The sequence below is a fragment of the Vibrio sp. 1CM24A genome (genome assembly GCF_023161725.1).
GTDB classification, from domain to species: Bacteria; Pseudomonadota; Gammaproteobacteria; order Enterobacterales; family Vibrionaceae; genus Vibrio; species Vibrio coralliirubri.
Window position 1 is genome coordinate 807,401 of record NZ_JALNTS010000001.1, and the last position, 57,671, is coordinate 865,071.

Consider the following 57,671-nt stretch of genomic DNA (forward strand, 5'->3'; position numbering starts at 1 on the left):
TTTTTTGTCGGCCAAATACAGTAAGGACAAATAATGAAACAACTCCCAAAAAAATCACTCATCGCGCTATCGCTTCTTAGCGTAAGCGGTGCTAGCTTCGGTCACGGTTATGTCTCTGCATACAACAATGGCGTTGCTGAGAGCCGTGTTGCCCTATGTAAGTTCCCTGCGAGTGATACGCAAGAGAAAAACACCAACTGTGGTGGTATCCAATACGAACCACAAAGTGTAGAAGGCCCTGAAGGCTTCCCAGAAGTTGGCCCTGCAGATGGAAAAATTGCCAGTGCGCAATCTTCTTTAGCTGCAGCGCTAGACGAGCAAAAGGCAGACCGCTGGGTTAAACGCCCTATCAAGTCTGGTTCTCAATACTTCGAGTGGACATTCACAGCTAATCACAAGACTCGCGATTGGAAATATTACATTACTCAACCAGACTGGAATCCAAACCAGCCTTTGGCACGCAGCTCTTTTGACTTAACGCCATTCTGTGTTGTTGAAGGCAATATGGAACAGCCACCGATGCAAGTAAGCCACTTGTGTAATGTGCCAGAACGCGAAGGCTATCAAGTGATCCTTGCGGTATGGGATGTAGGTGACACTGCTGCGGCTTTCTACAACGTTATCGACGTGAAATTTGATGGTGACGGCCCTATCATTCCTGATTGGGATCAAGGTGGTCAAATCAACCCGACACAAGACCTGAATGTTGGTGACGCTGTTTATACGCGTGTATTTGACCAATCTGGTGAGAACGCTTCATACAGCACAGAGCTTGTGATTGAAAGTTCTGAGCAAGGCAAAGCCAATAACTGGTCTTACGCTCTTGCCTCTAAGATCAATCAAGAGCAGACGCAAATCAAAGCAGGCCAATTGAACGACCAAGGCGATTTCGCACCCGTTTACGGCACTAACCCTGTTTATCTAAAAGCAGGCTCTGGCTTTAACAGTGTAGAAATCGGCTACAAGATTGATACTCCAGAACCCGAGCATGAGTTAGAAGTAACGGGCTTAGAATCAGAGTACATTATCGATGAGAGCCAACCTACTCAGCTTGATCTTACGTTAGCGGCAACAGGCGATATCCAAGCTGAGCTTACCGTGTACAACCATCACCGTGAAGCACTTGCATCTCAGAAGTCTGAGTTAACAGACGGACAAGTTGAAGGTGTTCAACTGACTCTTTCTAAGTCTGAAGCTGGCCACCACATGCTTGTGGTTGTGACGAAAGATGACCAAGGTAACTTAGTGGATCAGAACACGCTTGATTTCCATCTAATGGACGAGCAAACGCCGCCACCAGCGGGCGACTACGACTTCGTGTTCCCAGAAAGCATTGAATCTTATACTGCAGGAACAAAGGTTCTGAGCAGCGATGGTGGTGTTTATCAGTGTAAAGAGTTCCCATACTCTGGTTACTGTGTTCAATGGGCTCCAACAGCAACTCAGTATGAACCAGGTGTCGGTTCACACTGGCAAGATGCTTGGAACAAAGTGGACTAATTGTTAGCGAGTTACTTACTTTCAAGTATGTGAGCTTGTGTAATTAGCCAAACAAAAACGGATGCCCAGAGCATCCGTTTTCTTATTCAGAAACAGCAGAAATGCGGTTATCAAAGTAGATAATGGTCTGCCAACAGAGCCACAAACAAGATCATGAGATGATAGATGGAGAACTTAAAGGTTTTCATCGCCATATTAGGTTCATCACGATATTTAAGTATCCAAGCGTGATAAACAAACCCGCCGTTGAGCACCAATGACGCGCTCAGATATATCCAGCTACTCATGCCAACCAATACAGGCAATATACACACGATGCTAAGCAACAAGGTATAGAGCAAAATAGACGTCTTGGTGTATTCGATTCCGTGGGTTACAGGCAGCATGGGGATGTTCACTTTGGCATACTCATCACGACGATGAATTGCCAACGCCCAGAAATGCGGAGGTGTCCAAATAAAGATGATCATCACCAACAACCAAGCGTTTGAATGCAGCTCGTTGGTGACTGCCGTCCAGCCCAATAGCGGAGGCATAGCGCCTGCGATCCCTGCAATTACGATGTTCTGTGGCGTCGCTCGCTTCAAGTACATGGTATAAATCACCGCATAGCCCAATAAGCTTGCAAAGGTTAACCAAGCCGTGAGTTGATTGACCCACACCACTAACGTAGCAAACCCAAGTAAGCCGATACCCGCAGCAAAGCTGAATACGCGCACACTGCTGAGCTCACCGGATGGTAAAGGACGTCGATTTGTTCGAGTCATCTGGCCGTCGATCTTTTTATCGATCAAATGGTTAAACGCTGCCGCTGAACCTGCCATTAACCCTATCCCAATCATTCCGAACAAAGTTTGTTGCAAAGGCAATCCATTCGGCACGGCCAAACACATCCCAACCAATGCGGTCAGCAACATCAAAGCCACCACTTTAGGCTTAGTCAGCGTTAAATAAACTTTCCAAGTGGCTTTGTTTTTTTCAGCCTTTTCGTTACTTAAAGTTATGTCATTGTTGGCTGTTACCTTATGAGTTAAGGCTGCGTCTTGAGCCACCACTTCATACTGTGTTGACGTTCTACTGACCATGATTACCTCCTTGTAATACACTGCTTTTCACCAAGCTCTCACTCGGTTTGCGTTGCCACACCACAAAATTGGTTACAACCATACTGATGAGCAACATTGCTGCGACTAGGTTATGCAAAACCGCAACTGAGATTGGCAAGTGAAACCATATATTACTGATCCCAAGGCTGATTTGAGTAAACAATACTATTGCGACAATCACACTTAGCTTTTGGTGAGGCACTTGGCCAAACTTCCATAACTGGTACACGACCATCAGCACCGTTAACGTCGCCACAATAGCTCCAAACCTGTGCATGACATGGATGGTGAGCCTCGCAGGATACTCCAACACGCCAAACTCATAGTTATCGTGTCCATGTTGAGCAAAATCGAACGCATTTTTGAAATCGAGGTAGCTCATCCAGTTACCTTCACAAATAGGCAGTTGGGTACACACCAAAGCGGCATAGTTTGACGATGTCCAACCACCAAGCAGTATCTGCCCAACCACAATGAGTAACCCAAACAGCGACCAAACTTTAAGTGTCGGAGAATAAGAAGCCTCGCCAAAACGGCTTTGGAATTGAGACAAACGACAGTAGAGCAGACACAACAGTGACAGCAACGTGAAGCCCCCCATCAAATGCGCCATAACCACAACGGGCATCAACTTGAGAGTCACCGTCCACATTCCAAGCAAAGCCTGAAAAATCACAGTGGCTGAGATAAGTAATGGAAGACCAACTGGTGTGATGTTCTTTTTAATACACCAAGCTACAACGACAAAGATAAGCAGCCCTAATGTTCCTGCAAAGTAGCGATGTATCATCTCTATCCACGCTTTGTCTGCTTCAAGAGCTCGCTCTGGAAATTGCAGATTGGCTTGATTCACCGCTTGGGCATCAGACGGAACGGTGATCTTACCGTAACAACCCGGCCAGTCAGGACAGCCAAGGCCAGCATCAGACAAACGTGTATAAGCGCCGAGAACAATCACGGTAAGGGTTAACAAGATAGTCACTCGCATCACGAGCATCAGTAAATCAGGGGCTTTATTCTGCATCGCTTATCTCCCTATACTTATTCCCTTTCGCTGCTTAAGCTCAAGCACTCGCGCCAACACTACCCAACTCGTGATAGCTTAAGTAGCTTTCTTAAATCATGAATCATGCCTTTGGATTGCCCGACTAGCTGCGACGGTTCCGAAACGCTTTTGTACTCCATAACCAACTGCCCTAGTGGGTCAATAATGACAATAGAAGCCGGCGCAAACTCGGTACTTAACTGATCGCCACCAGCTAACAAAGACAGATCCGGCTTATCGAGCGAACCCGATAACGAGTTACCCTCAGATACAAAAACAACGGCGGTCACGCGCTCTTTGTTTTTCCCTAGCGCCAAGTAGCTTTGATTCAAATAATGAAGCTGTTGTTCACACAAGCTTTCGCACTCCATCGGTGCGATATAGCCCACTAACCACCCCTCTCCAGCCATGGGTACCGTTACGCCGAAGTCCGCTAGTGTGGTTCTTGGTTCAACCAATTCGCCCGAGTTAGTGACGCCTGACGTGTACCAATTCTGGTCCAACACGGTTTTGGCAATAATCGCAGGCAAAGCGAAAATCAAAACTAATCCGATTAATACCAGACGTCCCTTAGTACGGCGGCTTTTAAGCTCGGCCATGTTTGCATCGGTACTTTCCCTGCTGATTTGTACTTGAGATTTATCCATCTTTCTTCCTTGTTGTAGGCGCTGCTTTTAAGTCGCTATTTAAACTTCAAGTGCCTACTTATTATTCGTGTGGCTATTTTTCTTCAAATGACGGAACCCAATTAACAACATCAAAAACAAAAGTACCGCTGCCATTACAAACCATTGAAACGAGTAACCGAAGTGCTTCTCAGATTTCATTGCCGTCGGTCGCCATAACAACTCATAAGGCCAAGATTCTAAGCTTTGCGGTTGGAAGACAAAGGGTAAGACGTCTTGTCCTGTGTACAGTGATAACGCTGCTATGTTTAGGTTTTGGATTCTATTCGGTGTCGTATTTTCTAAACCCAACTCATGACTTAAAGGGTTAACTGAGCGTGTATACAAGCGCCCTGACATTTTGGTTGGTACCGTGATAGTTCCTAGTTGCGGTAGTTCTCTTCTGTCATTACTTGCCGGAACAAACCCAAGATCGATCAACAACTGTTTTTCAGCCACTAAGGACTGGTTTTCATCTTCAAGAAGAACCTTACCCAACATGTAAATCACATACCCTACCGTTCCTTGGTTTATCTGGTTGTCTAACAAGAGCATCAAGCCACTCGCATTGACTAATTCAACATCCGCCTTTAACCCGTTTAGAGTTTGAGGGTTTAATGACTCTTGGCCAGATAAACCCAGCTCTCGCATCTGAGAAATAACGGCATCTAAAGATTGTGACGATAGCTGTGATCTCTCTGTTAATTGCTGTTCATAACGCAATTTCTCGTTACCACGATCGAGTTGCCACAAACCTAACTTGATTAAAGCGCCGACTGAAACCACAGTTAAAACAACCGCTATCCAAAAACCTTTACTGCGGAACTTGTGTTCATCATCATTCAATCGGTTTGGAGTTATCACTATGGCGTCATCTACCTTTGCTCTGTTATTTAAAGTCGTATTGGTCGCTTTGCTGTTTTTTATCGCTTTCAATTTGATGAAAGGCCTAATCCAAATCGCCTCGGGTAAACACAATGGAAAAAGGCTCAGTCACTTCTTGGGTCGTCGAGTCATGTGGTCAGCCGTTGTCGTGTTACTTTTATTACTTGCTTTGGGATCCGGAGTGATAACTCCTAACCCCCGCCCCTATTAATCCCCTATAGGCTCAACCGTTAAAGCACATAGACAAATACAAACAGGCCTAACCAAACCACATCAACAAAGTGCCAATACCAACTGCCCGCTTGGAACGCAAAGTGGTCTTTCGGAGTGAAGTGGTCTTTCGCAACCCTTGCCAGCAACACAATCAAAAAGATCGTCCCTAAACAGACATGTAAGCCATGGAATCCGGTCAACAAGAAGAAGGTGTTGCCATAGATACCAGACTGAAGTGTCAGCCCCATCTCTTGATAAGCGTGAAGATACTCTTCAACTTGGAAGAACAGGAAGAAGCCAGCCAGAACAATGGTTATCTCCAACCAGACGATCAAAGCCATACGCTTATTTTGCTCAAGACTGATATGTGCCATGTGCAGCGTCACAGAGGAAAGCAGCAGAATAATGGTGTTCTTAAGAGGGATACCTTGCCAAGGCATGGCTTGTGTCGTTACGCCATCAGGGGTAGTCGTTAGTGGCCATATTGATTGGAACATCGGCCACAATACTTCATGGGTCATTTCATTATTGCCCGCACCACCAATCCAAGGCACAGAAATCATGCGAGCATAGAAAAGCGCGCCAAAGAAAGCGCCGAAGAACATGATTTCGGAGAAAATAAACCAACTCATTCCTTGTCTAAAAGAACGAGAAATCTGCTCAGAATAGAGACCACTCAATGATTCTGTGATCACATTGCTAAACCAACCTGCAAGCATGTAAAGCAGCACAGCAAACCCGACTAACAACACCGCTTTGCCAAATACACCACCAGCGGCGTCGGTGCCCATGTTTTGCACCGTCAAGCCAGCGCCAACCGCGACCAAAAACAGTGCTACAGCACCCACTAATGGCCAGTGACTTTTATGTGGAACGAAATAAACTTCCTTTTTAGAACTCATCGCTCAACTCCTTTTGTTGATTCTGGTTCTGTAAATCCCTAGTTACTTGCGAGTGTGCTCGCTTTTGGTGAGCCAGATTGTAGTGTACTCAATGTTGATGTAGTCACTTCAGGCTTACTTGCCTCTCCACTCACCTGACTCGTGATGTTGAACAGCGTATAAGAGAGCGTCAGCGTGTGTATCGATTCTGGAATATCTGGCTCAATGTAAAATATCAAACCCATTTCTGCGCTCTTGTGCCCGTCCAATGGCTGCTGATTAAAGCAAAAGCACTCCATCTTATTGAAGTAAGTTGCCCCCATACCTGGAGAAACCGATGGTACGGCTTGGCCAACCAATGAAGCTCCAGAAAGGTTTTTGGCAATGTAGTTAGTCTGAACCACCTCACCAGGATGAACCTCTAACACTCGAACCTCAGGCGAAAACTGCCATGGCATATCTGGCTTGATGTGGGACATGAATTCGACTCGAACCGTACGAGAATAGTCAGGCTGCATTCCCTGAGGTTGAACTGCGGAAACGGTATTGGTTTTACCATTTATCCCTAAAGCCTCACACATCACATCGTAGAGCGGCACCAAAGCGAAACCGAAGCCAAACATCGCAACCACGCTCAACACCAAGTAACCTGTCAGCTTTTTGGTCGATCGCTTATTAGACAGGCGCTTTGGTTGGTTTTTATCTTGATCGCTTTGCTTATCACTCATGGTTCTGCCCTCTAATCCACTTTCGGCGGATGAGTAAAGGTGTGGTGAGGCGCCGGGCTTGGTACTGTCCATTCAAGACCTTCAGCTCTATCCCAAGGCTTGCTTGGCGCAGGCTCGCCCCCTCTTACGCACTTAATTGCTAGCCATAAGAAAATCAGCTGAGACAACCCAAAGGCAAAACCACCAATCGACACAACTTGGTTAACGTCAGCAAACTGAATCGCATAATCAGGAATACGACGCGGCATACCCGCTAACCCTAAAAAGTGCATAGGAAAGAACAGTACATTGACTGAAATCACCGACGTCCAGAAATGCCACAGGCTGAGCTTGTGGTCGTACATATGCCCAGTCCATTTCGGCAGCCAGTAATAAGCGGCGGCCATAATTGAGAACACAGCACCTGTCACCAGAACATAGTGGAAATGAGCTACAACAAAGTAGGTATCGTGGTATTGGAAATCAGCAGGCACGATAGCGAGCATCAATCCGGATAACCCACCAATCGTAAACAGAACAATGAAGGCAATCGCAAACAGCATTGGCGTCTCAAAGGTCAAAGCACCCCGCCACATGGTCGCCACCCAGTTGAAGACTTTCACACCGGTCGGCACAGCGATCAACATGGTGCAATACATGAAGAACAATTCGGCAAATACTGGCATACCTGTGGTGAACATGTGGTGCGCCCAAACCAAGAATGACAGCAATGCGATACTACAGGTCGCATAAACCATAGAGTGATAACCAAACAGACGCTTACCACTGAATGCAGGGATGATCGCCGAGACAATACCAAAAGACGGCAAGATCATGATGTACACTTCGGGGTGCCCAAAGAACCAGAATATGTGCTGGAACATCACCGGGTCCCCACCACCTGCGGCATCAAAGAAGCTAGTCCCAAAGTATTTGTCGGTCAGCACCATAGTCACCGCACCCGCGAGCACGGGCATCACGGCTATCAGTAAGAAAGCGGTAATTAACCATGTCCATACGAACATTGGTAGCTTGAACCAAGTCATGCCCGGTGCGCGCATGTTCACTATGGTTACGATGACGTTAATCGCCCCCATGATCGAACTGATCCCCATAATATGGACTGAGAATACGAATAGCGCTGTACTGTCTGGGCCATAAGTTGTCGAGAGTGGCGCGTAGAAGGTCCAACCAAAGCTCGGGCCGCCCCCCTCTGTAAACAAAGATCCGATCAAGATTAGAAACGCAAAAGGCAAGATCCAGAAACTGAGGTTGTTCATTCTCGGCAGCGCCATATCTGGTGCACCGATCATCATCGGAATCATCCAGTTAGCCAAACCCGTAAATGCTGGCATCACGGCACCGAATACCATGATTAAACCATGGACTGTAGTCATCTGATTGAAGAAATCTGGCTCAACAAGTTGTAAACCCGGTTGGAACAGCTCCGCACGGATCACCATCGCCATGGCGCCGCCCGTTAAGAACATTGCAAAGCTGAACCACAAATAAAGTGTACCGATGTCTTTATGATTGGTGGAATACAACCAACGAGCCCAACCTTTAGGTGCCGCATGTGAGTCGTGATCATCAACAGGCAAATCATTATTGCCCAAAGTGCCTTCCGCAGAATGGCTCAGTACTTGATCTTCTGCTGGAGCCGATTTCACCGGCTTATTGATTGGTGAACTCATAACTGATCCTTAGCATCATTTTGTGCATCATCCGTTGAGCTTTCAGAACTGCCTTCTTGTTTGGCCTTATAAGCGTTGATATCTGAAGCCTGAACAATATCGCCAGTGTCATTACCCCAAGCGTTTCGTTGATAAGTCACTACCGCTGCGATCTCTTTCTCAGTTAACTGATTATCGAATGCTTGCATCGCCGTGCCGCCACGACCATAAACAATGGTGTCGATATGAACATCCACATCACCAAGGGCAATAGGACTTCCTTTGATGGCAGGGAATGCTCCGGGAATGCCCTCACCGTTTGCTTGGTGACAAACCGCACATCGAGTTTTGTAAACCTCTTCACCGATGGTATTCAACTCCGCCAAGGAAAGTGACGCATCTAATGCATCTTTCGCGGCTTGCTGTTCGGCTATCGCTAACTCTTTCTGCTCCGCTAGCCATGAGTCAAACTCATCTTCTTCCATGGCGTGCACCACGATCGGCATGAAACCATGAGCGCGGCCACACAACTCTGCACACTGCCCTCGGTAGACACCAGGCTCATCTATCTTAGTCCAAGCCTCATTGATAAAACCTGGAATGGTATCTTTCTTAACGGCGAATGCTGGCACCCACCATGAGTGAATCACATCGTCGGAAGTCATTAAGAAACGGACTTTACGGTCAACAGGCAGTACAAGCGGCTTATCAACTTCTAGCAAGTAATGCGCGCCTTTCACTTCGAGGCCTTCAATTTCTTTGTCACTAGTCGCTAGAAGGCTGAAAAATTCGACGTCTTCACCAAAATAGCTGTAATGCCATTTCCATTGTGAACCAGTGATTTTAACGGTCAGATCTGATTGGGAGGTATCTTCCATCGCGATCAAGGTTTTGGTCGCGGGTATCGCCATAGCGATGAGGATGATGATAGGGATGATGGTCCAAAGAATTTCGACTTTCGTGCTTTCGTGAAAATGGGCAGCAACGGCGCCCTTTGATTTCCTGTGCCTCAAAATCGAATAAAACATCACACCAAAAACAACAAAGGCAATCGCACAACAGATGTAGAAGATCAGCATATGAAGTTCATACACCTTACCACTGATCTCAGTGACGCCTTGAGTCATGTTGTAATCACTACTTGCGTGCACTAAAGGCGAAACTAAAAGCACAACAAAACTCTTCAAAAGCCACGCTAGCCTAACCAGTAATCTTTCCAAAAGATCTCTCCTTATCCTTCCTAATTGGATACTTGCGACCTAAATGTCGTTGCGAGCTGGACAACATTCATTGTTATTCCGGCTACACATGAAAAGGCTGAATCTCAATCTACAACTCACATGGAACTAGCCTGTAAGTGGGCTACTGACCTCATCTAACCTAAGAACTAATACGGTTCAAAAGCGTTGGAGGTTTCCATAAAAGATTCAAAAACGGCGAATTTGTTAAATTTTGTTATATTTATGTAAAAGGCTAGTTAGTGATATCCAATTGTTCAAGGTAAGTTTACTTACTAAACAGTCAATTATTTGAAGTGGCTTAATCTACATGCCCTCTGCCGTTGGAATTTATTTTATATCGAGTTTTACGATTGCTTTCATGGAAATGATAATCAATATCACTTAAATTAAATCAACAGTAAGTCATACAGACATTAAAAGGTTTAGTGATTATGCAAGATGCAATGAATTGGTTAACGAGAGACCCAGACCCAAGAACTCGTGAAGAACTTCAACACCTCATCGATGAGGGAATGCACAACGAACTTGAAGACCGCTTTACCCAACGATTAGAGTTCGGAACGGCAGGACTTAGAGGCAAAGTTGGATGCGGCCCAAATCGAATGAACCGTTTAGTTATACAGGAAACAGCTACCGGGCTCGGCCACTACTTAATCGAACATGTCGCGAATGCGACCATACGCGGTGTGGTAGTCGGTTATGACGGCCGTTTAGATTCAAAGCAGTTCGCGATTGATACCGCTTCCGTACTCACGGCTTTAGGCATTAAGGTTTATCTAACCTCGAACGTCGCGGCGACCCCTATCGTTGCCTTTGGTATTGAGCACTTCAACGCCGCAGCTGCCGTTGTGGTGACGGCCAGCCACAACCCACCGGAATACAATGGTTTCAAAGTGTACTGGGAGAATGGCGCTCAAATCATACCTCCTCACGATGCAGGCATTGCCGCTGAAATCGATATTGCATCAACCAAACCGCTCCCTTTAATGAGCCTAAGTGACGCTGAAACGCAAGGTAAGTTGGTGTGGTTAACTGAAGGCTATTATCAAACGTACCGCGCTGCGATCAATCAGAGCCCATACGTGAGTAACGAGATCGAATCGGCGAACACCACCATCACCTATACCGCAATGCATGGTGTCGGCGCACAAATGGCTGAGGATCTACTTCACGATTCTGGTTTCCATAAGGTGTTCAGCGTCGCCGAACAAAGAGAGCCCGATGGTAACTTCCCGACCGTCAACTTCCCGAATCCGGAAGAAAAAGGGGCGATGGATCTGGTGGTTAACCTAGCAAAAAGTGTCGATGCCGACATCGCTTGTGCCAATGACCCAGATGCAGACCGGTTTGCGGTTGCAGTGAGAACAGATGATGGCTCATACAAAATGCTAACAGGTGACCAAGTTGGCGTGCTATTCGCGCATTACTTGTTATCAAAACCTCACACCAAAAACCAATTAGTTGGTAACAGTATCGTATCTTCAACCTTACTTGAAAAAGTGGCTCAATCTCATGGTGCGACTTATTTCCAAACGCTGACAGGTTTTAAATGGTTAGCGAACATTGGCATGCAATTAGAAGATGAGCAGAACGAGTTCTTGTTTGCCTACGAAGAAGCATTAGGCTACACAATTGGTACTCAGGTACGAGACAAAGATGGGCTGTCTGCTATCGTCGTGTTTGCTCAATTGGTTGAGGAGTTAAAATCTCAAGGTCGAACCGTTTGGGATCTTCTCGCTCAGATATCATTTGAACATGGGGTTCACACCAACGCACAACGAAGTATTGCACTAGACCCTGATTCACCATCGATTGGTTCTAAGCTCCGCTCAGCACAGCCTAAAGCAATCAACGGTGTCGCTATCTCTGTGATAGAGGATTTGCAGTCTTCTTTACGCTTCGTCATTGGAGGCAATACTGAAGCGATTAACCTACCTGCAAGTGACGTACTCATCTATCACCTCGAGGACGGTTCACGCATTATCGTAAGACCTTCAGGCACAGAGCCAAAAGTGAAAGTCTATTATGAAACGGTGACAAAGTTTGAAGGGACAGAAACCTATGACGACACTCGCCTACGCGGTGAGCAGTACATGGAGAAACTGATCGAACAGCACCAACAAGAGTTGAATTCATAGCGAATTAGCGCGTTCAACATATAACGGTTAAATATAAAAAATGGACGCTCGAAGCGTCCATTTTTGTCTCAGTGGCTAACCACGAGAATATGTCTGATTTGATTCATCTACGAAGTAAAGAAAGAAGACAGCATCCAGATAGCTAACACGATGAAAACTCCGCCCATCACTTTCTGTTGATAGGTACGAAACTTCGCGTTTTCTACGAGAGATTTACCAATCGTACCCACTAACGCCACCAGCAAAAAGTTAAATGTTAAGCCGAGAACATTCAGTAATAAACCCAGAACGAGCATCTGCTCACCAGAAGTCGCTTCAATATTCGTCGACACAAACTGTGGTAAGAACATCACAAAGAAAACCAAGGCTTTTGGATTAAGCAGGTTACTGATTAGCGCTCTTTGATAGTAGGCTTTTGCTGCAAAGTTATCGCTTAACTCAGGCGCGTTACCCTGCTCTGTTCGAAGGCAATCCCACCCCATCTTCAACAAGTACGCGCCGCCTAACAAATGTAGAGCTTTAAGCGCTATTGGGCTCATAGCGATCAACGCTGATACACCCATAGCTGCTAACACTGTCAGAATGATTCCAGAAGTCGCGTTGCCTAAACTTGCGAACACACCAACCTTGCGGCCATAGCTCATACTTGAGCTCGCGATGAGTAACATATCAGGGCCAGGTAAAAGAAGAAGTGCAACAACGGCTGTCAGGTAAACAGGTAAGATGGTTAAGTCGATCATGGGTTTCAGTATTGATAAAAACGGAGACGGATTTTATATCAATTACTAACACCCTTCCAGATGCAATTGGTTGTAAGGTGGTAAAATGTACGAATTAAAAACTAATTTTAACCATTTAAACCAATTTATTAACTAAACATAGAGTATTAATTAACTCGCTACCCACTCAATCTCAATCAATGTCGTTTCACCACACTTTAGACGGCCAAGGAAGATATCACCTCGATGCACCTCACCAACACCTTTAGGTGTGCCTGTCATAACAACATCACCATCAAGCAAAGTCGTATAAGAAGATAACTCTTCGAGGATAGTTTGTGGAGAGTAAAGCATCTGCTCTACGTGCCCTTTTTGAACGCGAACACAGTTAATAAATAGCTCTAGATTTAAGTCAGAGAGATCTAAGTTATCAATGGGTACAAAACGGCTCAAGACAGCGGAACCATCAAACGCCTTGGCGCGCTCCCAAGGTAGGCCTTTCGCTTTTAAGCTACTTTGTAATTCACGTTTGGTGAGATCTAGTCCTAAACCCACAGCGGAGTACTGGCCATTTTCAACGATAAAACAGATTTCTGCTTCGTAGTGCAGCGCTTCTTGATGAAAAGAAGACAGAGATGACGTAACACTGGTGCTCGGTTTATTGAAAACCACCATAGAGTCTGGAATTGCGTTATTGAGTTCTTCAATGTGATCGACATAGTTACGCCCAACACACAGCACCTTAGTTGGGGTTGCTGTTCGTTTCGAATTCATCAACTGTTCCTGATCGACAACACTGCTCATAGTTTACCCCTGAACTATTTTTTGGAGTGAAGAGTTTAACGCATCATAAAATGAGAGTCTTCGACAAGATGGTTACCAATATCTAAATTCTGATCTTTAGCTCAATTAAATGATTTAAATACTTTTATCCGAAGATCGCTACATATATGAACTGATGACAAGAGCCATAGCTTCGTAGATCATAGCTACGTAGACAAAATGAATAGCAGGAGAAACATGAAGGAAAAGCTAAAACAGATACGTATAGAACGAAAGAAGCCCTCTCAAACCAAAAGGCTCGAGAGGGCTTAGCATGGTGTCTAGGACAGTATCCTAAAAGGTAAACTTAAGGAGTAAACACTATGCTAAATAAGTCTGCGACTTATAGGTAGTAACGAGCACCAAGTAGCCATTGGTCGTCAGCATCTTTCTTGTAAAGGCCTGAACCTTGAAGATCAAACTGGTAACCTGCAAAACCTACGAACTGAGATGTGAAGTTGTATTCAGCTTGTAGAGCTGTTGTGCTGTATACAGTTTCGCTGTTCTTGTCGTCTTCTACCGCTTCGTAGTTAACGCTTAGGTTAAGGCTGTTAGATAGTGCATAAGATGCCAATAGTTCAATTGCTACAGACTCTTCTAGTACACCAGTAAAGCTACCTACAGTCGCAGAGTTCATGTAGTTGTTCATTGCGTATACACCTGCAAGGTATAGACCTTCCGCGCCGTATGAACCGTAAGTTGCACTTAATACGTGAGAATCAGCAGTTTGTGAACCAGCAAGTGCGTAATCAACGTCACCTGTGTTGTAAGCGTAGTTTGCAGTGAAGTCAGCAATAGCGTAGTTCAAAGCGATCTGACCACGGTTTCCGTAATCGTTGCCATTGTCTTTATCTGCCTTACGACCTTGCCAAGCAACAGCTGCGCTTAGAGAGCCTGCGTTACCGAAATCGATAGCGTTGCCGTAGCTCACCATCTCTTCACCACGACCAGTACCTAGGTTACCGTGATCTTCGTAGATGAAGTCATTCGCGAATGCGATTGGCATATCTGCTACGCCAGCAACGTTGTAGTAAGGTGCCCATTGAGTACCTACTGCTGCACGACCGTAATCGTCGTGAGAAAGACCAACGTAGCCAAGACGAGTTGTGAATGACTCTTCACCACCGTCAAGCATGTTTAGCGCCCATTCACCTTTAGCGTCAGCAGTAAAGCCGTTGCCAAGCTCGTGAGTTGCACCGAAGTTGATACGTGGAGAAACAGTTTCTACACCGATGTCATCTTCGTTAAGACGGTCAGCGCTGTTTACGTCGCCAACTGCAACTGAAACGTGGCCGCCAACAGAGAATGTTGTGCCGTCTTCGTTGTAAAGTTCTACTGCAACTGCCTGTGTACCAAATACTGCACCAGAAATTGCTAGCGCTAAAAGTTTCTTATTCATTGTCATATCCATTATGTAACTGGGTGAGTTATTCACTAACAACCTCGTGCTTACGGAGAAGTTGTTACCTGCATTTAACAAGTAGGCAAACCCTAATATACGAATGACAAGAAAGTTGCATTAAAATATATAAAATAAAAAAAATCGCACTATAAAAAACAAAAAATCATTTAAAAACATAAGATTAACAAGAGATTTTCTGTGGATTCTTTTGATTCCTTGAGATAAGCACTTTGATTATTTTTGATTTTATAATCACTAAAAAAGCATTAAAAATCTAATTTCAAAATGACTCATCAGACCATCGAGAGGCTCGATTTTCCCTCTGAAACATTTTGTAACATGTAGAACTCAACTGAAATATTTAGCTTTGTAAAACAAATCCCAATATGAGCTAGGAAAAATCGCTCAATAGAAAGTTCATTAGAGAAAAACAAAAAAAGGGCAACCAATCAGCGACTGGTTGCCCTTCATAACTCATCATTGAACTCTTATTTGAAGCAAACCTCAGCCCAACGAGCTAAGCCTGCAGTTACTGAGCCGAAGTAATTACCACTCACAATCGGTACGTTCGGCACAGCTTGTTGTACGGCCTCACGAAGTATCGGTGAACGAGCTGAACCACCCGTCATGTAGATTACGTCTGGCTTTTTCTGGCCTTGTTGGATCGCTTCTTTAACCAACTCAATCATCTTAGACTTTGGTGTTTCAATCGCTTCAACCATCTGCTCAACGGAAATGTCCACTTCGACCAATTCAGAAGCAACATTAATCGCGGCTCGATATTGAGAAGATTCTGCTAATGCAATCTTGGCTTCTTCCGCTCTGCGCACAATACCGTAGCCCAAAGTGTCGTGATAAACCTTCATCAAACGTTCTAGCTTTTGAGGCTCTGACGCTTCTTTACGAAGTAATTTCAATGCTGCTAAGTTTTCTCTTGAATAGAAATTCTTTTGAGCTTCAACATTATTAATCGCAATTGGATTCCAGAATTGCGTCAATGGCATATCGATACCCGAAATACCTTTGCTGCCCATACCAAAAGGTGACATTAGTTGTTTGAACGCGAGATAGATATCGAGGTCATTACCCCCAACCCTTTGCCCACTGTGTGCGAGCAAACTCTGGGTACGATCTGCCTTACCAGACCAAGTTGGTCCCATTTCTAATAATGAGCAATCGGTGGTACCACCGCCAATATCGACAACCAATACCGTTTGGTTTTCAGTTAATGTGCTTTCGTAATCAAGACCTGCGGCTACGGGCTCAAATTGAAAAGCGATATCAAGGAAACCGGCACGCTTAGCTGCTCGAGTGAGGATATCTTCAGCTTGTCTGTTCGCCTCTTCACCACCTCGACCGTGGAAGTTAATTGGTCGGCCGATAACAGCTTGCTTGATCTGTTCTTGAGTCGTGAGTTCGGCTTGATGCTTGATATTTGCCATCATGGCACACACTAAATCTTCGAAGAAACTCACCTGCACATCATGCAGTCCACTCGCGCCAAGGAAAGACTTAGGAGACTTAACGTAATAAACATCGCGAGGGTCTTCTAAATATAAGTCCAACGCAGCCTGACCAAATGCCATGTCTTCTGGCACTAAGTCGATACTCTCTTCTCTGTTCAGCGCAATCGCACGTCGTAAAACTTGCTCACCAATCGCATCACTCGGCTTGATATTCAAATGACGGAATAGGTGTTCAGAAACACTCTCACGAGTAGGCGCAAACACGGTTGAGGGAATATAGTGGTTGTTACCTTCGAGCGGTAACAGGCTTGGCTCTCCATTAACCATCGCCGCGACAGAACAGTTCGCTGTTCCATAATCAAATCCAATAAACATAATATCCCCCACTCAACAAAAGGGGCGAGATGTTACATGAAAAGCCTAAAAATTACGAGGTCATTTCTAAATTTAACTGAGTAATTTATTAGCCTAACGGCTCTTCAAGACTAAACAAATATGCTACATTTCAGCCCAAATGAATCACAGGTTAGATAAATGAAAACACCTTGCCGAGCGGCTTGTAAAAATAATGGCGGAATGTGTAGTGGCTGCTTTCGAACAATGGATGAGATTATAGGCTGGAAAGACTTATCTGAAGATGAGCGAGTATCTGTCATGGACAACCTTAGTGGCGAGAGTTCAACTCACCAATGTCCACAGTGTAATGAGCAAGCTCAATGCGATATCAGTGCGGGTAAAGATACGTGCTGGTGTTTTGAGCTAGAAAAACGAGATACTAGCGATATTCCAAAAGCTGGAGTTTGTCTATGCCGTAAGTGCTTGTCTGCTTTACCTATTCAGTAGTTTAGAGCCCATTTAGTAAGTTACTAGATAGCAAGTTACTAGCCAGTTCAACATAGACAAAAAAAGCGAGAGGTTATTTTCTCGCTTCAAAATACTGAGATTTATTTGGTTAGTATCTACTTCGTTTTTACAACCAGCGCAGGCTGAGAAAACTGGATACCATTCCAGCCATGAACCATAAAGTTACGAATATTTTGATGGTCGCTGTTCTCAGGAAAACCTAGCACGTCGTTACGATAAAATTGACCAAAACAAGCAAGAGTTTGCTCTGCTGATAGACTTTGCTCTAAACCAAAAGCAAAAATCTTACACGAACCATTATTCTGCCCTGCAGCGTTCACTACCTCACCATTGCGAAATTCGCTCTCAGAAAAATCATAGTGAGCTTCGATCACTTGCATTGTATCTTCAAATTTCACGGCTTCTGGGGTTTCAGCCAGAGTATTCAATAAGGTTTCCAGTTCCATTTACTATTTCTCCATCAAGTATATATCTGTCAGCAGTGTATCTTGTTTTACGACAAGAGTAAGCCGTTGTTTAGTTGAGATAGCGATTCACTTTTTTGTTGCACGCTGCTAATTACTTCAATGAAACTAATGACATAGTTTTATCAGGGCGTTATATTATTTTATCAAACGATTAACATTGTTCAGTAACGAATATGCATAAAGATAAAAACTTAGAACTGTTCAGATACCTAAAGCCAGGTACAAAAACAGCAGGTGTATTGGAATTTGGCCCAGACGACTCAATCCAGATCAGTACACTTTATATCGGACACAAAGAAGATCAGTACCTTATCCTAGAGCTTACGCAAAAAGCGACAGAAGCACTGACGCTGAGAAAGCTCTCAAACGTTGATATTATTGTTCGTGCGATTACCGACACCGAACTTGGGCACATTGTCGCCTTCAAAACCAATGTACTGGCTCATATCACCTCACCGGCACATCTTATCTTCCTTCGCCCACCCTCAAACTTTGCAACCAAGCCTATTCGTGAACACGAAAGGTATAAGGTACGTCTCAGCTGTGAAGTCACCTTTGATACCTTGTCGCTGGATGCCACACTGGTCGATTTTTCAGCGTCAGGCTGCGGTATCTATCTTACCCAGCAATCAGATATCGATGTCGGCTGGAAGATAAAAGTTAATTCTGACTTAAATGAGTACTTAGATGACGATCTGGTCTACAAGGTGGTGAGTAAGAAAAGGCAAAGACAAGGCTGGCTGTTAGGTATCCAATTCCCTGAACACCTAGACATGAGTGATGAGTTGAAAACGCTACTGTTGGAACAAGCCTTTGTCGCTGGCTCGATATAAAGGCAGCAAATTAGTTACTTCTCTTCAATAGAGTCCATTTAAGAGCACTAAGTTAAAGCCTAGTGCTCTGTGTCATTCCAGTATGAGTTTTTGAAATGAACAAATGCTTGGTGTAGTGAATCTTCTTTAATCGGTTTTACAATCACGTAATTCGCCCCTGCGGCCATAAAGCTGTCTCTTGTCGACTCTTGAGCATCAGCGGTACACGCATAAATTGGGGCTGACACACCAATCTCACCTCTTAGTTGCTGAGTGGTTTCTACACCACCGAGATTGGGAAGCTGGTTATCCATCAAGATCAAGTCATAGGTAATCGTCTTAGCCATCTCTATCGCTTCTAAGCCATCTTTTGCCCAAGTGACGACCATGCCATATTTTTTACAGAAAGCCTGCGCAATAAAGGCGTTAGTGTGATTGTCTTCCACCAGCAACACATTCAAAGGTCGACTAAACAACGCCTCTGGCTCAACCTCAGCTTGTTGCTTAGCATCGACTAATAGCGGCTTGGCGTGTACGACCACTGGAATTTCTATCGTGAACTCTGAGCCTTGATCTATCACGCTGCGGACTTGAATGTCCCCTTCCAGCATATCGACCAGATTTTTTACAATCGTAAGCCCTAGACCAGTACCACCATATTCACGAGTGGTGGTCTCTTCGGCTTGAACAAAGGGTTCAAAAACGGCATCAATTTTACTTTCATCAATACCAATTCCGGAATCTTTCACTCGAACGATTAAGCTGGCGTGATCAGAGTTAAAGATACTTTCGAGCTCAAAGCTGACTGAGATACCGCCTTGATGAGTGAATTTAAGGGCGTTGCTCAACAGATTAAACATGATCTGGTTGAGGCGCACTTGGTCGGTGTTGATTTCGATGTCATCAACCAAGTGGTTCACAATGGTAAATTCGACGGATTTATCTTCACACAACGGGCGATAGATGCTGTCTAAGGTATTAACTAACTCCCCCAAGCGGAAGTCTTTCTTTTGAATATTAAACTGCCCTTGCTCAATCTTTGAGAAGTCCAAGATATCATTAAGTACCGCCAGTAAATGTTCCGCACTATTACACAGTACATCCACCTGCTCGCGGTTATCTTCATTGTGCATAGAGCGCTTCAGAAGCTGAGACACACCGAGAATACCGTTGAGCGGCGTGCGAATCTCGTGACTCATCTTAGCTAGGAAGTCTGCTCGCACATTCGCAAGATGCTCAGCTTCTTCTCTTGCTCGATCAGCCTGTCTTTCCGCCTCGATAAGCTTAGTAATATCTTGCCCTTGTACCACCACACCTGTGATGCCGTGTTCCACGCGCATAGCAGACATGTTCCAACGAAACACCTTTTCACCAATGGGTACGTTAATACCCGTCAGTTTAGAGCCTTGAACCACCATTTGAATATTAGGCAGCATACGATGCTCAAACTCTTGAGCAATTGGACCATAATTGTCATCAGCATCGAACAACGCCATACGAGCGGCGGGGTTCATCTGAATCAAATCGCCTTTTTCAGACCAAACTAAGATAGGCGAATGAGCAAAGTTAAAGAGATCTTGAAACTTTTGATTCTGTTCCGATAAGCGCTCAAAGGTGTCTTCAAGGGTGCAACCAATATGGTGAAATTCGAAAATGTTAGAGCCATCAAACTTGTTGTACTCTTCGCCATCACTTGCTGAGCGAGTGAAATCCATTAGCTTATCTAGCTCAGCAGCAACCCTTCTTTGGATCCAAGTGCGCGCAAAGAAAGACATCAATATGATCACCACAATCACTACGATGATCGCGCGCTGATAATTCTCTTCTAACGCAATGAAGTTATTGTTCTTTTGAACGGCTCGAATGATTAAAGGGGTTTCAACCGCGTTGATCTTAATGGTTGCGATAGTGACGAAATGACGAGGCAACTGTTCGTACATTTGATAATTGAGGATGTCGGTAATGGTGTAGCTTTCATCACCACTGAATGTCGATGTCACCGGTGTACCGTGCGCTTCAATAACGATATTTTCGCAGTTACTGCCTTGTTGGATTGACTCAGCCAAAGAGAAGTTATTATCAAGCACAATGGCGATATAGAGTTGACCAAGGACTTCCCCAGTAGCGTTATCAACAATAGGGGTACGGCGAGCCAACAAGTGACGCTTACCTATATCTGTCCTCAGTTTAATAAAATGCCAATTACTGCTGAACGAAACCTCATCAGAAATATGCTTTAAGTTGTACTCATCCAAACCATAAAATTGACCGTTGCCGTCTTCCCAAGCCAAACCATCGTGGGTAGAAACAAAGCGTAAATCTGGCGCATGGTCCGGTTCACGTTGGTCAACACCAAAGAAAAAGTAGCTCAGAGTCTCGTCATTACCCGTATCAAAATACTCTCTGAGAGTTTCACTGTGTGAGCTACTGTCTTGATGGATTTGCAGCACCGACAAACGATAATCAAACATGTTTTGGATCAGGCTTGAGGTTTGCTGAACCGTTCGATTCGTCTCTTGCTGTACGATGTTACTGCTGGTTTCATAATTATGAATAAGCACGCCAAGTGCCATCACGCCTATCACCAAAATAACGATACGCGTAATGAGTCTAGCTAAAGTGTTTCTAGGTGTACTGGCGTAGCTTTTCTTCATTATTGACCTGAGTACCTAAATGCTCGCTGTTTAAGTTCTGAAATACGTTCTGGGGAATCTTCCTTGGTCACAATTTCAAATTCACCAGAGTAAACGGTAGGTACTTCCAAACCGGCTAGATCCCACTTGATCGCCTCTGCCATCGCAATGCCCGTATCGTCGTTCATACGCATGACAGTGACATCTAAGTCTCCCCTTGCAATGGCTTCAAGTTCAGCAGAGCCGCCTCCCCAACCATTCACTAAGATGTCTTGGCCCGATTCGCGAATCGCTTCCATTGCACCGAGAGCGACATCCGTTGAGCATGCATAGATAAAGTCTAGATCCTTATCGTTCTCTATGCTGATTTTAGCCGCTTGGTAGCCACTTTCTTTGTTTGATTTTGTGTAAAACGAAGACTTAAGTGTAAAGTTGGTATCCGAATTCACTTCATGGATAAAAGTATCTCCACGCGCATCACTGATATAACCTTGTGAGTAATACAAAACAGAATACTTACTGTCTGGTGGGCTTACTTGTTTAAAATAGTCCGCCAGTTTTAAGCTGCCTGTCGCATGGTCAAAGCCCACATACATAAATGGCTGTCTATCTGCCCAAGCTCGCACTGGCGTCGTGATATTTTGAAGAATCAGTTTGGTGTCCGTAGAGGTCAACACGTGCTCAATAAACTTGCGGTGGCGCGTAGTATCTAACGTGAAAATCAAATAATCCGTCTTGTTTTCAATCGCTTCTTGCAATGAAATGCTCTGCTGCGCGAGATCGGCATTAATACGGGTAAACACTTGATTTATTTGGTAGCGGATCTTCAGCCTATCGAGACGCTTCTCAAAAGCTTGAATATTGCGAACCCAGTAATCCGAGATCTGTTGACCCGGATACACCACGGAAATCGTGATCGGCTCGTCTTGGATTCTTCTCAATGGCACAGGGTGATTTTGTACAGCCTCGACCATTTTATCGGTCAATGCTTTTTGTTCTGGAAAAGTGGAAAGATAATCTTGGTATTCCCAGTACCCATTGAGGACATGAGTACCATGGGAGAGAGCGGACGCAGAAAATACGGCAAGTCCAAACAACATCAGTAAACGTTTCATATTTTTCTCGTTTTATATGAGCTACTTTGGCTCATTTTTTAACCTAGCATGACACCATCTCTTTGTATGGCTAATGGATATTATGTAGGACAACGATGATAAATGATAGCGTCTAACACTAATTAGAACGACATTCTAAATGAGCAATATGTTAATTTGGAATGGAGATTAAGAGCAACGAGTTCAATCATGATTTCAGCCCATTCACAGTAAGAGTAATTACTATTTAAATTCATAAGCTTAGCTTAATTTATTATAGACCCTTACATTATTAAGATTTAATCAATAACAAACATTTTGGCTATGAATTATGAGACTTCGATATATTGAATTTTGTCTTTTTGCCACTCAATAATCAGTTTGAGTGATACCAGTTTTTCTTTGCGGGATTTAGGCAATTGCTTGATCGCGTATTCGGTTTTCAATGCTTCACTTTTTGAGCCAACATCAAAACTCCAAACCAGCTTAAGCGGGCCTTTACCTTTTAAAGCTTTAGCGCCTTTACCGGTTTGATGTTGTTCAAATCGACGCTCTAGATTGTTCGTAACGCCACAATAAAGGGCATTGTGGCGATTGCGGATCAAGTACACGACCCAATCCGCATTTTTATCAACGTCTGACATTTAAAGCAGTGATTCAACCAGAACCTTAAGCTCTGCCACTTCTGCTCGTAGGCTTGCTACTTCAGACTCAAGCTCTTCAAACTTTTCACTCGTTGCAGAGGGTGCAGCCGCACTTATTGATGCCGTCGCAAACGCTTCAACATCCACTTCACCGCTCAACAAGTGCTGGTAGCGTGATTCACGTTTACCCGCTTCACGTGGTAGTTTGACCACCAAGGCACCCGCTTCTCTTGCAGCGAGTTTATCTAATGTTGCTTCTACTTCTTTCACATCACTAAAGTTTGCAAGGCGACCCGTGCGAGTACGAAGTTCACCAGGTGTTTGCGCGCCGCGCAGTAACATACAACAGATGATTGCGCGCTCTTGCTCTGTAAATTGCAGATCACCGAACTCAGTGTTGCAGAAACGATGCTGATACTTATTAACACGGCTATTGAAGCTGCTCTCATCGCTCACCATGCGACGTCCGATTAAGCCATCAACCGCATCTAAAACATCTGACTCAGAAAGAGAGAGAACAGGTTCACGGTTACTCTTTTGATTACATGCCGTGGTTAAACTGTTCAGTGTCAGTGGGTAATGATCGGGAGTAGTGACTTCTTTCTCGATCAAACAACCGATAATTCTCGCTTCAATTGGGGAAAGTACTGTGTTCATCGTTTTTCCTTTTTATTATTTTGATAATTCCATCTCAACACCTAACAATGCAGTAACTAGTGTTCAGACAAAATTGGTACTCGTTTCTTTCTGCCCTGTTCATCAATCATTATGATCTTAGAACGGTTTAGCTCTATTTCCACGACTTCCAAATAAGTACGCTCTTGTACATACGCATCACGAAGCTTGTTCTGCTCTGCCGAAGATTCAGTAACATCGTCACCCAAATCTTCTGTTTCCAATTGTTGTTGATTCATTTCACATATCGTATCAATGCAGTATCTACATAGGATACTAACTTGAACCGCGAGATAAAAACAATCACACGTTAGAGAGAGTGACGAATAATTAAACAACCTTACTTTTGCTTTGATCTAAAGACTGTTACATCATCAATTGATGTGCTTTAATCAGAACCAGACAACGTATTTGACGAATAGGAAAAGGAATCTATGAGCAGCGTATTTGAAATTGTTAACCAAGCACGACGTAAGAACAAACTTAAGCGTGAACTTTTAGACAACGAAAAGAAAGTTCGTGACAACCGTAAGCGTGTCGACCTTCTTGATAACCTACTTGATTACATCAAGCCAGAGATGACTCACGACGAGATCCTGGGCATTATCAAAAATATGAAAGCTGACTACGAAGACCGTGTTGATGACCACATCATCAAGAGCGCTGAGATTTCTAAAGCTCGCCGTGACATCAGCCGTCGCATTCGTGAACTGACAGAAGAAGACAAGCAAACTCAAGGTAAGAAGTAATCTAACCTCGCTAATTTACTTGTAACAATGTTAGTAACCCACTCTTAGTAGTGGGTTTTTTTGTACCTAAACTCCAGCGTCTATACTTAAGCATCTAGACCTAAGCATCTAAACCTAACCGTCTAGACTTAAGCGTACCTAAGCAAAATGAAGGAAACTCAACAGCAGTATCAAACTAAATAACGAGTGTACACTAGCGATGGAGAGACTTTATGTACGGAAGTATTCTGATTACCTTGGCGTTATCAACGACGCAACCTTACCCTGAAAAATTTGAGAAACTTTATACCGAAGAAACCGAAATCACTTATGACGATCTCGTGGTCGATGTTCATGGCTACAAGGTTCCGACCCGATCAGCATTTCGAGGTTGGATGCTCCTTAACCACGCCCAAGATCAAGTCAAAGCGATCGGTCAACAACTCAAAGACAACGGCATCACTCAGAGCATGCCTCTGCATTTAGTCTTGTTGCAAGGCACGGATTGGGCAATGAGTAATACGACCCTGTTCACCCTTCCCAATAAGAAACATGTGCCAAACATGATCAATACCCTTAAGTACATACAACAATATATTGAGCCTGAAATTGGCGTTGTTATCCCTGTGTCCGGAGAGCGAACCAATATCTACAACCAACAAGCTGGCGGCGCACTGCGAAGCAAGCACTTAGAGTTCTGTGCCTTAGACCTGGTGCCTGCAAATGATATTACTCGTGAAGATCTACACGTGAAACTCAAAAAGATTCATTCGGAATTCGGGCAAAAAAATAACGTTGGGTTGGGTTTATATTCTGGTGTTCGATTCCACATCGATACGTGTGGGTTTAGACAATGGTAAATAAACATGATCGAGTCATAAAGACTTATGATTTGAATATGTCATTTGGACTCTAAAAATAAGTTAAACCACATAAGATCATGATTTTAAATGAAAATTAAAACTGGAACGCTAATTACTATTAATAACAAGTATCATAATTATTAATAGCAATTAGGAATTCAATATGAAGACGATGACTCAACGCTTTCAAACTCTGCTTTCTGTTTCAAACTTCAGTCTAGCTATCACAACCTTGCTTATGCTTCTCAGTATTATCGTTGCTTATCCAATGGCCGATCACTTCTCACTGCCAATTCAAATCGTCGCCCATATCAGCACCATCTTAGTCGCAGCCTTGCTGAAAATCAGCTATGTCGGTCGTTGCCTTGCACAATACAACCTTGGATTAGAAGTTCGTTAAGTAGCGCCACGCTAGCCTTGATACGAGTGTCCTTAGACAATATCAAGGCTACTGAAAAGATCGTACAGCTGATGAGATTTATAGGGTTTCGGTAAGTAGGCGTTCATACCGGCTTCAAAACAGTCTTTGATGTCTTCTTCCAGAACACTGGCGGTTAAAGCAATGATGGGTAATGGTGTGACTTGTTGATCGGCTTCCCACTGACGAATCGCACGAGTCGCCGTTATACCGTCCATAACAGGCATCATGCAGTCCATTAAGACCGCATCAAACTGAGCTCCCTGAGTAATGACATCCACCGCTTCTTGGCCATTGCTGGCAATCAAATATTCATAACCCGCTTGCTCAAGGAAGAAGCTCGCTATTTTTTGATTCATCAGATTGTCTTCAACGATCAAAATGCGTCGATTCAGAGAGCGAACCTCTTCATCTTTTGCTGCCACTTGAGGAGTTTGCTCTTCGCCGACATCGAGAGATTGTAAGCTAGTTAAGAAACGTCGGCCCAAGAATGGCAAGGTATGAGTCGAGTGGACCGTTTCTGTGATTAGGTTGGTTTTAAATAGGTGATGCTGACACACGATGACGCGAGCAAGAGGGTATATCGCCTTCAACGTCGCAAGATCTTTCTCCATAGAATGATGCAAGGTATGACAATAAAGTATGAAGTCGCTTTCTTTTACACTTTCACTCAGGGCTGCAATGGATGACACCACATTGGCTCGAACATTCAAACGCTCACACTCTTTAACAAGCTGATCAAGGTAATTGAAAGAGTTCGAGATGATGGTCGCTCGGCTCAGGTTATCGAAAGTTTGAACAGGCGCTTCTACAACATCGACATACAAACAAAACGTGAATGTAGAGCCCTCTCCTTTCACTGAACGCGCAGTAATGTAACCACCCATCAAATCAACAAGCTGTCGACAAATCGCAAGCCCTAGCCCCGTACCACCAAATTGACGGGTAATGCTGCCATCTTCTTGAGTGAAAGGTTCAAATATGGACTCTAACTTCTCGGGCTCAATACCAATCCCGGTATCAGACACGCTGCATTCAAGCTTGCCCCTGCCCATAGACATGGGTGTATAAGCAATGTCAGTGGTAATTGTGCCCTTGGACGTAAACTTGATCGCATTAGAAAGCAAATTGGTCAGCACCTGTCTCACGCGGTACTCATCGAAAAACAGTTGTGACGGCGTTTGATAGTCAATATTGATGTCGAGCTCGATATCCTTACTTATCGCTTTCGACTGAATCACACTCACGGAGTCATAGACCGCTTCTCGCAAATCAGCATTGTGTGGTGACAACATCAAGTTACCCGACTCGATTTTAGACAGGTCGAGGATGTCATTAAGCAACACAAGCAAAGAGTGAGAAGACGATTCGATATCTCCCAATACTTCTTGCTGATTTGGACTCAGTTGGCTTTGAGATAAGATCTCAGCCATGCCAATGATCCCGTTAAGTGGCGTGCGTATTTCATGTGACATGTTGGCTAAGAATGCGCTCTTGGCCTTGTTAGCCGAAATCGCGTCTTCTTTTGCTGTTATCAACTCTTTGTTATGAAGATAGTTGCGCTCCATCACTCGGTTTAGGGTTTCAGTGAATTCGGCAAGCTCATCGTTCCCTTGGATATGAATCACCTTAGGCTGACCGTAGCTATCAGCGCATTCCGACACACCTTTCAAGATAATCGACAGGTTTTTGTTTAAACGTAGAGACGTCGCGACCCCAAGCCACATCAGAACCCCAGAAGCGATGAGTATAAGCAACGTCATGACCAAGGTTTGCCTTTTCTGCAACGCGATATTATTGGTCAGTTCAAACTGTATTTGAGTGGTGTAAGCGCCAATCGCGTTTGAAATAGCGCGTTTTTTAACCTCCAAGCTTTTCAAGTGTTGATATATTTCGGGTGATGAAAAGTCTCCTTTGAGGATTCGAGATGTAAATTTGTCTTGGAATTCATCTTTGGCGACAGCGTTTAGCAACTGTCTAATGTTTGGAGAACGCGTATCCGAACGGAAAAAGGTATCTAATAGCTGTTGCTGCCTCTCTAGAGCACCGACATAGCTAAGCAAGTATTGATTTTTAAACTCTGGGGAGCGATACAAGCTGAAGCTTAACCACGCTTCTCTCTGAGTCCAAAACACATAATGCGTAAGATTGATAAACATCGCTTCCGCTTGACCAATATTGTCATCGACTAAGGCCATGCGATATTCGGACAGCTCCATCAGCACGTCTTTTAACAAGTCGAAAGCGCGCTCTGTCAATTGTCTGCTGTCTGTCGTTTCAGGTGTACTAGCAAGGCTCATCAACAGCTTTTTCAATTCAGCTAACTGAGGGTCAATACTCCAATTGCTGTCGAACCGTTGAAGTCGCATTCCATGCTGAGTCAGTCTATCCAGTTCTGATTGCAGTGTTAAAAGCAACTGACCTTTCTCAGGGGAGTCATTAGACAGCACCAACCATCGATAAGCATCACTTGAAACTGTATTAAAAGATTGAAGCGCTTCGACCTTAATACGCGTTGTTTCAAGGTGATTCATCTTCTCATCGTTCTTAAGCACTTCATTCACTGTAAACCCTAACATAATGAGTACAGAAACCGTGGAAAGAAAAATAAGACGCCATCTAATTGACATGTTTATCATTTTTATAACTACTCCCTTCCCGAAAGTAATTTACCTAGCCCAAATTAAGAATAGGACATTAACAGGGGGTTATTGATCAAATTGGATATGAACAAACGATACTCTGAGCCCAGAACAAAAAATTAGAGCCAACTGGTATCCAGAAAAGTGCTTTAAAGCGGAAAGGCGTGCTTTTATTAAGACTGGTTTAAACAGCGAGGTTTCAGTGAGCAAGATTTAAATAAAGACGTTTTCTCCAGTTATTATCACCTGCATAACAAGTGAACACCCACATTCTACGGCTCAACTAGACTGTGAATAATGACTCTGCGCGCTAACAAAGCGGATAGTTAGGTTAAAATTGTGACATCCAATCGTTTGCGTGATGCACTTTTCACACTCAAGTTAGGTTTATTCAAAGGTCGAACAACAATACTGGTTGATTCCCTTATTTGTCGTTTACTGTTTACGTGTAACTTGAGTTAGAGATCACACCTTTAATGTTCAATATGACCTGTATTACATATTATCCTTTGAATTGAGTATTTTTTGACGAAAAATAAGTGCTACAGATTGTTAAAGTCAATAGTCTTTGTTGACGTTCAAATCTTGATTTATGGCTAATATAGAGCCAATTTACAGATATTCTGTCTGCATTTATTTTTCCTAGCAGAATAACCCGTCGTACCTTACAATCCTGCCACATAAAAATTACAAGTTACACACAAGGTATATCAGCACATTTAAGTGGCAATAAAGACCACAGCCTGATGCCTCAAATCCCCTATGCTGATTGGCTTCCCTACAACCGCCATGAATGCAGAAACTTAACGTGAAAGGTCCCGAGTAAAGATGAGTCCCGAAAAGCACCTCCTAGATTGGCAAACTAGTCAAACCATTGCTGAATCCATCGCTCCAACTTTAGGTCAGTTATACCGTCAAAAAGGCGTAGAAGTTATCCTCTTTGGTAAGACCCTAGTTAACGCGACAACTATCGACATCATCAAAGCTCACCGCATCGCAAAACGTTACACTGGTTCTCCTCTTACAGCAGAACAGACTCAACCTATTATTCAACACCTTCTCTCTATGGACCTATCTCCATGTCGTATTGATGTTGGTCGCCTTGCGCATTCATTCTGGCAAGATCGCGAAGACACACACGGGTTGGATGATTTCCTACAAACTGCACTCATTGAATCGCTTGAAGGCGATGCAATGACAGAACCTCGTGACGTTGTATTGTACGGTTTTGGTCGTATTGGCCGACTGCTCACTCGTCTGTTGATCGAGAAAAGTGGCCCGGGTTACCCACTGCGTTTACGTGCAATCGTTGTACGTGGCGGCAAAGATGGCGACCTAGAAAAACGTGCAAGCCTGCTTCGTCGTGACTCTGTACACGGCCAATTCAACGGCAGCATTGTTGTAGACCAAGAACGCAAAGCGATCATCGTTAACGGCAACTTCATCCAAGTTATCTACGCAAACAAACCAGAAGAAGTGGATTACACGACTTACGGTATTGAAAACGCACTTGTGGTTGATAACACAGGCGTATGGCGTGACGCGGAAGGCCTGAGCCAGCACGTTGCGTGTAACGGTGCGAAGAAAGTGCTACTGACTGCGCCTGGTAAAGGCGACATCAAGAACGTGGTATTTGGTGTGAATGAAAATGTTATTCAGCCAGAAGACACCATCATCTCTGCAGCAAGCTGTACTACTAACGCAATCACTCCAGTATTGAAAGCGGTTCACGACAAGTTTGGCGTGCTGTCTGGTCACATCGAAACGGTGCACTCATTTACCAATGATCAAAACCTAATCGATAACTTCCACTCGGGTGATCGTCGTGGTCGTGCTGCGTCACTGAACATGGTTTTAACATCGACTGGCGCTGCTAAAGCAGTATCAAAAGCGATGCCGGAAATGGAAGGTAAGCTAACAGGTAATGCGATTCGCGTACCTACGCCAAACGTTTCAATGGCAGTAGCGAACCTAAACCTTGAGAAAGGCACAAACAAAGAAGAGTTGAACGAGTACCTGCGTGAAATGGCGCTGTCTTCTGCTTTGTCTGCACAAATTGATTACACAGACTCGACTGAAATTGTATCTACCGACTTGGTTGGCTCTCGTCACCCAGGTGTGGTTGACGGTGTGGCGACTATCGCACAAGACAACCGTGCCGTGCTGTATATTTGGTACGATAACGAGTTTGGCTACAGCTGCCAAGTTGTTCACTGTATGGAACAGATGATGGGTGTACGCTACAAGACATACCCAGAAGTTTAATCAACTTCGCTCTTGTAGATACGTCCATCGCAACAAGCTCCACAACATAATAACTATATCTGCGAAGTCTGTATGGGCTTCGCAACCCCTTTTGTTTTACTCCCCCGTATAAACAAGAGGGTTGCCACTTAGATCTGCTCTCTCTAACTGATCTAGGTGGCCTTTTTATATCTAGCGCCCTAACTTTTATCTCGATGACAAGACCTTGCCTTCATCACTCTTGCACAGCTTCACTTCTGTTATAACTCAACCTCAACATCCGACTGAATCGAACTTGAACATGCAAGCACGTAGCCCTGTTCAATCTGTTCTGGCGTCAATGTTTCTTGACTGCTTGATTCCACAGATCCTTTGGTCACTTTGCATTTACACGAACCACAAATCCCACTACGACAAGCGATAATAATTGGAACGCCTGCTTTTTCTAATGAATCCGCCAATGGTGTACCAGTTTCCGCTTCAACTTCAGCGCCGAACGCAGGCACAAATACCTTAACAGCACTATTCGTATCGTCAGCAACTTCGGCTTTTGACGCTTCTGATTGAGCATTCTGAGTCGCAGGAGTAAAGCTTTCTTGATAGAAGTTATCCATGTTGAACTCAAGTTCTTTCAGATAACTCTCAATATCTTGCATGAAGCCCACAGGCCCACACAGGTAAACGGTTCTCTCTAAGATATCTGGGCTCAGTTTCACCAACCAGTTTTTATCTAAACGACCTTGAGGAGCCGTTGTTCCTTCGTTGTCTTTTAGCAGCAGTTTTAAGTTAAAATTCGCATGTAATTCATCGAGCTGATGAAGTTCTTGAAAGTAGATAGTCTCAAGCTTGTTGCGTGCCATGTGGACGAAATCAATCTCGATGTCACTGCCTTGAGACAGCCAATACTTGACCATCGCCATTACTGGTGTGATACCACAGCCTGCACTCACTAGCGTTACTTTCTTTGTCGCCGTTGGCATACAATCAATACAGTTAAACGCGCCTGCCGGCTTCAACACTGAAACCTCATCACCTTCATCAAGCTCATCAACAATAAAGTTCGAAACCAAGCCACCTTCCACACGCTTGACCGTCAACTTCAGGCGGTTATCTTCCGGGCAAGAAGCCACTGAATAAGCACGATAATCTGTTTTCGTCGGCATATCTAAACCCAAGGTGATGAACTGACCGGGCTTAAAATTGAAATGTAAGTCTTGTGGAATACTGCCAAGCTCAAAGCTGACCGTATCTGGCGTCTCGTGCCATTTCTTTAAACACACTAAATTGATTGAATCGCTATCCGACCATGCATACATAGTTCACACACCTTACTGATACTAAAGAATTAAATCTAGAAAGCCCCGCCGCTGCACGTTCCTAGAGAACAGCAACAACGGGGCTTGGGAGTGGGCTTATATTAAGCCGCTAAGATTGTTTTAAGATCTTGCTCTGGCGTTGAGATAGAACGCATGTCGAACTCGTCTTGAATAATCTTTAGTAGGTTCTCTGTTAGGAAAGCCGGTGCTGTTGGGCCGGTGTAGATGCCTTTCACACCCAGTGCGAACAGAGTAAGCAGGATAACGATCGCTTTTTGCTCGAACCAAGATAGAACCAGTGTTAGCGGTAGTTCGTTGATGCCACAATCAAACTCTTGAGACAGCGCAAGAGCAAGCTGAATTGCAGAGTATGCATCGTTACATTGGCCAACATCGAGCAGACGTGGAATGCCGTTAATGTCACCGAATTGATTCTTGTTGAAACGGAATTTACCACACGCCAAGGTCAGAATTACTGAATCTTCTGGTGCTTGAGCTGTGAAATCTGTGTAGTAGCTACGCTCAGATTTGTCGCCGTCACAACCACCCACTAGGAAGAAGTGCTTGATGTTGCCTTCTTTCACTTGTTCAACAACCGCAGGCGCTGCTTCCATCAAGGCGTTACGGCCAAAGCCGACAGTGATCATTTGCTCGATCTCGTCATGCTTAAAGCCTTCTTGCGCAAGAGCACAATCGATAACAGCACTGAAATCGTCACCCTCAAGGTGAGCAACACCCGGCCAGCCTACGATGCTACGCGTAAACAGGCGGTCAGCGTACGAGCCCACATCAGGGTTAAGCAGACAGTTCGATGTCATTACGATCGCACCTGGGAAGTTCGCAAATTCTTTTTGCTGGTTCTGCCAAGCGCTGCCGTAGTTACCCGCAAGGTGTGGGTACTTGTTCAGTTCAGGGTAACCGTGTGCAGGTAGCATCTCACCGTTGGTGTAAACATTAATGCCCTTGCCTTCCGTTTGTTGAAGGATCTTTTCTAGATCATGCAGGTCGTGACCAGAAACAAGGATACAGTGACCTTGCTTCGTCTTCACATTCACAGTTGTTGGTTGAGGGTGACCAAATGTATCTGTCTCGCCTTTATCCAGCATTTCCATGACTTTGTAGTTCATTAAGCCAATCTGCATAGACGTATCTAACAGTTGTTTTAGGTCTGATGGATCTGTACCTAGGAACGCCATGATTTCATGGTATTCAGCAAAGATAGCATTGTCAGTTTGACCAAGAACACGAGCGTGCTCCATGTAAGCTGCTGCACCTTTTAGCCCGTAAAGACAAAGAAGGCGAAGGCCAATCACATCTTCGTGTTGAGAGTCGTGACCACGGTTTACCGCCGCTTGAGGGGCAAGCGCCAATAACTCTGAAGAGTCCGTTGGAAGGTCGAATTGAGCAGCAGCAGAAAGCGCAGGGATCTCAAAACCAATCAATGTCGCTGCCGCGCGAACCTGTTGTTCTAAACGCTGCTTAAACTCATGAGATTGCTGTGCAAATTCAATGATACGAGCAGGATCGAAGTTAACGTTGGTTAATGTTGCGAAAAACGCTTTTGGCGCCCACTCGTCGATTTCAGTATCAATAACATCACAAGCACGGCCTAAATTGGCCCAAAAAGAAACACCTTGAAGAGAATGCACCAACACGTCTTGAAGGTCGGATACTTCCGAAGTTTTACCACACATACCTTGTGCGAAAGAACAGCCTTTTACGGTTGGGGTTTGAATTGTTTGTTCACATTGAATACAGAACATATAAGGGCTCCAGTAATTTTTATTAACTGTAAGTACTTTGCTTACAGTGACTTATTCCAACCCCTATAGAGCATCAAGCGTGCCAACTTTTAACATATTGATTTTATTGAACTTAGTTCTATTCCATGTTTTTAGTGCGTGATTATGACTACATATAAACTCCCTAACAGCACACATCCGTGTCATAGTGACTCTCAGAGTTTTATTAACGGCGTTCATGTTTCGTTCAGAATAGAAGCGATAAAGTAACAACATAGAAAAAGAGGAATGAATATGAAAAATATATTAGTTACGATTGTTGCATTGTTTACTGGCCTTTTGGCGTTATTCACAAGCTTGATCCTTGCTATTCCTTTAGCTATTGCAGCTTTAATTACTGGCAAGCGCATTCAGAATCAAATGAAGAAACAAGGTTTCGCAGCTCATATGAACACTCGTCAGTCATCAACCAATGATGCCGGTGTTATTGAAGGTGAATACGAAGACCTTTCAAGCAAAAAGTAACCTAAACTTTAGTTTCAGATATAGTGAAAGCACAACAGAGACAAGATTACATAATGCAAAGAAAGCCCCTCCTAGCACTGCTGGCCTTAACGACTTTAAGTCTCGTTGGTTGTTCCAACGAGACACCGATACCCGCTTACGAAACATCTCCAGACTTGCCTAGCTATCAGCAAGACAGCTTTGATGCCTACGTCAATGACACCCAAGATTGGCTATTGAAAAACCGCGTGTTCATGACGGAAGACAAGCAACTCGAGATCCAACTCAATTCACCAACCGAGTATCAACCAACCTCGCCAAACGGCAAGGCGGTGTTATTGGTTCATGGATTAGGCGACTCACCATACTCGTTTAAAGACATCGCTACCCATTTGGCCGAACAAGGTTACTTAGTGAGAACCGTATTGCTTCCGGGTCACGGCAGTCGTGTGGGTGACTTAATGCAGCCGAACCTAGAAGATTGGCAAGGTGTGGTGGCTCATCATACAAAGTTACTTGAGCAAGAATATGATTCGGTTTGGCTAGGCGGCTATTCAACCGGCGCGAACCTCGTGACTTCACAGGCGATGAACGATCCAAAGATCTCTGGGTTACTGCTGTTCTCACCTGCGTTTCAACCGAGCTCGTCTGCTGTTCAATACGCAGGGCTAGCAAGCTACTTTGTCACTTGGGCAGATCAAGATCCTGAAGACAATGTGTTGCGTTACAACTCATTGCCAATGAACGGTGCCTCGGTTTACTACGAAACATCAGAAGTCGTACGTGATGACTTGCAAGACAAACACTTCGATAAGCCGGTGTTTATTATGATGAGTGAAGGCGACAGCGTGATTGATACCAACTACGTTCAGCAAGCCTTTACTGAATCGATGCCAAATCCAAATAATGTGTTGGTTTGGCAAGGAGAGACGACTCTCGAGGATCCTCGCGCTGTTCAGTACAGCATGAAAATTCCAGAGCAACGCATCTCGAACGGCTCTCACATGGGCTTACTGTTCTCACCAAACAACCCTTATTACGGAATCAATGGTAGCGAGAAGATCTGCTCCAATGGTCAAGAGGAAGGTTTTGAAGAACAGTGCAACGCGACAAGTGAGGTTTGGTACTCAGCTTGGGGCTATCGTGAGGAAGGGAAGAACCATGCGCGTTTGACTTACAACCCCTACTTCTCAGACTCGATGGAGAAGTTAGATGCCGTGCTGAACTCTAAAGGTTAATAAGCTCAAACCTGTCCAAGCCAATCCATAGACATCAAAAAGGCTCACTAGATAACCTCTAGTGAGCCTTTTTAGATCTTAAGGTCTAGTGATGACTAAATCATCCACACCACACGCACAGCAAGCAGAATCAACACCACGCCAGATAGTCGATCAATCAACTGAGCTTTCGAGCGAATACGTTCAACAATCAACGGGCTAGACAGTACCAAGGTGATAAAGGTGTACCAAAGGCCGTCGACAATCAGTGGCGTTGAGACGATGATAACCTGATTGGTCAGTTCATTACCTAGCGCAACAAATTGGCTAAACAGAGCGATGAAGAACAACGCGATCTTTGGGCTCAAGATAGAGATCAAGAAAGCCTCACGAGCAGACTGCATGTAACTCATCTTTTCACCCGCTTCTAATTTCGCGGCAACACCACCTTTCGAACGCAACGCATTAACGCCAAGATAAAGCAGATAAGCAGCACCCGCTAAGCTAATACCTTTGAACAACATTGGGGATTGCTCAAGCACAACGGCTAAGCCAACAATGGTTGCGAACGCATAAATACCGATACCAGCAGCGTGTGACCAAGCTGCGATAAGCCCGTTCATACGTCCACCAGCCAAACTGTGTTTAGCGATCATCGCCAAGCTTGGGCCCGGAGACATTGCACCCAACAAGCAAATTGCTAATAAAGAAAACCAAATTGTTACTGTCATCATTCCATTCCTAATAAAATAAAGCGTTCCAGCTGAACGCTCTACGCTTAATACTCAATACTTGGCACTTACCATAATTCGCAGGAGGTATTATTTGAAATCAAAGATTATCATCACACCTATGATTTCAAGTCATACTGATATTGTAACTCGACTTTTGCATGGCTTGGAATGCTTTTTCTCGCGCCCATTTGTGGGCAGAGTCGTTGTCATATTTAGGGTGCCACATTAACCAATAGGTATGCATTTCCGTATCAAATGGCAACGAAAAGTAGGTAGTATCGAGGTGTCGACCTAGGTTGTAGGCGATATGTTCTGGCACGATCATCAAGTAGTCGTCTTGCATTAACACAGTACCTGCGGATGAAAAGAACGGAACCTGCAAAGCCACTCTTCGCTTCAGCCCTTGCTTCTTCAATGCTATGTCCGCATAGCTGTCTTTATCTCCGCCACCCGTCACTTTGATGTGAGAGTAGTGAACAATATCTTCTGCACTCAAAACTGCTTGTTGAGCCAATGGGTGCGACTTCCGCATCAAACACACCGACTTATCTTCGCCAAGTTTGATGCTTGAGACATGTTCAGGCTTTGTGGGAAACATACTGGAAGCCAAATGAATACCCGACTCGTTCAGTGCTTCAAGGTAGTTTGGCTGCCACAATCGATAAGCCAAATTGATATTCGGCGCTTCAGCGGACACCTCTGCCACAATCACAGGAAGAATATACTGAGCGACATAATCACTCGAAGACAACACCAATTCACCCTGCCAGTCTTGCGGTTCGAAGGGTTTATCATCTAACAGGTGGTCAAACTCGCCAAGCAAGTCGTCGAGTTTGCCTTTGAGTAGCAATGCACGGTTGGTCGGCACCAGTTTATTGCCGTCACGGACTAGTAAAGGGTCGCCACATAAATCTCGTAACTGACTGAGCTGGCGGCTCACTGCGGATTGTGTGATATGCAGGCGTTGAGCAGCGCGGCTTACGTGACACTCTTCAAGAAGTACATGCAGTGAACGCAATAGGTTTAAGTTGATATTGCCTAACATGAATGCACCGTCGCATTCTGTTTGTTGAAAAACTCGGTCAAAACCGTATGAGTCATTAAGTGGCGCAGATCTGGGTAGCTTTGCAGCTGATCACGAACTCGGTTCAAGCTCTCCATGCTTTCCACTTCAACATAAAGCATCATATCGGTCTCACCGCTAATCGAGTGACACCATTGCACCTCTTCGATACTCTGGATTTGTTTCGCGTAAGACTCACAACTATGATCACTACTCGACATGTCGAACTTCAACAAGATATAAGCGCACACATTCTTCGTTTGGTTGGGTTCTGCCACTTGAGCACAGTAGCCCGTAATCACTTTGTCGCTTTCCAGTTTCTTGATTCTGGCGTTCACTGCCGAGCGCGAGAGGCTGACATCTCGGGCGATATCGCTCACTGAGCATCGTGCATTGGTTTTGAGAATATCCAAAATCTGGCGATCAAATTTATCCATGCTTCTGATTCTTTCCATTTATTGTTCTATTTATAACGCCTAATTTGACACAACTTTCCTACTTATAACAGCCATTCTGACAGCCGACACTTTCACGCTGAATCGGATTATTACCGTTAAAATGACGGTGCCTTACGACGTTTCGCTAGCTGTATTATTGATGTCGACAATGTATGCTCTCAATCATAACTTCACACCACCAGAAGAAAGTTGCTGGAAGACCGTGACCAGAATCAAATAGCTAGGAGAGCGAATGACACAACTCAAACAAGAAATCACGCTTATTTCAGGAATCGGACAACTCTCGACGACCTTGCTAGGCACGGGATTATTTATGATCCCTGCGATCGCAGCAGGCATCGCTGGGCAGTTGTCTCTTCTCGCTTGGTTAATCCTGTTTATCGCTATTTGCCCGATAGCACTGACCTTCGCAGCATTAGGAAAACGCTACCCGAATGCAGGTGGTACTGCTTACTTTGTGCGTCAGGCGTTTAGCGAGCGATTAGAAACAAGCGTGGCGTGGTTATTTGTGAGTGTTATTCCTGTCGGTATTCCAGCGGCCATTGCACTAGCAGGTGGCTTTGCTCAACAGTTGTTACCCACACCTCTCGACACACCACTGGGGGCTCAATCCTTTACTGTAGCGCTGCTGATTGCCGTCAATTTGATGGGCAGTAAATCTTCTGGTCGCTTACAAACGGTGATTGCGTTATCGATTTTCGCCTTAGTTAGCGCTTTTGTTTGGAAAGCCGACATCACGGTAGCCGATGTTGCTCTTCCAGCCATCTCGTCCGATTCGATCTGGTCTATCGGCGCTGCTTTGGCTATCATGTTTTGGTGCTTTGTCGGGATAGAAGCCTTTGCCCACATGGGAGAGGAGTTCAAAAATCCACAACGTGACTTCCCAATCGCCATCATTGCAGGCTGTTTTGTTGCGGGGCTAGTGTACTGGGCTTGTTCAGTGGTGATCCTTAAACTGGGCGCTTACGGTTCACCTGAATTTGATGCCGCATCCATCCCGTGGGTAACAGAGCAACTGTTTGGCAATGGCTTCAAATCGGTCATCAGCGTGCTGGGGTTCTTTGCTTGCTTTGCTAGCCTCAACCTTTACACACAAAGCCTATCACGAATGATCTGGGCTCAAGCTCGTCAACATACTCCTACAAGTCGAATGGCTCAACTGAACAACCGCGGCGTACCGCTTTACCCAACGATAGCAATTGGCTTTGTCGTGCTTATCTCGTGTGTGATTGGTGAGCTGTCTAATTTAGACCTTGAGTTCTTTCTCAAGCTCGCCAACGGTATTTTTGTTCTGGTTTATCTGCTCGCGATGTTAGCCGCTTGCCGATTACTGACAGGCGCATCTAGATACACAGCCATGCTCTCGCTAGTCATCTGTACCTTGGTGTTTATCTGTTTAAGTTGGTCGATGCTCTATGCCGTGACTATTTTTGTGACATTGTCACTCCCTTGGCGAAAGTGGTTGGGTAAACCCACCGTTTCTGTCGACAAGCTGTAAACGATACCTACCAATATCACTGATAAAAAAGCCGTGCGATCTGTTTGATCTTCGGCTTTATCTCAGCCAAACGGATATTTCCAAACCCCAGCACCGCCCCACTCCAATCACGAGCATCACTTGATCCATATTCATAAAAATCAAACGGACGAATGATGATATTTTCAAGCTCAGCTCGTCGGCTCCACTCATGTTCAGATATACCTTGATACCACTTCACGGTCACATGTAGCCCTGCCGCCTGACTGATCACTTCAAGATCGCCATGAAACTCGCTTTCAATCGCTTCTATCATGGCTTCATACTTGAGTTTGTATGACCGACGCATCTTTCTAATATGACGCAGCAAGTCGCCTTCTCGAACAAAATCCGCCAAAGCTTCCTGTGTGTGGGATGCCGTGTCTCCAGTGAGCGCGTCTTTGATCTCAAGACACTTCGCCACCAGACTTTCCGGCACCACTAAGTAACCTAATCGCAGGCCATTGAACATCACTTTACTAAGAGAGCCTACATAGATGATGCGGTCATCGAACCCCAACTTTCCCGCCAACCCTTGCATGCTGGTATAAGGGCGATGAGCAAACTGGAACTCACTGTCATAGTCATCTTCAATGATCCATGACTGATGTTGATTGGCCCAATCGATCAGTTTAAGGCGCTGCTCAGTATTTAAAGTCGTGCCCATTGGATATTGGTTACTCGGCGTGACATACAGAGCCTTAGCATTACTGGCCAACACTTTCTCAATATCTAGCCCCACCTTTTCACGCACACTTACACCGTCTAACTCTAGTCTCAACAGATCGATAATTTTATGTACTTGTCGATAACCGGGTTCCTCTACAAGGATTTTGTCGCCCATCGCTAACGTTGCCATTAATCCGATTGAGATGGCTTGCTGCGCACCTGCGGTGATGATGATTCTGTCGGCACTGCAATGAACCGAACGACTGCTTGCAAGGTACCCGCCCAAAGCTTCTCTCAAGGCTAAACTTCCCTGAACCTCTTGATTGCCCGCAATGTTCTGACGTGTAGAGTGGCGTTGCAGCAACCTCTGCCATTTCGCAAAAGGGAACGCATCTAAGTCAGGGACTCCGGGGGCAAAGCTGCGGTTAATGTCGTTAGGTGTCGCTATGTTTGTACTCGGTTGACTGACTGTTTGTTTGACCTTCGGATCCAGAACACTGTCTGGCTTAGACAAACTTAGAAAGTGTTCTGGTTGTTCAACCGAGACATAAAACCCTGAGCCTTGCTTACTCTCGATATAGCCTTCAGTAACCAGTTGTTCGTACGCATAAATCACCGTATTTCGACTCACCGATAACTCGACGGCCAACTTACGTGTTGAAGGTAACTTACTGCCCTTGCTCCATAAATCGTGAACGATCTTCTCTCTGATCGCGTGGAACAAGGCGGTTTGACGCGTGTCGTGTTGTTCATCTAATTGTAGGTCACCGACATCAATAGGCTGCATAACTGGATCCAAATAGTGTTTGAAAGTGGCTCTATTTAATAGACCAGTTAATCGCTACATTAATCAAAAGGCAATGATTAAGGAGCGATTATGTTATCTAACACGAAAAGAACCACAATTAAAAAAGGGGCTCACAAAGCCGTATTTGAACAAGAGAAACTTCATCAAATTATTGATGAGAGCTTAATCGCACACATTGCATTGCAGGGTGAACAAGGGCCAATGGTTCTCCCGATGCTCGCGTGGCGAGTCGATGACATGGTCTACATTCATGGGGCTAAAAACAGTCGCTTATTGAGAGGTCTAAAAAAGGGAGATCCAACCTGCTTAACGTTCACTCTGTTCGATGGTTGGGTGTTGGCTCGTTCGGCATTTCATCACAGCGCGCATTATCGTTCTGCTGTGGTATTAGGATCATTTTCAGTCATCGATGACAATCAAGAAAAGGATCGCTTGTTGAATATTTTTATTGAGCAAATCGCGCCGGGCAGAACCGATGAAGTCAGGCTCAGTAATGAGAAAGAGCTCACCGCAACCGAGCTATTGGCGATACCTTTAACGGAAGCCTCCGTGAAGATTGGTAAACATGGCGTGAATGATGATAAAACTGATATGGATATCCCAGTATGGGCTGGCGTATTACCTTATCGAACGGTCGTAGGGCCATTAGAAACGGTTCCAGAGCAAGAAGGCATCATTGAAACACCAGATTACCAACAAGCCTATGGTGAGCGCTGGTATCAGAATTGATACACAAAGATGGTCAACTTAATAAAATTGTATACAATCTGAATTACAAAAATTTAACATGACAAAATAATGTAATCAGACGATGAGAACGAATAAGGATATTCAACCATTTCAAGGCTTGCTCAATGGCATTGGGCAAGTCTATTTCACACCGTCTGTTATGACGTCGCTTCTGCTATTGCTTGCCATTTCTATTGAGTCACTTGCGCTGGCTTTTCTTACCTTACTTGGCGCCAGTTGCAGCTATGTATTAGCCTTCTGTTGCTATATGTACACCAACACCAACACCAACACCAACACCAACACCAACACCAACACCAACACCAACACCAACACCAACACCAACAAGGCAGCTTACGATATTGATAGTGGTATGTATGCGTTAAATGGGGCTTTAATTGGTTTATTTATCGGTAACTTTTTTGGTGTCACACCATTATTGGCTTTAGTGACTGTGTTAGGTGCATTAGTAACGGTGCCGATTGCCCACATCGTATTCAGTTTTAAGAAATATCGCGGTTACACTAGCGCCTTTATCCTCACCACTTGGTTGATTTATATTATCCAATCAGCCTTTGAGCTATCAGCGTTTTCTGCACCTGATTCCGCACTGATGCCACTCATCAGTATTGAGGCTAGCTCGTGGTTTAACCTGCCAACAGTGGTGATCCCGTTGTTAAAAGGGATAAGCCAAGTCAGCTTCATCGAAAATGCGTTGTCGGGGCTCGTTATCTTAGTCGCCATCGCACTCAACAATATCAAGCATGCCATTTGGGTTATGCTCGCAGTAATAATTAGCACCGTATTTAGCGGTTTGATTGGTGCTTCTAACGAACTGGTAGCGCAAGGTCTTTACGGGTACAACGCCATTCTTGCCACTTTAGCACTTGTGCTCTATCCGCGGATCTCTTGGCCGTTAATCCTATTAGGCATGCTGTTAAGCTGTCTCATCACACTTGGTTTTCATGAACTGTCACTGTTACCACTCACCGCCCCTTTCATTTTGAGTACTTGGGCTGTGGTTTACTTGTCCAGCCTTGATCCATAAACGAACCATAAGTTAGCTCCGTATAGTTACAGGCCTGTTTTTAAGCGCTCAACATATTGCTTGGGTGTCAAACCTCGATGTTTCTTAAACATCCGATTAAAGCTCGCGACATTGGTATAGCCGAGCCTCGTCGCGACTTCTTTTATTGGCACTGAATACATCAACAACTCCACCGCCACGTTACTTAACGCGTATCCCATGATGGTAGAAAAGTTAACACCCAATTTGTGTAATCGTCGCTGGAACTGCTGTTCAGATAAGCCGAGTAGACTGGAAACTTTATGCAGCGTTGGCAGGCCGAAATGGCGACTATAATTGATCATCTCATAGGTCACCTTATGCTCATCCGCGGCATCCGGCATGTTGAGGTAATTATCTAAGTCATGAAAATTCATGGCCAAGCTCATCTTGCCGATCGAAGGGGCTTGATTGATCGATAACCTCGACTGGCTTGGTATCCAGATTTCAGTTCGTGGCTGGCCCCACTGAATATTGCACCCAAAATACTCTTGATAGAGTTGAGTGTTCTCGCGATAACCTGCGATAGAGACGGCTGCGGGGGTAAAGTCGTCTCCCAAGTAACGCCTTAATATCTTCATCATAAAGATGGCAACTCGAATCGAGTCATGAACCTTACCCACCTCAGTATAAGCAGAATTGTCATAGCACCATTTGATGAAATTACCGACTTGAGCGCCATATAGGAAAGCCCCAGACTGCAAACAGTGCAACCCGATGTTAACTCGGCGTATGGACGACGCCAGATCGTGCCCCGAGAAAAACCAGTTAGAGAGAGGGCCTAGCCTTTCAATATCCACTCTATCAGCCAGCTTCAAGATAATATCGGAATCGTCGGTTTGTTGTTCAAGCAAGCCATACCATTTGTCCACTTCACTTACGGGGATAAGGTTCATCGGGTTATTAAACACCGATTTAGGAATACCTAATTGCTCAGTATTCACAGCCTTATTAGTCGTTGCGTATTGGTAAATACCCAAAATACCCAATGCTCTTAAGAAGTTACAATTGTTCATTAGCCACCATACTTAGAAGTCACTATTACAGATCAAATCATAATGACATCATTATTAAAGTAATTGGTAAATTTTCAACTTCTAAATCTGATATCAATCACACTCGGCGCTCAATTTAACCTAGGGTATATCAATGAGTTTAGTTAGTGTCCCATTTGTCGGAACCGGCGCAGATACCGCACTACACGTAGTTGCAGGCGTGGTGTTAGTCGCAACCATCGCTGCTGCATGTTACGGCTTCTGGCGTGTGCATGAATTACCAATCAACAAGGCTCACAGTAAAGAGCATCAACAACTCGGTTTGATCACCGCATTAACATGGATTGGTTTTGTATGGCACTGGGTATGGGTACTAGCAGTAATTTTGGCCTTCGTTGATATGGAAAAAGCCATCATCAATCTAAGAGACACATGGAAGTCACCGACCACAACCAAGGAGCAAACAACTTCCGACAAGCAAGATGAGGAGAGCCAAACATGTTAGAAGGCTTGGCAATTTGGGCACTGTTCATTTACTTACTCAGACTTGTTGGTATGCCTTGGAACAAAGGCACCAAGGCGTTTGCATACCTAGGTGGTACATCTTGGTTGCTGTTTGTATGGGTTGGCCTACTTAACTTTACTCCGATGGATCTATCTGGAGGCTCAGTGGTTCAGTCTCCACATATTCAGTTGCGTCCAGATTCAACTAATGTGTCGGGAAAAACTTCCAAAGTCCACATCCATCCGAACCAAGATGTGACTGAAGGGCAGCTAATTTACGAGATTGATGACACCAAATATGTCATCGCAAGAGACAAAGCCAGCGTTCAACTTGAGTCTGCCGAGGTCGCTTTAGACACAGCTCGTCAAGAAGTGAGCATTGCAAAAGTCAGCTATCAATCGGCGCTTGAAGACATCAAAGCTTCAGTCGCACAAATAGATTCGGCTAAAACAGACTTGGTGCTGCAGTCAAAGACGCTTGATCGTTACCAGAAGCAAAACAAAGTGGTAGAACATACGATCACTGAAACTGACATCGACCAACAAACAGCAAAGGTAGACTTAGCGACGTATAACGTTACGACGTTGGAATCTCAGCTAAGCAAGAAAGAAGTCGATGCCGAGAATGCGAAATTAAACATCCACAAAGCTGAAACCAATGTGAGCAAGAAACAGACAGAGGTCGATTCAGCAAAGGCAACACTGGCACAAGCACAATGGGACTTGAACAGCACCAAAGTCACGGCACCGACTGACGGCTTTGTAACGAACTTTATTCTTCGTGAAGGTCAGCGCGTTTCAATGATGCCTCGTATCCAGATGTATACCGAAGAGAAGTACGTGCTGATGCGAGTTAACCACCAAGCGATTCGTAATATTAAGGTAGGTCAACCAGCGGAATTTGCGACAGCGGTATACCCGGGGAAAGTATTCTCTGCAACCGTAGAAGGCATTGTAGAAGCGACTGGTGAAGCGCAAGCAAGCTTGCTGGGTATCGATGAGCAGGTTCGTGTTACCACAGGCAAAAACCTTCAGAACAAGCACCACTTTGTTCGTTTAAAAATTGATGAGGCAGAGGGTTACGATATTCCTGTTGGTTCTGTCGGATTAGCGTGGGTAAGCGGTGAGAAGCCTATCAGCTTTATGGCGTTCCTAGACGTAATACGCGGGATCATCATTAGAATGAAGTCTCAACTGTACTTCTTCTACTCCATCTAATACTTCCTATTGGTGAAGCAATACCCAAGCCCGTGCGCTCTTAGATCGCACGGGCTTTTTGTTTATTTCACTATTCGTCTCTAAAAAGAACACAAACTCGAAAAACGAACAAACACTCTAAGTTTGCAAATTGCAATTGCATTTTGCAATTAGACATTACAAAAACGCAAATTAAACGCTCAAATACGCACCAGATTGCTATAAAACTGCCGTTTTACGTGGTTTTAAAAGTTGGCACACTAACTGCTATGTATATATTGACCCTTCTTAAGCCGAGGGTCACCTAGCCAACTGACGTTGTTAGTGAACCTATTCTTGTTCACAAAATATATAAGCCAATTGCGATTATTGCGATTGGCTATTTTTTTGCCTGCTGCTTGGCCGACCGCCCTCCTCTTCGATACAGACACCCATTCAAACGTATAATAATCAACATTCATAGCCAACCAATAACAGCAGATAACCAACGCGTTATAGAAAACGTTTTCTATTTATTTTTTTGAAATAAATGCAGAAAATAACCTTATGTTTTACAAGATAATTACTGTAATAACTGATTTTAAATCGCCCTTATTGATAAAATTAGCATTGACTATGTGATTTATATCACCATAATGCGCACGTTTGCCTGCAATACGGCGACCGTTAATTTTAATTTTGATCATTTGCGGAGGTAAAAAATGGCTGCTGATAATAACTACAGTCTAGGGCCGGTTCCTACATCGGCTAGGAAAGGAGTCGCTTCACTCACCATGGTAATGCTTGGACTCACTTTCTTCTCTGCAAGTATGTGGACAGGTGGTTCACTCGGGACAGGTCTTTCATTCAACGATTTCTTCCTCGCCGTTCTCATCGGTAACCTAATCCTCGGTATTTACACTTCTTTTCTTGGCTACATCGGCTCATCTACTGGCCTCTCTACTCACCTTCTTGCTCGTTTCTCTTTCGGTACTAAAGGCTCATGGCTTCCTTCTGCGCTGCTTGGTGGTACACAAGTCGGTTGGTTTGGTGTGGGTGTTGCGATGTTTGCTATTCCAGTACAAAAAGCAACGGGCATTGATACCAACACCTTGATTATCGTATCTGGCTTGTTGATGACGGGTACAGTGTACTTCGGCATTAAAGCGCTAATGGTGCTTTCAGCGATTGCAGTACCTGCGATTGCGATTCTGGGTGGTTACTCAGTACTGACTGCGGTAGACAGTGTTGGTGGACTAGAGCAACTGCAACTAATTAAACCAGAGACGCCAATGGACTTCTCAATGGCGCTAGCAATGGTTGTAGGTTCGTTTGTAAGTGCGGGTACGTTAACTGCCGATTTCGTTCGCTTTGGTAAAAAGCCAGCAAGCGCAGTATTGATTACTATGGTTGCGTTCTTCATCGGTAACTCGCTGATGTTTATCTTCGGCGCTGCTGGCGCTGCAGCAACAGGTCAGGCTGATATTTCAGATGTGATGATCGCGCAAGGTCTACTGCTTCCAGCCATCATCGTGCTTGGCTTGAATATCTGGACAACCAATGAAAATGCACTTTATGCATCGGGTCTGGGTTTATCTAACATCACAGGTCGCTCAAGTACTACAATGTCTATCATTAACGGCATTATCGGTACGATTTTCGCACTTTGGTTATACAACAACTTCGTTGGTTGGTTAACCTTCCTTTCGCTGGCGATTCCACCAATTGGTGGCGTAATCATCGCCGACTTCTTCGCGAACCGTAAACGTTACAAAGATTTTGCAAATGCGGAGTTCCAAACCGTAAACTGGGCTGGCATTATCGCGGTAGCAACAGGCGTAGCCGCTGGTCACTTCCTACCTGGCGTTGTTCCTTTGAACGCAGTGTTAGGTGGTGCAATCAGTTACCTCGTGCTTAATCCTCTATTGAACAAAAAAGCTCTGAAATCTCAGGCCGCTTAAGGACACACTATGACAACCTTATTAATCAAGAACGCGAAACTTCAAGACCAAGAGGGCTTGAAACAGATTCTGATTGAAAATGGTCAATTTTCTCGCATTCTCGATAATGACGCACAAATCAATCATCAAGGTGACATCCTTGATGCTGAAGGTGGCATTGCAGTTACTCCTTTCTGTGAACCGCACATCCACCTAGATACTACTCAAACTGCTGGTGAGCCTAATTGGAACATCTCTGGCACTTTGTTTGAAGGTATTGAGCGTTGGGCTGAGCGCAAAGAACTGCTATCAATCGAAGACGTAAAGTCTCGTGCGAAGCAAACACTGAAATGGCAGATAGCTAACGGTGTTCAACACGTTCGTACACACGTTGATGTGTCAGACCCAACACTCGTTGCGTTAAGAGCGATGGTTGAAGTTCGTGAAGAGATGAAAGAGTGGGTCGACATCCAGATCGTTGCATTCCCTCAAGAAGGCATTCTTTCATACCCTAACGGCAAAGAGTTGCTTGAAGAAGCAGTGAAGATCGGCGCTGACGTTATCGGTGCTATCCCTCACTTCGAATTCACTCGTGAATACGGCGTTGAATCTCTGCATTACGTGTTCGAACTTGCACGCAAGTACGACTGTCTGATCGACGTTCACTGTGATGAAATCGACGACGAACAGTCTCGCTTTGTGGAAACATTAGCAGCTCTTGCTCATAAGTTTGAAATGGGCGAGAAAGTAACCGCTAGCCACACCACTGCAATGGGCTCTTACAACGGTGCTTACGCATCTCGCCTATTCCGTCTATTGAAGATGTCTGGTATCAACTTCGTGGCAAACCCGTTAGTGAACATTCACTTGCAGGGCCGTTTCGACGATTACCCGAAACGCCGCGGTGTAACGCGTGTTAAAGAGATGCTAGCAGCAAACATCAATGTTTGTTTTGGCCACGATGATGTGTTTGACCCATGGTACCCACTGGGCACAGCGAACATGCTTCAAGTTCTGCACATGGGACTGCATGTAACACAGGTGATGGGTTACGACCAAATCAACAACTCACTTGATTTGATCAGCAAGAACTCTGCTCGCACATTGAACATTCAAGACAACTTCGGTATCGAAGAAGGTAAGCCAGGTAGCTTGCTGATTCTTCCTGCAGACAATGGCTTTGATGCAGTACGCCGCCAAGTACCAGTGCAGTACTCAATACGCCACGGTAAGGTGATTGCAGAGACTCAACCAGCGAAAACAAAAATAAATTTAGATCAAACTGAAGATATCAACTTTAAGCGTTAATATCGTCTATACTATTGATCAAAAGGAAGCTGAGATGCTTCCTTTTGTTGTGTTGGACGAAGCGACAAAACTATCACTAAATCAGTGTAAATCTTGTACATTCGCACGGTATGACAAAAAAAGCACAAATTTCTTAAGCAATACGTGTACATCTCAAAAGACTGTGTTAACATGCTCTCGCTCTGTTAGCCGGAGTTATTTAAGTTAGATGAATAGTAAAAAATTGACATGTAAAATCGTTACCCGTTTTTGTAAGTAGTTTTTCCTTATTTCTTAGCAATATTAAATAATTCAATTATCAGCGCATTGCATTAAATGCAATCAACAACTTAGAAAATTTATGAATAAGGGACAAATTATGTCTAACACAAATACTGGCACTGTAAAATGGTTTAACGAAGAGAAAGGTTTCGGTTTCATTTCTCAAGACAACGGCGGCGCTGACGTATTCGTACACTTCCGTGCAATCGTTTCTGAAGGCTTCAAAACTCTGAAAGAAGGCCAAAAGGTTTCTTTCGAAGTTGAAAACGGTCAAAAAGGCCTACAAGCAGCAAACGTTGTTGCTCAATAATTAGCTCTTAGCTAAAAAAGAATTTTAAAGCGCTGATTTTTATCGGCGCTTTTTTATGCCTGCTTATAAACATTTCCTCTCTCGATACAAGCTTCCCCCGTAAACTCTGAACAACTGAAAATCACCTGCAAAGCTCTCTCAACCTAAACTCTCTCTGTTAAAGCTCAACGTTCAATCTACTTCACTTTTTGTATGCACTTCCCTAGACAACAACACTCATTTCTCACTAATGTTTTGATACGAACTCACTCTATGCTGAAAGTTTGATAAGCCCAAATATGGTTAAAGAACAATCCATTAGATTGTACTTATGAATACGCAATCGATATTCATAATAAAAATGAGTTATTTATCCAATCCTCATCCATTAATCATATAATTTTTAAAGCAAAGACCTTCGAAATCCGCTAACCTTGTTCGCAAGTGGCTTAGTTGTTTTGGTATCTGCAGTAAAAATAATGAACAAAGACGAATTTCAGAAATCCACCGCAAATCTAAAAAAAGCGGTGCCTCTTATGATGAAGAACAGGGTGTCAACGACACCTGCAAATTACGCACTTTGGTACACCTATGTCGATAACGCTATTCCCCAGCTGACTCAAGACATGGATGGTGTTTTAGAACACTACGGTATTTGTCCTCCTGCCGTTGGTGAGCAGCTATACAACAATTATGTTGCCAGCAAATCCGAAACCAATATCAATGACCTTCGCGCTAATTTGGAACTGTTAGTTTCTGAAGTTTCCAATTCAATGAATGACACCCTGACCGACACCTCCGCTTTTTCTGACATGATCGATAAAAGCTTCGAGGACTTGGCTCGTGTTGATAATGAAAGCTTATCTATTGATGAAGTCATGTCCTTGGTTCGACAGCTGGTGTCTGAATCTCGTCATATTCGTCACTCTACTCAGTTTTTAAACTCTCAGCTAAACTCTGCAACCTCAGAGATCACCAAGCTCAAAACTCAATTGGTAGAAGTGCAGAAAGATGCGCTCTTCGATAGTACAACCACACTCTATAACCGTCGCTCTTTCGACCGTGACATAGAAACCTTGTGTGAAGCACAACAGTCTTTGTGTTTGATTCTTCTCGATATCGACCACTTTAAAAACTTCAACGACACCTATGGCCACTTGTTTGGCGATATGGTTCTTAAAGGGATCGCTCGTAAGCTGAAGTTAAGTTGCCGTGAAGGTATTTCTGCTTATCGATTTGGTGGTGAAGAGTTCGCACTGATTGTGCCTAACAAGTCTTTGCGTATTGCTCGTCAACTCGCGGATACCAATCGTCGCTCTTTAGAAAAGCTGTCGATTAAAGATCGCCGCAGTGGTGAACAAGTCGGCAGTATCACGGCATCGTTTGGTGTCGCTGAACTTGAACCCGGCGAATCAGCTCAATCGCTGATCGAACGTGCTGATAAACTACTTTACGAAGCGAAATCACTTGGCCGAAATCGAGTTATGCCTTTGTAAGACACACCAACAATGCTCTTATCGACATATTAGCCGGCTCGTATTGAAACTAGAAAGCCCCAAAGACATTATCTTCGGGGCTTTTTCTTTAGCTGTGTAAATTGATTTAGCTACCTAGGGTTCACCGTTAGATCTGGAAGCAATAATTCAGGCAGTAGTCTTCACCATTCTTTGCTCTGAACTCTTTATCTTCACTGCATGCCTTTGGTTTACCCTTTGCGTCACCTTGAATCAAACTGATCCAGTGGCGCATCGCTGCAATGGTCTCTTCACGCATTGTGGTTGTTGCTTCCATTGGCGATTGGCCAAACGTGGTGCATGATTCCAGCTGAATATCATCAATTTCTACTAGCTCAATACAACCTGTCCCTTTATGGCAACCAAACATCACCTCTAGGTGACTGCCACTGCCATCTCGGAACAAGATAGAGTCTGGGTCGTTCTTCTCACCCATATAAGCTACAAACTGCTTAGGGTGCTTCAAACCGCTGTGCTGACCATCTTTAAAGTAAGCCATAATATGGCGGTAATCGACTACGTAGCTGGTTACGTCTTGATGTGAGCCATTCTCTAGTGGGAATAGTCGATCAAGTAGCTGCTTTGCTTTCACTTGCTTTTCAGTTTGCTGATTGGCACTGATTGTCTCCACGGCAAAGACAGCTTCAGCGATAAATGGCTTTGATTGTTTTTGGATTTCTGTTTTATCGAATGTAAGCATATTCATAGTCTTTCCCTCTTGACCAGTCCGGTGATAACCACCGATTTCTACAGCAAAAATGTGTCCTAGAGCAATTATTCCAAACTAACGTTTAATTTATTTGTCATTTTGTGAATTGCTTAGTTTGTAGATTAGCGCTTTTTTACATACAATTTCACAACAAAAATTTTACAATGTGAATTTTACAAATATGGCCTTGTCAAAAAGTTTAGTTCGTCAGTCACATTTCCTAGGTACGAAGATACGTAACCTAAGAAAACGTAACCATTTAACGATGGAAGATCTGTCTGCGCGTTGTATTAGAATCGACCCAGAATGTGCCCCTTCCGTTTCTTACCTTTCAATGATTGAACGGGGAAAGCGGGTTCCAAGTATCGATATGCTGGAAGTGATTGCACAGGTCTTTCAGAAGAATCCAACGTGGTTCCTTGACGACGAATCTGAACAGCAAGCCATTGCTCCTGATAAGGGGAATCGTGGTGGGATAAGTGGCATGGCGCTCGAGCCGAGCTTCCTATTCTCAAACGACATCCTGCAAATTGCGATTCCTGAGATGCTGTCACAAACGGGCATTTCGGGCCGCCAGTTTGCGCACCTCTTGATTCGAGCACACCAAGAGAGCAACCAAAACCACTTCCCTGACCTTGAGCGCGCTGCGGAAGAAGTCGGCTTAAAACGTCTTAACCTCAGCGTAGAAGACCTGATAGACATCGCTAGAAGCCTAGGAATCAACATCCGCTGGGTGACGCGCACGCCGCAAGACGTAGTTGATGAGCTCGGAATTAACGCTAAGCAGTTAGTGACCTCCTTCTTCGAGCCTCCGGGTACTATCTTCTTAAACGAGATTCTCAAAGAGTATCCGACTCGCCTGAAATACGACCTTTCGGTTTATATCGGCCATTGCATTCTGCACAGCAAAGAAGGCCTAAAGAGTGTGTTGTCGGTCGGTAACAACAACACATGGGACGACAACCAGGTATCAGGCTCTTCACAGCTCAACTCCCAAGATATTCTTCAAGCATGGCGAGACTTTGAATCCAGCTTCTTTGCCGGCGCACTTCTGTGTCCGAAAGTTCCATTTAGACAGCTACTCGATCGCACTGGTTACGAAATCGACGTTCACAAAAGAGCAGGGGTTTCCCCCTCTGTTGCGATGCGTCGAATGACTGTAGTATCGCCCTACCCTCACTGGCACTACTTTGATGCTTATGGGCCGGGGAAACTCAAGGCGGTATATCGCGGGAACGGGATTCCACTACCTTGGGGAAATATGAGAACGGTCGCTGACCCATGTCAACATTGGGCTGTGTTCCGTCGATTATCAGAACCTCGAGCGGGAAGCTCGGCTCAAATCTCCATTTTGAATGTGGGCGATGAGCCAAGGATCTACTGCTGTGAATCCATCAATATGACAGATCCTGCGGGTAACAATCGTGTGTTGTGTGCTGGTATAGATCTCAACCCTGCGATTGATGCTCAAGGCGGTAATTCAAGAGACATAGCAGAACAGCTAAAAGCGTCATGCGTTAATAATGGTGGCTCTGTGGTAATTCCGCGTAACATCAAGAAAGATCTCACAACAATAGCCAAGATTCTAAATATAAATTGGATTGAACGTGGGATTGAGACAGAGGCGAGGCTTATCTGCTCCAGAGGTGGAGAATGCCCACGCCAGCCAAGCTGTTACTCGAAGTGTGGTGAGTAAAAAAGTAATAACAAAAAATAGAACCTAAAATTCAGGCAAAAAAAAACCAATCACAATAAGGGTGATTGGTCATATATTTTGTGTGAACAAAAAAAGGTTCACTAACAACGTCAGTTGGCTAGGTGACCCTCGGCTTAAGAAGGGTCACCATTACTAATGCAGCATGCGTGCCAACTTTTAAAACACGTATTTACTACGCATCTGGACACGTATTAGCCGTATATCCTTGTTTGTTTTGCAAACTGGAATTGCAAATTGCGAAATTCAACAAAAACGCTAGTGATTATGTTGTTATTAATAAATCATTAAAGATTCATTACCCTTCCCAAAAATGCCATATTTCCCTTAGATTCAATCACTTTAAACAACAATAAACCTCTCCCTAGGTTACTCAACATAAACGGCTACTCAACATACACAACACCCTAAACAACGCCCATAAAAAAACGCGAACATTGAAATTCAATATTCGCGCTTATTTGATTTCTATGACAGAAAGAACTTAACCCACGAGACGCCTTTTTATAAAGCGACTCCTGTTCGTTGCTCTTTCAATATCTCAGAAAAGATTACTTCTGAGGAGCTGGCTTAGAGCGGCTTCTCGACGGTGAAGGCTTGTTGCCTGTCGGCTTATTTGACGACTTGCTTGGGCCGTAGCTACCGCCGTAACCAGACTTCTTAGGCTTGCCTGCAGGTTTACCCGCGTTGTTTGGCTTACCAGTACCGTTAGATTTACCCGCACCGCTTGGTTTGCTTAGAGTGTTCTGAGCACCCGCGTTATTTGCAACAGGTTTATTGCCCGCACTACCGCGCTTAAAGTTGCTGCCGTTGTTTCTTACTGATTTATCTTCACCTGTCGCAGCTGAATTGTTTTCAGCCGGTTTCTTTCCAGATGTTGGTTTACGCTTTGGCGCCGAACCATTGCCAGCTACATGACGCTTGTTCTTACCTGCTGGCTTGTGCCCGCGAGCGTTATCACCAGAGCGTTGACCATCAGCATGCTCACGTGGCTGTTTTGCTTTCTTCGGTTTCTTAGGCTTGATTGGACGTGAATCCAAGCGAGACTCAGGTAACTTGTTTACTGGAGAGAAACCTTCCAGTTCACGACGCTCTAGCACTTGTTGAATAAGGCGTTCAATACCGAACAGTTCACCCACTTCATCCGCACAAACCAATGAAATCGCTTTACCTACTTCACCAGCACGGCCAGTACGACCGATACGGTGTACATAGTCTTCTGATACATGAGGAAGATCGAAGTTAACTACTTGAGGCAGTTGTGGGATATCGATACCACGAGCTGCGATATCAGTTGCAACAAGTACTCGTACCTTACCTGTTTTGAAGTTCTCTAAGGCTTTAGTACGTGCACCTTGGCTCTTGTTACCATGAATCGGCGCCGCTGTAATGTCTTGCTCTTCAAGGAAGCGAGCAAGCTTGTTAGCACCGTGTTTCGTCTTACTGAACACCAACACTTGTCGCCAATCGTTATCTTTGATTAGCTTCGCTAGCATTGCGCTCTTTTTCTTTTTGTCTACTGGGTAGATGCTTTGCTCAACCGTTTTTGCCGTCGAGTTTGCAGGGCTTACTGAAATCTCAACAGGATTGTTCACCAAGCCTTTCGCTAAGCTGCGGATATCATCAGAGAACGTCGCTGAGAACAGTAGGTTCTGACGCTTCTTAGGCAAGAAAGCTAAGATCTTACGGATATCGCGGATGAAACCCATGTCTAGCATGCGGTCCGCTTCATCTAGCACTAGGATTTCTAGTTGGTCAAAACGCACTGCATTTTGGTTGTATAGGTCAAGTAGACGACCAGGTGTTGCCACCAACACGTCACTGCCTTTACGCAGTTTTTGCATCTGAGGGTTAATCTTCACACCACCAAACACTACCGTCGAAGTCAGCGGTAAGTTAATACCGTACTTCACTACGCTGCCATTCACTTGCGCAGCAAGCTCACGAGTTGGCGTTAGCACGAGCGCACGAACTTGGTTCTGACGTACGCGAGTACCTTTCGATAACATTTCAAGAATAGGTAGCGTGAAGCCTGCAGTTTTACCTGTACCTGTTTGAGCAGCGGCCATAACATCTTTGCCCGTTAGGACAGCTGGCACGGCTTTCTCTTGTATTGGTGATGGCTTATCGTAACCTTGTGCTTCAATAGCTTTAAGGATCGGTTCAGAAAGGCCAAGGGAGGTAAAACTCATAGATTATTTTCTCAGTTGAATAACATTTAGTATGAGCAACACGTTAAAAAGTGCGTTGCTTCAGCTTTTGCTCATCAAATACATTGATACGGAGCAAAGCGCGGTATTCTGAGGCTTTTCCCCACATTCAGCAACTAAATTCTAATCGCAGCTCAAATTCAACCTAGATAACTTGTCGCTTCTGTTCGTACATTTTTTCATCAGCGGCTTTTAAGAGCGCATCGACATCATTGTAGTTGTTATTTTGAATAACCCAACCCACACTGATTCTGAGATAAATAGAGTGCGCCTCGTACACAACTGGTGCCGAGCATATCGCCTTTCGTAGTTTAGTCACGATCGACGATACGTGTTGATCATCGATGATGCGTGGCAATAAGACCAAGAACTCATCACCGCCTATCCTTGCGACAATATCTGAAACACGCAGTTCACTTCTGATGCGGTTAGCACACTCGATCAATACCTGATCGCCTGCCGCGTGACCATAAGTGTCGTTGATTGCTTTAAACCCATCGAGGTCGATATTTACAACAGCAAAGGTTCTCGCTCTCTGTTTTTGAGTGGTTTTGAAGGCCTGCTTGAGGCTATACATGAAGTATCGACGATTCGGCAACATAGTTAACTCATCATGCATAGAGCGGCTATCTGCAATGCGGTACAGGCGATAAATAGTAAAGAAGGCAAACGCCAACACTAATATAATGGAGTAGCCCACCAGCCTAACCGCTTGGATGCGATACCAAGGCTGATCCATTAATACGTGTTCGTTACCGGAGAGAGCAAGGTACCAACCACCGTATGGAAAACTTACCTGTTCAGTGGCAAACGCATTATCGAACACATCCTGAGTACCATAAAAGACAGCGCCATCTTTACCTGAACTGTTTGCACCACGAATAGCGAGTTCATATTTATTCTCGATCTTGCCGATGCCAACATCTTCAAACAGCTCATCTAAACCGATAACAGCACTGGAGACACCCCAGTAATCTTGATTGAAAGGCGGGTCTCGGAAGATCGGAGTACGCGTAATAAGAGCTTGCCCACCTTGAAACAACTCAAAAGGACCGGCAATAAAGGTGTTGCCAAGATTACGGGCTATCTCAACAGACTCCCATTGATTTGGGTGATCACGATAATTAATACCGAGAATCTGCTCATTGCCTTCCAGCGGGTAAACAAAGTTTAGAATGTCGTCTTTGGCGAGTCCGATAAGTCGAATATGGAAGCCATCTTGAATGATATTCTCAGCAATCTTATCCCAATTTTTCACCTCACCATCGGGGTTGATGGTCACTAAGGTCGAGAAATTATTGAGGATATACATATCTGACACGATCGCGGCTTCAATCCGAGAACGAATAATGGATAGTTGCTTTTTTGCCTCTGAATACGATTCGTTTTTAAGAAAAGTTAATTGCTTGGCATGAAAGAACTCAATTGCGCTTACCATCGCAAGAAAAAAAAGAAAAGATACTACTCTGGCAGACCACTGCTTGCTAGAACCACTTGGCATTTACGAACCTCTAACACTATTGTTCTATATACTGCCTTATAACGGCTCATTTCTGGCTTATTGCCCCAGTATGCCGCTAAGTCATTAAAAATCCATACTAACGTCGACTATCTATCAAATATTGAGTGATCCATCACTTCAAACTTCTTTACTAAACGAATGGTTTAATCAAAAAGGGTTAGTGAACCTTATAAAGCTTACATTGTATTGACTCAACGCTTACATTAAAGGATTCATCAATGTTATTTTACATAGACTAATAATCAGCTTGGTACCTCACGACATGAAGTTAAAAACTATCACACTGTGTACATTGCTATCAGCCTCGGTTGCCGTTGCCGTTCATGCACAAGAACACGTTCAAGCGCCAACCGCAGTGAACGTTCAATCCCAAGCAGATTCGCTCAATTCTCAAGAACAATCTTTCAAGCAATCTGCTGACCTCATTCGCACCACCTATGAAAGCCAGCTTTACACTCTGCCTGCATTCAAAGAAGGTCACTACGGGCTGCGCATGTATCGTCAAACATTAGACGACAAGTATTCAGCGGCGGTGTGGAGCGACATGGCTCGAGTAGCAAGCAAGCTCAGCACCCTGTCGAATGACGTTCAAACCATGGAACAAATCGTACTCTACTCAGAGAAGCGAGTTGCATCTTATATTGGTGATAACGATGAGCGCAGTGTTCGACGCTATAACATCACCAAGCACATGCCTGAGTACCTTTATCTTGGTGTTGACCTTCTAGGCTCTATGGCTCGTGCTAATGAATACGGTTTAGAACACAAGAACGATGCCAAGCTGCGCGAAATCATTCGTCGCTATGACTTCTCTCGATACGTGACCAATGAAGACATGGTGAAAGCGTGGGCTGCTCAGTTAGCGAATCAGGTTTACTGGTTGCGTCAACTGGGTGAGCAAGATGTCGTTGATGAGTTCGTCGATACCTTCAAAAAAGCATACCCAGACGATAAAGACAGAAAGCTTTCAAGCCAGCAATACGGCAATAAGATCTATGGTATGACACACGTCATCTTTGGCGACTCAGAATATTACCAACATCAAGTCAGCGAACAAGATCATCAATGGATCTACGATTACTTTAGAGAAAACATCGATACGATTTTGCTTCGTGCAAAAGAAGATGTGATTGCTGAGGTTGGATTAACCTTCTTATTGG

The 57,671-nt window shown here is 44.4% G+C and carries 51 protein-coding genes (1 of these 51 cut by a window edge); 22 read left to right on the forward strand and 29 right to left on the reverse strand.

All coding sequences use genetic code 11. The annotated features are described in order from the left end of the window. Window positions 1–33 precede the first annotated feature (33 nt). Window positions 34–1,500 (forward strand): N-acetylglucosamine-binding protein GbpA, encoded by a 1,467-nt coding sequence (gbpA, locus tag MSG38_RS03355; protein WP_248400989.1) that lies wholly within the window; start codon window positions 34–36, stop codon window positions 1,498–1,500. A gap of 110 nt (window positions 1,501–1,610) precedes the next feature. On the opposite strand, the gene cyoE is transcribed toward gbpA, so the two are convergent. The 4 genes from cyoE to MSG38_RS03375 are packed head-to-tail and all read right to left on the reverse strand — an operon-like array spanning window position 1,611 to window position 5,294. Further along, window positions 1,611–2,585 (reverse strand): heme o synthase, encoded by a 975-nt coding sequence (cyoE, locus tag MSG38_RS03360; RefSeq protein WP_248400990.1) that lies wholly within the window; start codon window positions 2,583–2,585, stop codon window positions 1,611–1,613. Continuing rightward, complete coding sequence (locus MSG38_RS03365; RefSeq protein WP_248400991.1) at window positions 2,575–3,630, reverse strand: COX15/CtaA family protein; 1,056 nt, start codon at window positions 3,628–3,630, stop codon at window positions 2,575–2,577. The genes cyoE and MSG38_RS03365 overlap by 11 nt, the downstream gene beginning before the upstream one ends. A 59-nt stretch (window positions 3,631–3,689) precedes the next feature. Then, the gene (locus MSG38_RS03370) at window positions 3,690–4,298 is read right to left on the reverse strand and encodes a hypothetical protein (RefSeq protein WP_248400992.1); all 609 of its coding nucleotides are present in this window, start codon (window positions 4,296–4,298) and stop codon (window positions 3,690–3,692) included. Between the two features lie 54 nt (window positions 4,299–4,352). After that, window positions 4,353–5,294 carry an SURF1 family protein gene (locus MSG38_RS03375; protein ID WP_248400993.1) on the reverse strand — a complete coding sequence of 314 codons (942 nt, stop codon included), beginning with the start codon at window positions 5,292–5,294 and terminating at the stop codon, window positions 4,353–4,355. Here MSG38_RS03375 and MSG38_RS03380 point away from each other — a divergent pair. Beyond that, a complete protein-coding gene (locus tag MSG38_RS03380) occupies window positions 5,182–5,412 on the forward strand; it encodes a DUF2909 family protein (RefSeq protein WP_248400994.1) in 231 nt (76 codons plus the stop codon). The genes MSG38_RS03375 and MSG38_RS03380 overlap by 113 nt on opposite strands. Window positions 5,413–5,431: 19 nt before the next feature. On the opposite strand, the gene MSG38_RS03385 is transcribed toward MSG38_RS03380, so the two are convergent. From MSG38_RS03385 to coxB, 4 genes are read right to left on the reverse strand one after another with little or no spacing between them, the layout of a single operon-like run. Further along, a complete protein-coding gene (locus MSG38_RS03385; protein WP_248400995.1) occupies window positions 5,432–6,316 on the reverse strand; it encodes a cytochrome c oxidase subunit 3 in 885 nt (294 codons plus the stop codon). A gap of 38 nt (window positions 6,317–6,354) precedes the next feature. Next, window positions 6,355–7,023: a cytochrome c oxidase assembly protein gene (locus tag MSG38_RS03390; protein ID WP_248400996.1), complete on the reverse strand. Its 669-nt coding sequence runs from the start codon at window positions 7,021–7,023 to the stop codon at window positions 6,355–6,357. An 11-nt stretch (window positions 7,024–7,034) separates the two neighbouring features. After that, a complete protein-coding gene (gene ctaD / locus MSG38_RS03395) occupies window positions 7,035–8,696 on the reverse strand; it encodes a cytochrome c oxidase subunit I (protein ID WP_017061756.1) in 1,662 nt (553 codons plus the stop codon). Next, the gene (gene coxB / locus MSG38_RS03400; protein WP_248400997.1) at window positions 8,693–9,895 is read right to left on the reverse strand and encodes a cytochrome c oxidase subunit II; all 1,203 of its coding nucleotides are present in this window, start codon (window positions 9,893–9,895) and stop codon (window positions 8,693–8,695) included. The genes ctaD and coxB overlap by 4 nt, the downstream gene beginning before the upstream one ends. A gap of 452 nt (window positions 9,896–10,347) precedes the next feature. Here coxB and MSG38_RS03405 point away from each other — a divergent pair, with 452 nt between their 5' ends. Continuing rightward, window positions 10,348–12,054 (forward strand): phospho-sugar mutase, encoded by a 1,707-nt coding sequence (locus MSG38_RS03405; RefSeq protein WP_248400998.1) that lies wholly within the window; start codon window positions 10,348–10,350, stop codon window positions 12,052–12,054. Between the two features lie 107 nt (window positions 12,055–12,161). On the opposite strand, the gene MSG38_RS03410 is transcribed toward MSG38_RS03405, so the two are convergent. The 4 genes from MSG38_RS03410 to yegD form a co-directional block, all read right to left on the reverse strand. Further along, window positions 12,162–12,794 (reverse strand): LysE family translocator, encoded by a 633-nt coding sequence (locus tag MSG38_RS03410; protein ID WP_061017526.1) that lies wholly within the window; start codon window positions 12,792–12,794, stop codon window positions 12,162–12,164. A 150-nt stretch (window positions 12,795–12,944) separates the two neighbouring features. Beyond that, a complete protein-coding gene (locus MSG38_RS03415) occupies window positions 12,945–13,577 on the reverse strand; it encodes a fumarylacetoacetate hydrolase family protein (protein WP_048616985.1) in 633 nt (210 codons plus the stop codon). A gap of 361 nt (window positions 13,578–13,938) precedes the next feature. Further along, on the reverse strand, window positions 13,939–14,994 hold the full coding sequence (locus MSG38_RS03420; protein WP_061038475.1) for a porin: 1,056 nt from the start codon (window positions 14,992–14,994) through the stop codon (window positions 13,939–13,941). A gap of 491 nt (window positions 14,995–15,485) precedes the next feature. Further along, a complete protein-coding gene (gene yegD / locus MSG38_RS03425) occupies window positions 15,486–16,838 on the reverse strand; it encodes a molecular chaperone (RefSeq protein ID WP_050644048.1) in 1,353 nt (450 codons plus the stop codon). A gap of 159 nt (window positions 16,839–16,997) precedes the next feature. Between yegD and MSG38_RS03430 the strand changes: the two genes are divergently transcribed. Beyond that, complete coding sequence (locus MSG38_RS03430; protein ID WP_248400999.1) at window positions 16,998–17,306, forward strand: DUF1289 domain-containing protein; 309 nt, start codon at window positions 16,998–17,000, stop codon at window positions 17,304–17,306. 116 nt (window positions 17,307–17,422) lie between these two features. On the opposite strand, the gene MSG38_RS03435 is transcribed toward MSG38_RS03430, so the two are convergent. Further along, window positions 17,423–17,773 carry a HopJ type III effector protein gene (locus tag MSG38_RS03435; RefSeq protein ID WP_050052419.1) on the reverse strand — a complete coding sequence of 117 codons (351 nt, stop codon included), beginning with the start codon at window positions 17,771–17,773 and terminating at the stop codon, window positions 17,423–17,425. Window positions 17,774–17,967: 194 nt separating this feature from the next. On the opposite strand from MSG38_RS03435, the gene MSG38_RS03440 reads away from it, so the two are divergent. Further along, window positions 17,968–18,627: a PilZ domain-containing protein gene (locus tag MSG38_RS03440; protein ID WP_086774399.1), complete on the forward strand. Its 660-nt coding sequence runs from the start codon at window positions 17,968–17,970 to the stop codon at window positions 18,625–18,627. Window positions 18,628–18,686: 59 nt separating this feature from the next. On the opposite strand, the gene luxQ is transcribed toward MSG38_RS03440, so the two are convergent. The 5 genes from luxQ to MSG38_RS03465 form a co-directional block, all read right to left on the reverse strand. Continuing rightward, window positions 18,687–21,260, reverse strand: a complete 2,574-nt coding sequence (luxQ, locus tag MSG38_RS03445; RefSeq protein WP_248401000.1) for a quorum-sensing autoinducer 2 sensor kinase/phosphatase LuxQ — start codon at window positions 21,258–21,260, stop codon at window positions 18,687–18,689. Then, window positions 21,260–22,354 carry an autoinducer 2-binding periplasmic protein LuxP gene (locus MSG38_RS03450; protein WP_122082712.1) on the reverse strand — a complete coding sequence of 365 codons (1,095 nt, stop codon included), beginning with the start codon at window positions 22,352–22,354 and terminating at the stop codon, window positions 21,260–21,262. The genes luxQ and MSG38_RS03450 overlap by 1 nt, the downstream gene beginning before the upstream one ends. Window positions 22,355–22,662: 308 nt before the next feature. Beyond that, window positions 22,663–22,977, reverse strand: a complete 315-nt coding sequence (locus MSG38_RS03455; protein WP_050621727.1) for a GIY-YIG nuclease family protein — start codon at window positions 22,975–22,977, stop codon at window positions 22,663–22,665. Then, complete coding sequence (locus tag MSG38_RS03460; protein WP_248401001.1) at window positions 22,978–23,634, reverse strand: YceH family protein; 657 nt, start codon at window positions 23,632–23,634, stop codon at window positions 22,978–22,980. 56 nt (window positions 23,635–23,690) lie between these two features. Next, the gene (locus tag MSG38_RS03465; RefSeq protein WP_048659067.1) at window positions 23,691–23,891 is read right to left on the reverse strand and encodes a hypothetical protein; all 201 of its coding nucleotides are present in this window, start codon (window positions 23,889–23,891) and stop codon (window positions 23,691–23,693) included. Window positions 23,892–24,086: 195 nt separating this feature from the next. Between MSG38_RS03465 and MSG38_RS03470 the strand changes: the two genes are divergently transcribed. The 3 genes from MSG38_RS03470 to MSG38_RS03480 all read left to right on the forward strand — a co-directional run bounded on the left by MSG38_RS03470 (window position 24,087) and on the right by MSG38_RS03480 (window position 25,643). Then, window positions 24,087–24,401: a DUF496 family protein gene (locus tag MSG38_RS03470; RefSeq protein WP_004730049.1), complete on the forward strand. Its 315-nt coding sequence runs from the start codon at window positions 24,087–24,089 to the stop codon at window positions 24,399–24,401. A gap of 212 nt (window positions 24,402–24,613) precedes the next feature. Continuing rightward, a complete protein-coding gene (locus MSG38_RS03475) occupies window positions 24,614–25,240 on the forward strand; it encodes a D-Ala-D-Ala carboxypeptidase family metallohydrolase (protein ID WP_248401002.1) in 627 nt (208 codons plus the stop codon). Between the two features lie 166 nt (window positions 25,241–25,406). Next, the gene (locus tag MSG38_RS03480) at window positions 25,407–25,643 is read left to right on the forward strand and encodes a hypothetical protein (protein WP_048608901.1); all 237 of its coding nucleotides are present in this window, start codon (window positions 25,407–25,409) and stop codon (window positions 25,641–25,643) included. Window positions 25,644–25,675: 32 nt separating this feature from the next. On the opposite strand, the gene MSG38_RS03485 is transcribed toward MSG38_RS03480, so the two are convergent. After that, window positions 25,676–28,240 (reverse strand): ATP-binding protein, encoded by a 2,565-nt coding sequence (locus tag MSG38_RS03485; protein WP_248401086.1) that lies wholly within the window; start codon window positions 28,238–28,240, stop codon window positions 25,676–25,678. Between the two features lie 891 nt (window positions 28,241–29,131). Here MSG38_RS03485 and MSG38_RS03490 point away from each other — a divergent pair. Next, complete coding sequence (locus MSG38_RS03490) at window positions 29,132–30,568, forward strand: glyceraldehyde-3-phosphate dehydrogenase (protein WP_050621730.1); 1,437 nt, start codon at window positions 29,132–29,134, stop codon at window positions 30,566–30,568. Window positions 30,569–30,807: 239 nt separating this feature from the next. Here MSG38_RS03490 and MSG38_RS03495 read toward each other — a convergent pair whose 3' ends face one another. Beyond that, window positions 30,808–31,863 carry a hybrid-cluster NAD(P)-dependent oxidoreductase gene (locus tag MSG38_RS03495; RefSeq protein ID WP_210473578.1) on the reverse strand — a complete coding sequence of 352 codons (1,056 nt, stop codon included), beginning with the start codon at window positions 31,861–31,863 and terminating at the stop codon, window positions 30,808–30,810. A gap of 101 nt (window positions 31,864–31,964) precedes the next feature. Next, on the reverse strand, window positions 31,965–33,626 hold the full coding sequence (gene hcp, locus MSG38_RS03500) for a hydroxylamine reductase (RefSeq protein WP_048608912.1): 1,662 nt from the start codon (window positions 33,624–33,626) through the stop codon (window positions 31,965–31,967). Between the two features lie 273 nt (window positions 33,627–33,899). On the opposite strand from hcp, the gene MSG38_RS03505 reads away from it, so the two are divergent. Next, on the forward strand, window positions 33,900–34,130 hold the full coding sequence (locus tag MSG38_RS03505) for a hypothetical protein (protein ID WP_017061777.1): 231 nt from the start codon (window positions 33,900–33,902) through the stop codon (window positions 34,128–34,130). Window positions 34,131–34,183: 53 nt separating this feature from the next. After that, window positions 34,184–35,347, forward strand: coding sequence for an alpha/beta fold hydrolase (locus tag MSG38_RS03510; protein WP_248401003.1), 1,164 nt, complete (start codon window positions 34,184–34,186; stop codon window positions 35,345–35,347). A 95-nt stretch (window positions 35,348–35,442) separates the two neighbouring features. On the opposite strand, the gene MSG38_RS03515 is transcribed toward MSG38_RS03510, so the two are convergent. From MSG38_RS03515 to MSG38_RS03525, 3 genes are all read right to left on the reverse strand, one after another. Further along, on the reverse strand, window positions 35,443–36,057 hold the full coding sequence (locus MSG38_RS03515) for a LysE family translocator (RefSeq protein WP_050052408.1): 615 nt from the start codon (window positions 36,055–36,057) through the stop codon (window positions 35,443–35,445). Window positions 36,058–36,184: 127 nt separating this feature from the next. After that, window positions 36,185–37,105: a LysR family transcriptional regulator gene (locus tag MSG38_RS03520; RefSeq protein ID WP_017070979.1), complete on the reverse strand. Its 921-nt coding sequence runs from the start codon at window positions 37,103–37,105 to the stop codon at window positions 36,185–36,187. Continuing rightward, on the reverse strand, window positions 37,099–37,560 hold the full coding sequence (locus MSG38_RS03525) for an Lrp/AsnC family transcriptional regulator (RefSeq protein ID WP_048608920.1): 462 nt from the start codon (window positions 37,558–37,560) through the stop codon (window positions 37,099–37,101). The genes MSG38_RS03520 and MSG38_RS03525 overlap by 7 nt, the downstream gene beginning before the upstream one ends. A gap of 253 nt (window positions 37,561–37,813) precedes the next feature. Here MSG38_RS03525 and yjeH point away from each other — a divergent pair, with 253 nt between their 5' ends. Further along, the gene (yjeH, locus tag MSG38_RS03530; RefSeq protein WP_248401004.1) at window positions 37,814–39,079 is read left to right on the forward strand and encodes an L-methionine/branched-chain amino acid transporter; all 1,266 of its coding nucleotides are present in this window, start codon (window positions 37,814–37,816) and stop codon (window positions 39,077–39,079) included. Window positions 39,080–39,095: 16 nt separating this feature from the next. On the opposite strand, the gene MSG38_RS03535 is transcribed toward yjeH, so the two are convergent. Beyond that, a complete protein-coding gene (locus MSG38_RS03535) occupies window positions 39,096–40,553 on the reverse strand; it encodes a PLP-dependent aminotransferase family protein (RefSeq protein WP_248401005.1) in 1,458 nt (485 codons plus the stop codon). Between the two features lie 90 nt (window positions 40,554–40,643). Between MSG38_RS03535 and MSG38_RS03540 the strand changes: the two genes are divergently transcribed. Then, window positions 40,644–41,303, forward strand: coding sequence for a pyridoxamine 5'-phosphate oxidase family protein (locus tag MSG38_RS03540; RefSeq protein WP_248401006.1), 660 nt, complete (start codon window positions 40,644–40,646; stop codon window positions 41,301–41,303). Between the two features lie 82 nt (window positions 41,304–41,385). Continuing rightward, the gene (locus tag MSG38_RS03545; protein ID WP_248401007.1) at window positions 41,386–42,351 is read left to right on the forward strand and encodes an urea transporter; all 966 of its coding nucleotides are present in this window, start codon (window positions 41,386–41,388) and stop codon (window positions 42,349–42,351) included. Between the two features lie 26 nt (window positions 42,352–42,377). On the opposite strand, the gene MSG38_RS03550 is transcribed toward MSG38_RS03545, so the two are convergent. After that, window positions 42,378–43,385 carry an AraC family transcriptional regulator gene (locus MSG38_RS03550; protein WP_248401008.1) on the reverse strand — a complete coding sequence of 336 codons (1,008 nt, stop codon included), beginning with the start codon at window positions 43,383–43,385 and terminating at the stop codon, window positions 42,378–42,380. 133 nt (window positions 43,386–43,518) lie between these two features. Here MSG38_RS03550 and MSG38_RS03555 point away from each other — a divergent pair, with 133 nt between their 5' ends. The 6 genes from MSG38_RS03555 (at window position 43,519) to MSG38_RS03580 (ending at window position 50,338) form a co-directional block, all read left to right on the forward strand. Next, on the forward strand, window positions 43,519–43,869 hold the full coding sequence (locus MSG38_RS03555) for an MFS transporter (protein WP_017066493.1): 351 nt from the start codon (window positions 43,519–43,521) through the stop codon (window positions 43,867–43,869). Beyond that, window positions 43,863–45,086, forward strand: coding sequence for a biotin/lipoyl-binding protein (locus MSG38_RS03560; RefSeq protein ID WP_048608932.1), 1,224 nt, complete (start codon window positions 43,863–43,865; stop codon window positions 45,084–45,086). Before MSG38_RS03555 ends, MSG38_RS03560 begins: the two co-directional genes overlap by 7 nt. A gap of 680 nt (window positions 45,087–45,766) precedes the next feature. Next, complete coding sequence (codB, locus tag MSG38_RS03565; RefSeq protein ID WP_032546874.1) at window positions 45,767–47,005, forward strand: cytosine permease; 1,239 nt, start codon at window positions 45,767–45,769, stop codon at window positions 47,003–47,005. 9 nt (window positions 47,006–47,014) lie between these two features. Next, window positions 47,015–48,292 (forward strand): cytosine deaminase, encoded by a 1,278-nt coding sequence (locus MSG38_RS03570; RefSeq protein WP_017064864.1) that lies wholly within the window; start codon window positions 47,015–47,017, stop codon window positions 48,290–48,292. A gap of 358 nt (window positions 48,293–48,650) precedes the next feature. After that, a complete protein-coding gene (locus MSG38_RS03575; protein WP_004740083.1) occupies window positions 48,651–48,863 on the forward strand; it encodes a cold-shock protein in 213 nt (70 codons plus the stop codon). 458 nt (window positions 48,864–49,321) lie between these two features. Next, window positions 49,322–50,338 carry a GGDEF domain-containing protein gene (locus MSG38_RS03580; RefSeq protein WP_048612880.1) on the forward strand — a complete coding sequence of 339 codons (1,017 nt, stop codon included), beginning with the start codon at window positions 49,322–49,324 and terminating at the stop codon, window positions 50,336–50,338. Window positions 50,339–50,465: 127 nt separating this feature from the next. Here the strand turns inward: MSG38_RS03580 and MSG38_RS03585 are convergent, their stop codons facing one another. Then, on the reverse strand, window positions 50,466–51,062 hold the full coding sequence (locus MSG38_RS03585) for a hypothetical protein (RefSeq protein ID WP_248401009.1): 597 nt from the start codon (window positions 51,060–51,062) through the stop codon (window positions 50,466–50,468). A gap of 169 nt (window positions 51,063–51,231) precedes the next feature. Here MSG38_RS03585 and MSG38_RS03590 point away from each other — a divergent pair, with 169 nt between their 5' ends. Next, window positions 51,232–52,761 (forward strand): DUF3612 domain-containing protein, encoded by a 1,530-nt coding sequence (locus MSG38_RS03590; RefSeq protein WP_082242223.1) that lies wholly within the window; start codon window positions 51,232–51,234, stop codon window positions 52,759–52,761. 569 nt (window positions 52,762–53,330) lie between these two features. Here the strand turns inward: MSG38_RS03590 and MSG38_RS03595 are convergent. Further along, window positions 53,331–54,971, reverse strand: a complete 1,641-nt coding sequence (locus MSG38_RS03595) for a DEAD/DEAH box helicase (protein WP_248401010.1) — start codon at window positions 54,969–54,971, stop codon at window positions 53,331–53,333. Window positions 54,972–55,134: 163 nt separating this feature from the next. Then, complete coding sequence (locus MSG38_RS03600; RefSeq protein ID WP_248401011.1) at window positions 55,135–56,490, reverse strand: diguanylate cyclase; 1,356 nt, start codon at window positions 56,488–56,490, stop codon at window positions 55,135–55,137. A gap of 283 nt (window positions 56,491–56,773) precedes the next feature. On the opposite strand from MSG38_RS03600, the gene MSG38_RS03605 reads away from it, so the two are divergent. Next, on the forward strand, window positions 56,774–57,671 hold the 5' portion of the coding sequence (locus tag MSG38_RS03605; RefSeq protein WP_248401012.1) for a DUF3541 domain-containing protein. The gene runs 251 nt beyond the window's last position; the window shows 898 of its 1,149 coding nt (coding positions 1–898); the start codon lies at window positions 56,774–56,776; its stop codon lies off the right edge, out of view.

What these genes read in the sequence shown, in the direction of transcription:
- gbpA (WP_248400989.1), top strand. Translation starts at nt 34, where the DNA reads ATGAAACAACTCCCAAAAAAATCACTCATCGCGCTATCGCTTCTTAGC.
- cyoE (WP_248400990.1), bottom strand. Translation starts at nt 2,585, where the DNA reads ATGGTCAGTAGAACGTCAACACAGTATGAAGTGGTGGCTCAAGACGCA.
- MSG38_RS03365 (WP_248400991.1), bottom strand. Translation starts at nt 3,630, where the DNA reads ATGCAGAATAAAGCCCCTGATTTACTGATGCTCGTGATGCGAGTGACT.
- MSG38_RS03370 (WP_248400992.1), bottom strand. Translation starts at nt 4,298, where the DNA reads ATGGATAAATCTCAAGTACAAATCAGCAGGGAAAGTACCGATGCAAAC.
- MSG38_RS03380 (WP_248400994.1), top strand. Translation starts at nt 5,182, where the DNA reads ATGGCGTCATCTACCTTTGCTCTGTTATTTAAAGTCGTATTGGTCGCT.
- MSG38_RS03385 (WP_248400995.1), bottom strand. Translation starts at nt 6,316, where the DNA reads ATGAGTTCTAAAAAGGAAGTTTATTTCGTTCCACATAAAAGTCACTGG.
- MSG38_RS03390 (WP_248400996.1), bottom strand. Translation starts at nt 7,023, where the DNA reads ATGAGTGATAAGCAAAGCGATCAAGATAAAAACCAACCAAAGCGCCTG.
- ctaD (WP_017061756.1), bottom strand. Translation starts at nt 8,696, where the DNA reads ATGAGTTCACCAATCAATAAGCCGGTGAAATCGGCTCCAGCAGAAGAT.
- MSG38_RS03405 (WP_248400998.1), top strand. Translation starts at nt 10,348, where the DNA reads ATGCAAGATGCAATGAATTGGTTAACGAGAGACCCAGACCCAAGAACT.
- MSG38_RS03410 (WP_061017526.1), bottom strand. Translation starts at nt 12,794, where the DNA reads ATGATCGACTTAACCATCTTACCTGTTTACCTGACAGCCGTTGTTGCA.
- MSG38_RS03415 (WP_048616985.1), bottom strand. Translation starts at nt 13,577, where the DNA reads ATGAGCAGTGTTGTCGATCAGGAACAGTTGATGAATTCGAAACGAACA.
- MSG38_RS03420 (WP_061038475.1), bottom strand. Translation starts at nt 14,994, where the DNA reads ATGAATAAGAAACTTTTAGCGCTAGCAATTTCTGGTGCAGTATTTGGT.
- yegD (WP_050644048.1), bottom strand. Translation starts at nt 16,838, where the DNA reads ATGTTTATTGGATTTGATTATGGAACAGCGAACTGTTCTGTCGCGGCG.
- MSG38_RS03430 (WP_248400999.1), top strand. Translation starts at nt 16,998, where the DNA reads ATGAAAACACCTTGCCGAGCGGCTTGTAAAAATAATGGCGGAATGTGT.
- MSG38_RS03435 (WP_050052419.1), bottom strand. Translation starts at nt 17,773, where the DNA reads ATGGAACTGGAAACCTTATTGAATACTCTGGCTGAAACCCCAGAAGCC.
- MSG38_RS03440 (WP_086774399.1), top strand. Translation starts at nt 17,968, where the DNA reads ATGCATAAAGATAAAAACTTAGAACTGTTCAGATACCTAAAGCCAGGT.
- luxQ (WP_248401000.1), bottom strand. Translation starts at nt 21,260, where the DNA reads ATGAAGAAAAGCTACGCCAGTACACCTAGAAACACTTTAGCTAGACTC.
- MSG38_RS03450 (WP_122082712.1), bottom strand. Translation starts at nt 22,354, where the DNA reads ATGAAACGTTTACTGATGTTGTTTGGACTTGCCGTATTTTCTGCGTCC.
- MSG38_RS03455 (WP_050621727.1), bottom strand. Translation starts at nt 22,977, where the DNA reads ATGTCAGACGTTGATAAAAATGCGGATTGGGTCGTGTACTTGATCCGC.
- MSG38_RS03460 (WP_248401001.1), bottom strand. Translation starts at nt 23,634, where the DNA reads ATGAACACAGTACTTTCCCCAATTGAAGCGAGAATTATCGGTTGTTTG.
- MSG38_RS03465 (WP_048659067.1), bottom strand. Translation starts at nt 23,891, where the DNA reads ATGAATCAACAACAATTGGAAACAGAAGATTTGGGTGACGATGTTACT.
- MSG38_RS03470 (WP_004730049.1), top strand. Translation starts at nt 24,087, where the DNA reads ATGAGCAGCGTATTTGAAATTGTTAACCAAGCACGACGTAAGAACAAA.
- MSG38_RS03475 (WP_248401002.1), top strand. Translation starts at nt 24,614, where the DNA reads ATGTACGGAAGTATTCTGATTACCTTGGCGTTATCAACGACGCAACCT.
- MSG38_RS03480 (WP_048608901.1), top strand. Translation starts at nt 25,407, where the DNA reads ATGAAGACGATGACTCAACGCTTTCAAACTCTGCTTTCTGTTTCAAAC.
- MSG38_RS03485 (WP_248401086.1), bottom strand. Translation starts at nt 28,240, where the DNA reads ATGTTAGGGTTTACAGTGAATGAAGTGCTTAAGAACGATGAGAAGATG.
- MSG38_RS03490 (WP_050621730.1), top strand. Translation starts at nt 29,132, where the DNA reads ATGAGTCCCGAAAAGCACCTCCTAGATTGGCAAACTAGTCAAACCATT.
- MSG38_RS03495 (WP_210473578.1), bottom strand. Translation starts at nt 31,863, where the DNA reads ATGTATGCATGGTCGGATAGCGATTCAATCAATTTAGTGTGTTTAAAG.
- hcp (WP_048608912.1), bottom strand. Translation starts at nt 33,626, where the DNA reads ATGTTCTGTATTCAATGTGAACAAACAATTCAAACCCCAACCGTAAAA.
- MSG38_RS03505 (WP_017061777.1), top strand. Translation starts at nt 33,900, where the DNA reads ATGAAAAATATATTAGTTACGATTGTTGCATTGTTTACTGGCCTTTTG.
- MSG38_RS03510 (WP_248401003.1), top strand. Translation starts at nt 34,184, where the DNA reads ATGCAAAGAAAGCCCCTCCTAGCACTGCTGGCCTTAACGACTTTAAGT.
- MSG38_RS03515 (WP_050052408.1), bottom strand. Translation starts at nt 36,057, where the DNA reads ATGACAGTAACAATTTGGTTTTCTTTATTAGCAATTTGCTTGTTGGGT.
- MSG38_RS03520 (WP_017070979.1), bottom strand. Translation starts at nt 37,105, where the DNA reads ATGTTAGGCAATATCAACTTAAACCTATTGCGTTCACTGCATGTACTT.
- MSG38_RS03525 (WP_048608920.1), bottom strand. Translation starts at nt 37,560, where the DNA reads ATGGATAAATTTGATCGCCAGATTTTGGATATTCTCAAAACCAATGCA.
- yjeH (WP_248401004.1), top strand. Translation starts at nt 37,814, where the DNA reads ATGACACAACTCAAACAAGAAATCACGCTTATTTCAGGAATCGGACAA.
- MSG38_RS03535 (WP_248401005.1), bottom strand. Translation starts at nt 40,553, where the DNA reads ATGCAGCCTATTGATGTCGGTGACCTACAATTAGATGAACAACACGAC.
- MSG38_RS03540 (WP_248401006.1), top strand. Translation starts at nt 40,644, where the DNA reads ATGTTATCTAACACGAAAAGAACCACAATTAAAAAAGGGGCTCACAAA.
- MSG38_RS03545 (WP_248401007.1), top strand. Translation starts at nt 41,386, where the DNA reads ATGAGAACGAATAAGGATATTCAACCATTTCAAGGCTTGCTCAATGGC.
- MSG38_RS03550 (WP_248401008.1), bottom strand. Translation starts at nt 43,385, where the DNA reads ATGAACAATTGTAACTTCTTAAGAGCATTGGGTATTTTGGGTATTTAC.
- MSG38_RS03555 (WP_017066493.1), top strand. Translation starts at nt 43,519, where the DNA reads ATGAGTTTAGTTAGTGTCCCATTTGTCGGAACCGGCGCAGATACCGCA.
- MSG38_RS03560 (WP_048608932.1), top strand. Translation starts at nt 43,863, where the DNA reads ATGTTAGAAGGCTTGGCAATTTGGGCACTGTTCATTTACTTACTCAGA.
- codB (WP_032546874.1), top strand. Translation starts at nt 45,767, where the DNA reads ATGGCTGCTGATAATAACTACAGTCTAGGGCCGGTTCCTACATCGGCT.
- MSG38_RS03570 (WP_017064864.1), top strand. Translation starts at nt 47,015, where the DNA reads ATGACAACCTTATTAATCAAGAACGCGAAACTTCAAGACCAAGAGGGC.
- MSG38_RS03575 (WP_004740083.1), top strand. Translation starts at nt 48,651, where the DNA reads ATGTCTAACACAAATACTGGCACTGTAAAATGGTTTAACGAAGAGAAA.
- MSG38_RS03580 (WP_048612880.1), top strand. Translation starts at nt 49,322, where the DNA reads ATGAACAAAGACGAATTTCAGAAATCCACCGCAAATCTAAAAAAAGCG.
- MSG38_RS03585 (WP_248401009.1), bottom strand. Translation starts at nt 51,062, where the DNA reads ATGAATATGCTTACATTCGATAAAACAGAAATCCAAAAACAATCAAAG.
- MSG38_RS03595 (WP_248401010.1), bottom strand. Translation starts at nt 54,971, where the DNA reads ATGAGTTTTACCTCCCTTGGCCTTTCTGAACCGATCCTTAAAGCTATT.
- MSG38_RS03600 (WP_248401011.1), bottom strand. Translation starts at nt 56,490, where the DNA reads ATGCCAAGTGGTTCTAGCAAGCAGTGGTCTGCCAGAGTAGTATCTTTT.